General features: G+C 73.3%; 56 protein-coding genes, 1 pseudogene and 1 riboswitch (1 of these 58 running past the window's edge). Of the genes and pseudogenes, 38 read left to right on the top strand and 19 right to left on the bottom strand.

The features are described 5' to 3' along the window. Positions 1-145 precede the first annotated feature (145 nt). Together TOK_RS04425 and TOK_RS04430 are read right to left on the bottom strand one after the other, a co-directional pair. Positions 146-553, bottom strand: coding sequence for a tautomerase family protein (locus TOK_RS04425; protein WP_098956500.1), 408 nt, complete (start codon positions 551-553; stop codon positions 146-148). A 1-nt stretch (position 554) separates the two neighbouring features. Beyond that, on the bottom strand, positions 555-1985 hold the full coding sequence (locus TOK_RS04430) for an aldehyde dehydrogenase (protein ID WP_098956501.1): 1431 nt from the start codon (positions 1983-1985) through the stop codon (positions 555-557). 109 nt (positions 1986-2094) lie between these two features. On the opposite strand from TOK_RS04430, the gene TOK_RS04435 reads away from it, so the two are divergent. After that, positions 2095-3447: a mycothione reductase gene (locus TOK_RS04435; protein WP_098956502.1), complete on the top strand. Its 1353-nt coding sequence runs from the start codon at positions 2095-2097 to the stop codon at positions 3445-3447. Here TOK_RS04435 and TOK_RS04440 read toward each other — a convergent pair. Continuing rightward, complete coding sequence (locus tag TOK_RS04440) at positions 3444-4268, bottom strand: sigma-70 family RNA polymerase sigma factor (RefSeq protein WP_253258176.1); 825 nt, start codon at positions 4266-4268, stop codon at positions 3444-3446. The two genes, TOK_RS04435 and TOK_RS04440, sit on opposite strands and share 4 nt — an antisense overlap. Before the next feature lie 239 nt (positions 4269-4507). Between TOK_RS04440 and TOK_RS04445 the strand changes: the two genes are divergently transcribed. The 10 genes from TOK_RS04445 to TOK_RS04490 all read left to right on the top strand — a co-directional run bounded on the left by TOK_RS04445 (position 4508) and on the right by TOK_RS04490 (position 14577). Next, positions 4508-5323 (top strand): enoyl-CoA hydratase/isomerase family protein, encoded by an 816-nt coding sequence (locus tag TOK_RS04445; protein WP_098956503.1) that lies wholly within the window; start codon positions 4508-4510, stop codon positions 5321-5323. A gap of 144 nt (positions 5324-5467) precedes the next feature. After that, on the top strand, positions 5468-6136 hold the full coding sequence (locus TOK_RS04450; RefSeq protein ID WP_141566260.1) for a hypothetical protein: 669 nt from the start codon (positions 5468-5470) through the stop codon (positions 6134-6136). A gap of 180 nt (positions 6137-6316) precedes the next feature. After that, entirely contained in the window at positions 6317-7024 is a 708-nt protein-coding gene (locus tag TOK_RS04455; protein ID WP_098956505.1) for a GntR family transcriptional regulator, read from the top strand. A 50-nt stretch (positions 7025-7074) separates the two neighbouring features. After that, positions 7075-7962 (top strand): xanthine dehydrogenase family protein subunit M, encoded by an 888-nt coding sequence (locus TOK_RS04460; protein ID WP_098956506.1) that lies wholly within the window; start codon positions 7075-7077, stop codon positions 7960-7962. Position 7963: 1 nt separating this feature from the next. Beyond that, on the top strand, positions 7964-8524 hold the full coding sequence (locus TOK_RS04465) for a (2Fe-2S)-binding protein (RefSeq protein ID WP_098956507.1): 561 nt from the start codon (positions 7964-7966) through the stop codon (positions 8522-8524). Further along, positions 8521-10974, top strand: coding sequence for a xanthine dehydrogenase family protein molybdopterin-binding subunit (locus TOK_RS04470; RefSeq protein WP_098956508.1), 2454 nt, complete (start codon positions 8521-8523; stop codon positions 10972-10974). Before TOK_RS04465 ends, TOK_RS04470 begins: the two co-directional genes overlap by 4 nt. Beyond that, complete coding sequence (locus TOK_RS04475; protein ID WP_098956509.1) at positions 10971-11870, top strand: cyclase family protein; 900 nt, start codon at positions 10971-10973, stop codon at positions 11868-11870. Before TOK_RS04470 ends, TOK_RS04475 begins: the two co-directional genes overlap by 4 nt. Positions 11871-11883: 13 nt before the next feature. After that, entirely contained in the window at positions 11884-12801 is a 918-nt protein-coding gene (locus tag TOK_RS04480) for a 3-keto-5-aminohexanoate cleavage protein (RefSeq protein ID WP_098956510.1), read from the top strand. A gap of 14 nt (positions 12802-12815) precedes the next feature. Further along, a complete protein-coding gene (locus tag TOK_RS04485) occupies positions 12816-14255 on the top strand; it encodes a gamma-glutamyltransferase (protein ID WP_172457402.1) in 1440 nt (479 codons plus the stop codon). Positions 14256-14382: 127 nt separating this feature from the next. Next, positions 14383-14577 carry a hypothetical protein gene (locus tag TOK_RS04490; RefSeq protein ID WP_098956512.1) on the top strand — a complete coding sequence of 65 codons (195 nt, stop codon included), beginning with the start codon at positions 14383-14385 and terminating at the stop codon, positions 14575-14577. A 54-nt stretch (positions 14578-14631) separates the two neighbouring features. Here TOK_RS04490 and TOK_RS04495 read toward each other — a convergent pair whose 3' ends face one another. Next, a complete protein-coding gene (locus TOK_RS04495) occupies positions 14632-15264 on the bottom strand; it encodes a ribonuclease H (protein WP_098956616.1) in 633 nt (210 codons plus the stop codon). Between the two features lie 173 nt (positions 15265-15437). Between TOK_RS04495 and TOK_RS04500 the strand changes: the two genes are divergently transcribed. Further along, complete coding sequence (locus TOK_RS04500; RefSeq protein WP_172457403.1) at positions 15438-16364, top strand: LysR substrate-binding domain-containing protein; 927 nt, start codon at positions 15438-15440, stop codon at positions 16362-16364. A 14-nt stretch (positions 16365-16378) separates the two neighbouring features. On the opposite strand, the gene TOK_RS04505 is transcribed toward TOK_RS04500, so the two are convergent. After that, positions 16379-16816 carry a pyridoxamine 5'-phosphate oxidase family protein gene (locus TOK_RS04505; protein WP_098956514.1) on the bottom strand — a complete coding sequence of 146 codons (438 nt, stop codon included), beginning with the start codon at positions 16814-16816 and terminating at the stop codon, positions 16379-16381. Between the two features lie 190 nt (positions 16817-17006). Between TOK_RS04505 and TOK_RS04510 the strand changes: the two genes are divergently transcribed. From TOK_RS04510 to TOK_RS04520, 3 genes are read left to right on the top strand one after another with little or no spacing between them, the layout of a single operon-like run. Further along, a complete protein-coding gene (locus TOK_RS04510; RefSeq protein ID WP_098956515.1) occupies positions 17007-17324 on the top strand; it encodes a hypothetical protein in 318 nt (105 codons plus the stop codon). Further along, positions 17321-17683 carry a hypothetical protein gene (locus tag TOK_RS33205; protein WP_098956516.1) on the top strand — a complete coding sequence of 121 codons (363 nt, stop codon included), beginning with the start codon at positions 17321-17323 and terminating at the stop codon, positions 17681-17683. The genes TOK_RS04510 and TOK_RS33205 overlap by 4 nt, the downstream gene beginning before the upstream one ends. Next, on the top strand, positions 17683-17886 hold the full coding sequence (locus TOK_RS04520; protein WP_216361852.1) for a hypothetical protein: 204 nt from the start codon (positions 17683-17685) through the stop codon (positions 17884-17886). The genes TOK_RS33205 and TOK_RS04520 overlap by 1 nt, the downstream gene beginning before the upstream one ends. A gap of 75 nt (positions 17887-17961) precedes the next feature. Here the strand turns inward: TOK_RS04520 and TOK_RS04525 are convergent, their stop codons facing one another. Then, a complete protein-coding gene (locus TOK_RS04525; RefSeq protein ID WP_098956617.1) occupies positions 17962-18627 on the bottom strand; it encodes a TetR/AcrR family transcriptional regulator in 666 nt (221 codons plus the stop codon). 302 nt (positions 18628-18929) lie between these two features. Here TOK_RS04525 and TOK_RS04530 point away from each other — a divergent pair, with 302 nt between their 5' ends. Together TOK_RS04530 and add are read left to right on the top strand one after the other, a co-directional pair. Beyond that, positions 18930-19646: a GntR family transcriptional regulator gene (locus TOK_RS04530; protein ID WP_098956618.1), complete on the top strand. Its 717-nt coding sequence runs from the start codon at positions 18930-18932 to the stop codon at positions 19644-19646. Continuing rightward, the gene (gene add / locus TOK_RS04535; RefSeq protein ID WP_098956517.1) at positions 19643-20680 is read left to right on the top strand and encodes an adenosine deaminase; all 1038 of its coding nucleotides are present in this window, start codon (positions 19643-19645) and stop codon (positions 20678-20680) included. Before TOK_RS04530 ends, add begins: the two co-directional genes overlap by 4 nt. Here add and TOK_RS04540 read toward each other — a convergent pair. From TOK_RS04540 to TOK_RS04560, 5 genes are read right to left on the bottom strand one after another with little or no spacing between them, the layout of a single operon-like run. Further along, the gene (locus TOK_RS04540; protein WP_098956518.1) at positions 20653-21468 is read right to left on the bottom strand and encodes a carbon-nitrogen hydrolase family protein; all 816 of its coding nucleotides are present in this window, start codon (positions 21466-21468) and stop codon (positions 20653-20655) included. The two genes, add and TOK_RS04540, sit on opposite strands and share 28 nt — an antisense overlap. A 37-nt stretch (positions 21469-21505) precedes the next feature. Beyond that, positions 21506-22372, bottom strand: a complete 867-nt coding sequence (locus TOK_RS04545; protein WP_098956519.1) for an alpha/beta fold hydrolase — start codon at positions 22370-22372, stop codon at positions 21506-21508. Beyond that, positions 22369-23388 (bottom strand): amidohydrolase family protein, encoded by a 1020-nt coding sequence (locus TOK_RS04550; RefSeq protein WP_098956520.1) that lies wholly within the window; start codon positions 23386-23388, stop codon positions 22369-22371. The genes TOK_RS04545 and TOK_RS04550 overlap by 4 nt, the downstream gene beginning before the upstream one ends. After that, on the bottom strand, positions 23385-24485 hold the full coding sequence (locus tag TOK_RS04555) for an amidohydrolase family protein (protein WP_098956521.1): 1101 nt from the start codon (positions 24483-24485) through the stop codon (positions 23385-23387). Before TOK_RS04555 ends, TOK_RS04550 begins: the two co-directional genes overlap by 4 nt. Then, positions 24482-25018 carry a Rieske (2Fe-2S) protein gene (locus tag TOK_RS04560; RefSeq protein ID WP_098956522.1) on the bottom strand — a complete coding sequence of 179 codons (537 nt, stop codon included), beginning with the start codon at positions 25016-25018 and terminating at the stop codon, positions 24482-24484. Before TOK_RS04560 ends, TOK_RS04555 begins: the two co-directional genes overlap by 4 nt. Before the next feature lie 133 nt (positions 25019-25151). On the opposite strand from TOK_RS04560, the gene TOK_RS04565 reads away from it, so the two are divergent. Further along, positions 25152-26141 (top strand): LysR family transcriptional regulator, encoded by a 990-nt coding sequence (locus tag TOK_RS04565; RefSeq protein ID WP_253258177.1) that lies wholly within the window; start codon positions 25152-25154, stop codon positions 26139-26141. 89 nt (positions 26142-26230) lie between these two features. Further along, the gene (locus tag TOK_RS04570) at positions 26231-27661 is read left to right on the top strand and encodes an MFS transporter (protein ID WP_141566261.1); all 1431 of its coding nucleotides are present in this window, start codon (positions 26231-26233) and stop codon (positions 27659-27661) included. A gap of 79 nt (positions 27662-27740) precedes the next feature. Here the strand turns inward: TOK_RS04570 and TOK_RS04575 are convergent, their stop codons facing one another. Both TOK_RS04575 and TOK_RS04580 read right to left on the bottom strand, forming a co-directional pair. Further along, entirely contained in the window at positions 27741-28415 is a 675-nt protein-coding gene (locus TOK_RS04575) for a response regulator transcription factor (protein ID WP_098956525.1), read from the bottom strand. After that, positions 28412-29881 (bottom strand): GAF domain-containing sensor histidine kinase, encoded by a 1470-nt coding sequence (locus TOK_RS04580; protein WP_141566262.1) that lies wholly within the window; start codon positions 29879-29881, stop codon positions 28412-28414. The genes TOK_RS04575 and TOK_RS04580 overlap by 4 nt, the downstream gene beginning before the upstream one ends. 193 nt (positions 29882-30074) lie before the next feature. On the opposite strand from TOK_RS04580, the gene TOK_RS04585 reads away from it, so the two are divergent. Both TOK_RS04585 and TOK_RS32340 read left to right on the top strand, forming a co-directional pair. Further along, complete coding sequence (locus TOK_RS04585) at positions 30075-30452, top strand: hypothetical protein (protein WP_098956527.1); 378 nt, start codon at positions 30075-30077, stop codon at positions 30450-30452. Positions 30453-30507: 55 nt separating this feature from the next. Continuing rightward, on the top strand, positions 30508-30681 hold the full coding sequence (locus TOK_RS32340; RefSeq protein WP_172457404.1) for a hypothetical protein: 174 nt from the start codon (positions 30508-30510) through the stop codon (positions 30679-30681). A 67-nt stretch (positions 30682-30748) separates the two neighbouring features. Here the strand turns inward: TOK_RS32340 and TOK_RS04590 are convergent, their stop codons facing one another. The 4 genes from TOK_RS04590 to TOK_RS04605 form a co-directional block, all read right to left on the bottom strand. Next, a complete protein-coding gene (locus tag TOK_RS04590) occupies positions 30749-31486 on the bottom strand; it encodes a methylenetetrahydrofolate reductase (RefSeq protein ID WP_141566263.1) in 738 nt (245 codons plus the stop codon). Between the two features lie 20 nt (positions 31487-31506). Continuing rightward, positions 31507-31746, bottom strand: coding sequence for a hypothetical protein (locus TOK_RS04595; protein ID WP_098956528.1), 240 nt, complete (start codon positions 31744-31746; stop codon positions 31507-31509). Positions 31747-31930: 184 nt separating this feature from the next. Next, positions 31931-32788: a class III extradiol dioxygenase subunit beta gene (locus TOK_RS04600; RefSeq protein WP_098956529.1), complete on the bottom strand. Its 858-nt coding sequence runs from the start codon at positions 32786-32788 to the stop codon at positions 31931-31933. Then, a complete protein-coding gene (locus tag TOK_RS04605; RefSeq protein WP_098956530.1) occupies positions 32781-33140 on the bottom strand; it encodes a protocatechuate 3,4-dioxygenase in 360 nt (119 codons plus the stop codon). Before TOK_RS04605 ends, TOK_RS04600 begins: the two co-directional genes overlap by 8 nt. 324 nt (positions 33141-33464) lie before the next feature. On the opposite strand from TOK_RS04605, the gene TOK_RS04610 reads away from it, so the two are divergent. Together TOK_RS04610 and TOK_RS04615 are read left to right on the top strand one after the other, a co-directional pair. Then, positions 33465-34874, top strand: coding sequence for an aminomethyltransferase family protein (locus tag TOK_RS04610; RefSeq protein ID WP_098956531.1), 1410 nt, complete (start codon positions 33465-33467; stop codon positions 34872-34874). A gap of 210 nt (positions 34875-35084) precedes the next feature. Continuing rightward, a pseudogene (locus tag TOK_RS04615) lies at positions 35085-36503 on the top strand (dihydroxy-acid dehydratase); the annotation flags it as partial. Between the two features lie 141 nt (positions 36504-36644). On the opposite strand, the gene TOK_RS04620 reads toward TOK_RS04615, so the two are convergent. After that, positions 36645-38249, bottom strand: coding sequence for a class I adenylate-forming enzyme family protein (locus TOK_RS04620; RefSeq protein ID WP_172457405.1), 1605 nt, complete (start codon positions 38247-38249; stop codon positions 36645-36647). After that, a complete protein-coding gene (locus tag TOK_RS04625) occupies positions 38246-39268 on the bottom strand; it encodes a hypothetical protein (protein ID WP_098956533.1) in 1023 nt (340 codons plus the stop codon). The genes TOK_RS04620 and TOK_RS04625 overlap by 4 nt, the downstream gene beginning before the upstream one ends. Before the next feature lie 304 nt (positions 39269-39572). On the opposite strand from TOK_RS04625, the gene TOK_RS04630 reads away from it, so the two are divergent. The 15 genes from TOK_RS04630 to TOK_RS04695 all read left to right on the top strand — a co-directional run. Further along, a complete protein-coding gene (locus TOK_RS04630; protein ID WP_172457406.1) occupies positions 39573-41297 on the top strand; it encodes a helix-turn-helix domain-containing protein in 1725 nt (574 codons plus the stop codon). Positions 41298-41458: 161 nt separating this feature from the next. Further along, the gene (locus TOK_RS04635) at positions 41459-43501 is read left to right on the top strand and encodes a hydantoinase/oxoprolinase family protein (RefSeq protein WP_172457407.1); all 2043 of its coding nucleotides are present in this window, start codon (positions 41459-41461) and stop codon (positions 43499-43501) included. After that, positions 43498-45513: a hydantoinase B/oxoprolinase family protein gene (locus TOK_RS04640; RefSeq protein ID WP_098956536.1), complete on the top strand. Its 2016-nt coding sequence runs from the start codon at positions 43498-43500 to the stop codon at positions 45511-45513. Before TOK_RS04635 ends, TOK_RS04640 begins: the two co-directional genes overlap by 4 nt. Next, positions 45510-45755: a hypothetical protein gene (locus TOK_RS32345; RefSeq protein WP_172457408.1), complete on the top strand. Its 246-nt coding sequence runs from the start codon at positions 45510-45512 to the stop codon at positions 45753-45755. Before TOK_RS04640 ends, TOK_RS32345 begins: the two co-directional genes overlap by 4 nt. Further along, positions 45748-46518: an SDR family NAD(P)-dependent oxidoreductase gene (locus tag TOK_RS04645; protein ID WP_172457409.1), complete on the top strand. Its 771-nt coding sequence runs from the start codon at positions 45748-45750 to the stop codon at positions 46516-46518. Before TOK_RS32345 ends, TOK_RS04645 begins: the two co-directional genes overlap by 8 nt. Positions 46519-46557: 39 nt before the next feature. Continuing rightward, the gene (locus TOK_RS32350; RefSeq protein WP_172457410.1) at positions 46558-46734 is read left to right on the top strand and encodes a hypothetical protein; all 177 of its coding nucleotides are present in this window, start codon (positions 46558-46560) and stop codon (positions 46732-46734) included. Between the two features lie 66 nt (positions 46735-46800). Continuing rightward, entirely contained in the window at positions 46801-47217 is a 417-nt protein-coding gene (locus TOK_RS04650; protein WP_216361853.1) for a VOC family protein, read from the top strand. A 297-nt stretch (positions 47218-47514) separates the two neighbouring features. Continuing rightward, positions 47515-47605: riboswitch (SAM riboswitch) on the top strand. A 275-nt stretch (positions 47606-47880) separates the two neighbouring features. Further along, a complete protein-coding gene (locus TOK_RS04655) occupies positions 47881-49062 on the top strand; it encodes an FAD-dependent oxidoreductase (RefSeq protein WP_098956538.1) in 1182 nt (393 codons plus the stop codon). Positions 49063-49090: 28 nt separating this feature from the next. Next, the gene (locus TOK_RS04660) at positions 49091-50182 is read left to right on the top strand and encodes an LLM class flavin-dependent oxidoreductase (RefSeq protein ID WP_098956539.1); all 1092 of its coding nucleotides are present in this window, start codon (positions 49091-49093) and stop codon (positions 50180-50182) included. Continuing rightward, positions 50179-51561 carry an NtaA/DmoA family FMN-dependent monooxygenase gene (locus tag TOK_RS04665; RefSeq protein ID WP_098956540.1) on the top strand — a complete coding sequence of 461 codons (1383 nt, stop codon included), beginning with the start codon at positions 50179-50181 and terminating at the stop codon, positions 51559-51561. Before TOK_RS04660 ends, TOK_RS04665 begins: the two co-directional genes overlap by 4 nt. Positions 51562-51984: 423 nt before the next feature. After that, positions 51985-52983, top strand: a complete 999-nt coding sequence (locus tag TOK_RS04675; RefSeq protein ID WP_098956542.1) for an amino acid ABC transporter permease — start codon at positions 51985-51987, stop codon at positions 52981-52983. Beyond that, positions 52980-53834 carry an amino acid ABC transporter ATP-binding protein gene (locus tag TOK_RS04680; protein ID WP_098956543.1) on the top strand — a complete coding sequence of 285 codons (855 nt, stop codon included), beginning with the start codon at positions 52980-52982 and terminating at the stop codon, positions 53832-53834. Before TOK_RS04675 ends, TOK_RS04680 begins: the two co-directional genes overlap by 4 nt. Positions 53835-53852: 18 nt before the next feature. Continuing rightward, positions 53853-54881, top strand: a complete 1029-nt coding sequence (locus tag TOK_RS04685; RefSeq protein WP_253258178.1) for a transporter substrate-binding domain-containing protein — start codon at positions 53853-53855, stop codon at positions 54879-54881. A gap of 32 nt (positions 54882-54913) precedes the next feature. After that, a complete protein-coding gene (locus TOK_RS04690) occupies positions 54914-55654 on the top strand; it encodes a GNAT family N-acetyltransferase (protein ID WP_098956545.1) in 741 nt (246 codons plus the stop codon). After that, positions 55651-56774, top strand: partial view of an LLM class flavin-dependent oxidoreductase gene (locus tag TOK_RS04695; protein WP_098956546.1) — the 5' portion only. 10 nt of this gene lie beyond the right edge of the window; 1124 of the gene's 1134 nt are visible here — the first part of the coding sequence; its start codon is at positions 55651-55653; the stop codon falls past the right edge of the window. The genes TOK_RS04690 and TOK_RS04695 overlap by 4 nt, the downstream gene beginning before the upstream one ends.

Below are 56774 nucleotides of genomic sequence, written 5' to 3' on the forward strand. Positions count from 1 at the left end.
ACAGCTCGAACATCCACCGGTCACCTCAAGAGCTTGACGAACCATAGGAGCGTCCCCGGCGGCCTGATCTGATCCCGGCAGCCTGTTCTGGTCCCGGCGGCGATCCGGTGCACGGGGCGACGGGTCCGTCGCGTCCCGTACCGGATCAGGGCTGCCCGCCGGCCCGTGCGGCGATCTCCGCTGCCCGCGCCGCGGCGGCCGGGACACCGGCGATGCCCCAGTCGTCCGGGTCGACCTGCTCGATCCGGACCCGGACCGAGCCCCGCGCCGCACCCAGGACGTCGACGAGCACGTCGGTGAACGCGGCGATGAGCCGGTGCCGCTGCTCGGCGGGGCGCCCGCGCAGCACCAGCGCCGTCGCGTACGGCGCCTCCGCCCCGGTCACCCCGCCCGCGCTGACGTGCTCGGCCCGGTGTGCGGTGACGAACCCCCGCACCCGTTCGACAGGTGACTCCAGCACTTCGGCGTAGCGGGCCGACAGCTCCCGCAGCAGCGTGTCGAGGCGCTCGGGCGGGTGCCGGTCCGCCACCACGTGCACCTCGAAGATCGGCACGTCAGCCGCCGTCGATCGCCATCACGACGGCCTTGGGCTCGGTGAAGAACTCGCGGCTGAAGGTGCCGCCCTCACGTCCCCATCCGGAGTCGCCGAACCCGCCGAACGGGGCCCGCAGGTCGCGGACGAAGAAACAGTTCGTCCACACCGTGCCGGCGCGCAGCCGCGCCGACACGCGGTGCGCCCGCGACAGGTTCTCGGTGAAGACCATGGCGTTGAGCCCGTAGCGGCTGGAGTTCGCGGCGGCGACGGCCTCGTCCTCGGTGTCGAACGGCGTCACCGTGACGACCGGCCCGAAGATCTCCTCACACTGGATCCGCGAGTCCGCCGCGACGTCGACGACGACGGTCGGGTGCACGAACAGCCCGTCGCCGCGGCCGCCGGTGAGGATCGTGCCGCCCGGGTCGTCGACGTAGCCGGTGACCTTCGCGTGGTGGACCTGCGACGACAGTGGGCCGATCTGGGTGCCGGTCTCCTTCGGGTCGCCGACGACGAGCTTCTCCGCGGCGGCGACGAAGCGGTCGAGGAACTCGTCGAGCACCGGGCGCTGCACGTAGAGCCGCGAGCCCGCGAGGCAGACCTGCCCGGCGTTGGTGAAGATCGCCTTGATCGACCAGTCGACGGCGGTGCCGAGGTCGGCGTCGTCGAAGACGAGGTTGGCGCCCTTACCCCCCAGCTCCAGGCTGACCGGGGTCAGGTTGCGGGCCGCCGCGGCGGTGATGGCCCGCCCGGTGCCGGACTCGCCGGTGAAGGTGATCCGGTCGACCCGCGGGTCCTCGGTCAGCGCCGAGCCCGCCGAGTCGGTCCCGTAGCCGTGCAGCACGTTGAACACCCCGGGCGGGATCCCGGCCTCGAGCGCGAGCCGCGCCATCAGCGTCGCCGAGACCGGCGAGTCCTCCGCCGGCTTGAGGACGACGGTGTTGCCCCACGCGAGTGCGGGCGCGAACTTCCAGCTCTCCAGCATCATCGGGAAGTTCCACGGCGCGATGGCCGCGACGACACCCGCCGGTTCGTAGCGTGAGTAGGCGTGGTGGCCGGTGTCGGCCGGGTAGGTCTCGGCCGACGACAGGCGGGCGTGGTCGGCGAAGAACCGGATGTTCTGCGCCGTGCGCGGGACGTCCTTGCTCCTGGCGTCGGCGACCGGCTTGCCCATGTCGCGGGTGTCGGCCAGGGCGAGCTCGTCGATGTTCGCCTCGATGCGGTCGGCGAAGCGGTGCAGCAGCGCGCCGCGCTCGGCGAAGCCCATCCGCGGCCACGGGCCCTCGTCGAAAGCCCGCCGCGCCGACGCGACCGCGAGGTCGGCCTCGGGCGCTCCGCCGAGGGCGACCGTGGCCCACGGCTGCTGCGTGTAGGGGTCGACGGAGTCGAACTCCGCGCCGTCGAGCGACGCGCGCTCCTCACCGTCGATGACGTGCCCGAACCGTTCGCTCATGGCAGTGACGCTCGCACCGGCCCAGGCGCCGTGGGAAGGGACGCGTTCGGATCAGCGGAACGGTCCGCCTCCGGTGGTGGGTGGGCCCGACCGGCCATAGCCTGCCCGGATGAGGCACCACGATCTCCTCGTCATCGGCGCCGGGTCGGGCAACACCGTCGTCGACGACTCGTTCGCCGACCTCGACGTCGCGATCGTCGAGGAGGGCCGGTTCGGCGGCACCTGCCTCAACGTCGGCTGCATTCCGACGAAGATGCTGGTCCGCGCGGCCGACCTGGCCGACGACGTCGCCGGCTCCGGACGTCTCGACGTCGACGCCGACCTGCGCGGTGTGCGCTGGCGCGATCTGCGTGACCGGGTATTCGGCCGGCTCGACCCTGTCGCCCGCGACGGCAGGGCCGGCCGCGAGGACACCCCGTGGATCACCGTCTACGACACGCACGCCCGCTTCACCGGCCCCCGCACCCTCGACGTCGGGGGCGCCGCGGTGAGCGCCGACCGGATCGTCGTCGCAGCCGGGTCCCGCCCGCTGGTGCCCCCGCCCGTCGCCGACTCGGGGCTCCCCTACGAGACGTCCGAGACCGTCATGCGCATCGACGAACCGCCGCGGCGGCTCGCCGTCCTGGGCGGCGGCTACATCGCCGCGGAGCTCGCGCACGTGTTCGCCGCCGCGGGCAGCGCGATCACGATGATCGACATGGCCGACGCCCTGCTCGCCGGGCAGGACGTGCTGATCTCCCGCGAGTTCACCGAGCTCGCCTCGAAGGAGTGGGACGTCCGGCTGGGCCGCGAGGTCACGTCGGTGTCCGGCACGCCGGGGGCGCTGGTGCTCACGCTCGACGACGACACGACCGTCGAGGCCGACATGCTGCTCGTCGCCGTCGGGCGCGTGCCCAACGGCGACGGGCTCGATCTCGACACCGCCGGCATCGACGTCCACGACGACGGGCGGATCGTCGTCGACGAGCATCAGCGCACCACTGCCGAGGGCGTGTGGGCACTCGGCGACGTCTGCACCGCGGTGCCGCTCAAGCACGTCGCCAACCGCGAGGCCGACGTGGTGCGCCACAACCTCCGCCATCCCGACGACCCGCGCTCGACCGGCGACGCCCCCGTGCCGTCGGCGATCTTCACCAGCCCGCAGATCGCGTCCGTCGGCGCCACCGAGCAGGAGCTCACCGACGCCGGGACGCCGTTCCGGCTCGGGCTGACCCGCTTCTCCGACGTCGCCTACGGCTGGGCCATGGAGGACACGACGGGCTTCGCCAAGGTCCTCGCCGAGCCGGGCACCGGACGGCTGCTGGGCGCGCACGTCCTGGGCCCGCAGGCGTCGACGCTGATCCAGCCGCTGGTGCTGGCCATGACCCTGGACCTCGACGCCCGCACCCTCGTCGAGCGCCCGTACTGGATCCACCCGGCACTCACCGAGGTGGTGCAGCAGGCGTTGGAGGCGGTTCTCTAGGGGTCCGCGAGGCCGGTGCGCAGCTGCTGCAGGGTGCGCGTCAGCAGCCGGGAGACGTGCATCTGCGAGATGCCGACCTCCTCGGCGATCTGGGTCTGGGTCATGTCCTTGAAGAACCGCAGGACCAGGATCGTGCGTTCACGCTCGGGAAGCGCGTCGAGCAGGGGCCGCAGCGCGTGCCGGTCCTCGACGTGGTCGAGCTCCGCGTCGAGGCTGCCGAGCCGATGTGCCACACCGGTTCCGGGCTCGTTGTCGACGGGGTCGAGGGTGTCGGCGTGGTGCCCTGCCTTGGCGGTGAGCGCCTCGACGACCTCACCGACGTCGACACCGAGGTGCGTGGCCAGCTCGCTGGGGCGCGGGGAGCGGCCCAGCTCCTGCGACAGCGGACCGGTCGCCCTGTTGATCGCGACGCTGAGGTCCTTGAGGCGGCGCGGCACCCGGGTCGCCCAGGTCCGGTCGCGGAAGAACCGCAGCATCTCCCCACGCACGCAGGGCACGAGGTAGCCGAGCAGATCACCGCCGGCGCGGTCGGGGTCCCAGCGGTCGACGGCGCCGAGCAGGCCGACGCTGCCGACCTGCACCAGCTCCTCGTAGCCCGCGGGATGGCCGGCGGCGTGGCGCTGCGCGATGTGGCGGACCAGCGGGAGCAGGGCGAGGACTATCTCGTCGCGCAGGACGCGGCGGCGCGGGTCCGAACGCGGGAGCGCGGCCATGCGGCTCATCGGTTCGACCAGGCGCGCGTACTCGCTGGGCGTCGGCCCGTCGGCCTCCGGCAGCGGTGCGACCTGCGGGGACGGCGTGATCTCGTCGGTGGTGGCCACGGGCCCTCCCCATCGTCACGGACGTGGGAGGCGACTGGCTGCACCTCGAGGACGGTGTCGGTTCGTACTGCCCACGACCGTACAAGTGGTGCCGACGGCGCGCCACGCCGACAGGCCTGTCGTGCGCGGGACGGTCAGGCGCGCGGCGAACGGCGGACGGCGACGAGTGCCGCGGCGAGTGCGGCGGAGCCGGTCCGAACGGGCCGGTGACGTGACGTCTCCCGTCGTAGCCTGCGGTGATGAGCGAGCGCGTCGACTACGAGACCCTGTTCACCGAGCACGTCGCCGACGGCGTCGTGCTGGTGACCCTCAACCGCCCGGACAGCGCCAACGGCGTCGTCCCGGAGCTGGCCCGCGACATGGTGCAGGCGCTCACGGCGCTGGAGGAGGACCTGTCGGTGCGGGCGCTCGTGCTGACCGGCGCCGGGCGGCAGTTCTGCGCGGGCGCCGACCTCAAGGAGATGAACCGCTACCTCGCCGAGGAGATGCCGCGCACCGGCGAGCCCTACAACGCGCGGGTGATCTTCCCTGTGATCGAGCGGATCGTCGCGTCGCGGCTGCCGGTGATCGCCGCGGTCAACGGCGGTGCCGCCGCGGGTGGGTTCGACCTGGCGCTGGCCTGCGACATCCGGGTGGCGTCGACGGCCGCGAAGTTCGGCGAGACCTACATCCGGCTGGGCCTGCCGCCGGGCAACGGTGGCACCTGGTTCCTGCCGCGGCTCGTCGGACCGGGGCTGGCGGCCGAGCTGGCGCTGACCGGCGACGTCATCGACGCGGCGCGGGCATTGCAGATCGGGCTGGTCAACCGGGTGGTGGAGCCGGAGGCGCTGATCGACGACGCGGTGGGCACGGCGTCACGCATCGCTGCGTGGTCGTGGCGCGCGGTGGAGATGACGAAGATGTCGTTGCGCTCGGCGTGGCAGGTCGACCTCGCGTCGAGCCTGGCGACGAACTACTGGGCGGCGGTCGGGCTGCAGGCCGGGCCCGACGTCAAGGAAGGTGTGGCGGCATTCGTCGAGAAGCGCCCGGCGGAGTTCAACCGGCAGAACCCCTGAGCCCGTGAACCACTCGTGAGGGGCGGGCGGAGCCGCCGGCCCGCTCGCACGGGCGGGGGGCGGACGGGGGCCGCCGGGCAGGGCGAATACCCTCGGACGGGTGTTGCGAGTGACCACGGCCCCCGTCCGCCCCGGCCGGCCGGCGTGAGCGCCCCCGCGGGAGCCCGCCCCGACACGTCGGGGCCGCAGCCGCGCTGGGGCCGGGTGCCGCTGTCGCGGCGCTCGCGCATCGTCGTGGCCGTGGTCGCGATCGTGACGGCGGTGGTCGCCGCGGTGGCGACGTTCGTGGCGCTCGGCGCCGCGCGCCCCGCCTACACCGCGTCGGCGACGATCGCGCTGGTCCCGGCGCAGGGCCTGACGGCGCAGCAGGCGTCGGACGCGTGGAAGGACATCGGCAACGGGCGCGCGACGGCGGTCGCGATCGTGGTGCTGCGCCAGCAGCAGTGGCTGGTCCCCGCGGCGGCCGCGGCCGGGGTGGCCCCCGATCGCGTCGAGGTCACGGTCGCGCCCGGGACGGCCGGCGCCACCGGCGCCAACACCGCGCTGATCGACATCTCCTCGACCGCGCCGTCGCCGTCGGGGGCCGAGGCCGTCGCCGCGACGGTCATCGACAAGGCGGGGCCGGCGATCCGGCTGGCCGCGGGCGCGTATGTGGTGCAGGTGACCAACCCCCCCGACGGCTCGGCCGTCGCGGAGGCGAAGCCGCGCACCGAGATCCTCATCATCGTCGCGCTGGCCGGTGGGCTGGCCGGGGGCGGTCTGACGTGGCTGCGGGTCCGTGGTCGCGAAGAGGAGCGACGCCGCCGGGCCTGACCGCCTCGCCGCTCCGACCGTTCGCCGCATCCGGATCCCGATCTGCGGCGCGGACTTAGGCCGTCGTTCCGCATCCGCGTTCTTGCGCCGCGGAGTGGGCGATCGATGTCTTGACCCCGGTCCTCGATTATCGATAATCGAGCACGGACGTGACGGCGCGCACACTTCCGGGGAGGCAGGGTGGCCGACGGTACCGGTGGACTGGCTCGCGCGGTACTGCGCGAGCAGCTCCGGGAGCGCCTGCTCGCCCGCATCCTCGACGGGGAGTTCGCCCCCGGTGAGCGCATCGTCGAGAGCCACGTCATGAAGGAGTACGGGGTCAGCCAGGCCCCGGTCCGCGAGGCTCTCCGCGACCTGGAGGCCATGCGGTTCGTCGAGAGCTTCCCGCACCGCGGGGTCCGGGTCAGGCTCATCTCCGAGCGCGAGCTCGCCGAGATGTACCCGGTGCGGGCCGCGCTGGAAGAGGTCGCGGGCCGGGCGGCGGCACCGCTGGTCGGCGACGAGACGCTGGCGCTGCTCGACGACGAGATCGAGGCGATGCGGGCCGCGACCCGCGACGACGACGTGCACGCGGTGCTGGTGCACGACGCCCGCTTCCACGAGCTCGTCTTCGAGGCCGCCGACAACGCCCTGCTGCTCGACGTGTGGCGCTCGCTGCACGCCGAGATCCGCGCGCTCGTCACCTACACCCGTGTCCGGGTGGGGCTCACCGACATCGTCGAGTCCCATGTGCCGATCCTGCAGGCACTGCGCCAGCACGACCCCGCCCTCGCGGGCAAGGAGATGCGCCACCACATCGAGCACTTCGGCGCGCTGGCCTTCGCGGAGAAGACCCGGACCGAGCACGACGACCCCGAGAAGATCGAGAAGACAGCACGTCCCGACTGACCGGACTCACCCCCGGTCGCCATGCAGTTCCCCGCACAAGGAGGTGTGGAGTGAAGCCTGCGGCGTTCGCCTACCTGGCACCGCGCGACCTCGACGAGGCACTCGACCAGCTCGCCGAACACGGCGCCGACGCGCGCGTGCTCGCCGGCGGCCAGAGCCTCGTCCGACTCATGAACGCACGACTGGCCAGCCCCGCGGTCGTCGTCGACATCAACCGGGTACCCGGCCTCGACTCGCTCGCCGTGACCAACGGCTCGGGTCCCGCGACACTGCGGCTGGGCGCGACGGTGCGCCAGCGCACCAGCGAGCTCTCCCCCGACGTCGCGGCGCACGCCCCGCTGCTCGTCGAGGCCGGCGCCCACGTCGCGCACGCACCGGTGCGCAGCCGTGGGACGGTCGTCGGCAGCGTCGCGTTCGCCGACCCGTCGGCCGAGCTGCCGACGGCGTTGCTCGCCCTCGACGGCCGCGTCGTCGTCCGCAGCCGCGCGGGCGAACGGACCATCGAGGCCGACGACTTCTTCACCGGCGCCTTCACCAACGCCCTCGACGCCGGCGAGATGGTCGTCGCGATCGAGGTCCCCGGCTCCCCACCGGGCACGGGCAGCGCGTTCGTCGAGGTGGCACGCCGCCACGGCGACCTGCCGGTGTGCGGCGTCGCCGCCGTCGTGACTCGCAGCGACGACGGGCGCGTGAGCAGCGCGCGGATCGCGCTGTGCGGCGCCGACGAGCGGCCCGTGCGCGCCCGCGCCGCCGAGGACGCCCTGACCGGTTCCGACGGTGGCGCCGACGCGGTCGCCGAGGCGGCGGCCCGGGCCGCGGACGGCCTGTCCCCCCGCGGGGACTGCCACGGCTCGCCCGACTTCCGGCGCCATCTCGCACGCATCCTCACCGGCCGTGCTGTGAGCACCGCCGTCCACCGAGCGGCCGGGGAGGCCTGACATGGGCGAGACGACCGCCCCCGAGAAGATCCGTATCGGGCTCACCGTCAACGACGTCCGCCACGACCTGCTCGTCGAGCCACGGACGCTGCTGGCCGACCTGCTGCGCGGCGACCTCGAGCTCACCGGCACCCACATCGGCTGTGAGCAGGGCGTGTGTGGGGCGTGCACCGTGCTCGTCGACGGCACCGCCACCCGCTCGTGCCTGGTCTTCGCCGCGCAGCTCGACGGTGCGGCGGTGCGGACCGTCGAGTCGCTGGCCGGCGCCGACGGCACCCTGCACCCGATCCAGCAGGCGTTCCACGAGAACCACGGCCTGCAGTGCGGCTTCTGCACCCCCGGGATGCTGATGGGTGCCTGCGAGCTGCTCGAACGCACGGCCGAACCGGATCCCGACGAGGTCCGGGAGGCGTTGGGCGGCAACCTGTGCCGTTGCACCGGCTACCAGAACATCGTCCGGTCGGTGTGCGCGGCGGGCCGGACCATGACCGCCGACAGGAACTCCACCGCGACGACCACCGCGACGACCACCGCGACGACGACGAACGGGGCACAGGCATGAGCACCGTCGAGGACCGTCCCACGACCGACACCACCGGCTCCCCCCGCGAGAACGGCGGCCGCCGCTGGGTCGGGCGCAGCGTCCTGCGCAAGGAGGACCCGAAGCTGCTGGCCGGGCGCGCCGTCTACGTCGGCGACGTCGCGCTGCCGGGGATGCTGCACGGCGCGGTGCTGCGCAGCCCCCACGCCCACGCCCGCATCGTCTCCATCGACACGAGCGCCGCCGAGGCGATCCCCGGTGTCGCCGCGGTGCTCACCGGGGCGCAGGCCGCCGAGCTGGTCAACCCGATGCCGGCGTTCTGCGCCGAACCGGTTCCGCAGACCGCGATCGCGATCGAACGGGTGCGCTATCCCGGCGAGGCGGTCGCGATCGTCGCCGCGACCGACCGCTACGTCGCCGAGGACGCGTGCGCGGCGATCAAGGTCGAGTACGAGGTGCTGCCCGCGGTCGTCGACCCCGAGGCCGCGATGGCGCCGGACGCGACGCGCATCCACGAGACGCTCGACTCCAACGTCGCGTTCCACCGCACCCTCGACTTCGGTGACGTCGACGCCGACGTGGCCCGCGCACACACCGTCGTGCGGACCCGGGCGCGCTGGCACCGGATGGGTGCGCAGCCGATGGAGACCGCGGGCGCGGTGGCGTCGTGGAACCCGTTCGACCAGTCGATGACCGTGTACTCGAACTCGAACTTCCACAACTTCCTGCCGTGGGCGTTCGCCGGGATGCTCGGGGTGTCGACGAACCGGCTGCGGATGATCCCCTGCGCGGTCGGCGGCAGCTTCGGCAGCAAGCACTTCATCACCAAGGTGCTCGCGATCGCCGGGGCGCTGACGAAGGCGACGGGCCGACCCGTGCAGTACCTGGAGGACCGCGTCGACAACATCTCGGCCAACGACAACGTCGGCTGCGACCGCATCTACGATGCCGAGCTCGCCCTCACCGAGGACGGCGAGATGATCTCGCTGACACTGCGGATCATCGACGACTACGGTGCGTACTTCCAGTTCGCCCACGGCCAGCACGGCAACGCCATGGCCCAGCCCACCGGCCCGTACCGGATCGGCAGCCTGCGCTACGACGTGTCGTGCGTGCTCACCAACAAGGTGCAACAGGGCTTCTTCCGCGGCGCCGGTGCCGACCCGGGCAACTTCGTGCTGGAGCGGCTCGTCGACAAGGCGTCCGAGGAGCTGGGCATCGACCGGGCCGAGATCCGGCGACGCAACTTCATCGCGCCCGAGCAGTTCCCGTTCAAGACCCCGCCGGGCAACGTCTACGACTCCGGCGACTACGCCGCGGTCCTCGACCGGGCGCTGGAGATCGCGGGCATCGACAAGTGGCGGGCCGAGCAGGAACGGCTGCGCGCCGAGGGCCGCTACCTGGGCATCGGGCTCGCGACCTGCCAGGAACGCACCGGCTACAACGCGTCGGAGTGGTGGTTCCTCTACGACAACCCGCCGCTGCCCGCGACGAGCACGCCCGAGAGCGTCAAGCTCGACGTCGACGCCATGGGCGGGGTGCGGGTCGAGATCGGCTGCCCGTTGTGGGGCAACAGCCCCGAGACCGTCGTCAGCCAGGTCGTCGCCGAGGAGTTCGGCATCGACCCCGCCGACGTCTCGGTCACCTACGCCGACTCCACGACCGGGGCGATGTCGGCCGGGCCGGGCGGCAGCCGGCTCACGATCATGCTGTCCGGCGCAACCCGCGGGGCGTCGCGCACCATCCGGGACAAGATGATCCGGATCGCCGCGCACGCCATGGAGATGGACCCCGACGACGTCGAGTGCGTCGACGGGACGTTCCGCGCCAAGGGTGCCCCGAGTACCTCGATGTCGATGGCCGAGATCGGGATGCGGGCGCACCTGTTCTTCCACGACACCCCCGAGGAGGAGTCGAGCGGCCTGGTCGCGGTGCATACCTACGACCACCCCTACTCGACACCCCCGTCGGCCGACCGCAAGGACATGGGCGCCTTCTACCCGATGGTGTCCCACGCCTGCCACATCCCGATCGTCGAGGTCGATCCGGAGACGGGTGTGGTGACGCTGCGCGCCTACTACGCCGTCAACGACTGCGGCACCCTCATGAACCCGACGCTGGTCGAGGGGCAGATCGTCGGCGGGATCGTCCAGGGAATCGGGGCGGCGCTCATGGAGGAGTACCGCTACGGCGAGGACGGGTCGCTCGACACCCCGACGTTCCGCGAGTATCTGATGCCGAGCATGCACGAGGTGCCCGAGATCGTCGTCGAGCACCTGGAGACGCCGTCGCCGTTCACCGAGTACGGCGTGAAGGGTGCGGGCGAGGGCGGCCGGCTGGTGGCCCCGACCGCCATTGCGAGCGCCGTCGACGACGCGCTCAAGCCGCTCGGGGTGTGGGTGGACGAGCTGCCGATGACGCCCGAGCGTGTCGTCGGCATGGTCGCGGGCGCGCGGGAGGGCCGCCCGTGACCACCACCCGCCCGCCCGCTGCCGGGCCCGCCGCCGACGTCCCCGACGCGGTGCGGGCCCGGGCGGCGGGCCTGGCCCGCACCGGCCGGTCGTTCTCGCTCGCCGCGACCCGGTTCCCGGGGATGCCGCTGTTCCCGGGGCACCCGCAGTTCCAGGTGACGACCTACCGGACGCCGCAAGGGTTGCGCTCGGCCGGACAGAACCTGTGGGCGCCCCACCCCAACGAGGTCGGCCTGGGCTGCATGACCGAGATCGTGTCGGGGACCGTGCACTCCGGCGCCCACGTCGACGCGCTGGCGCACATCACGATCGGCGACGAGAACCGCTGGTACGGCGGCGCCAACGCCACCGAGCACCTGGGTGACTTCGGCCCGACCGTCGGCGACGCGTCCAGCATGCCGGCGATGTTCACCCGCGGTGTGCTGCTCGACCTGGCGGCGCACCGCGGCGTCGACGCGCTGCCCGCCGGAGCGGCCGTCGACGCCGCGGAGGTGCAGGACATCTGCGCCGCCCAGGGCGTGACGATCGAGCAGTGGGACGTCGTGCTGTTCCGCACCGGCTACATGGGCAAGTGGCCCGACGAGGCGCGGATGGCCGAACACCGCACCGCGGGGCCGGACATCTCCGTGGCGCGGATGCTCACCGAGCGCGGGGTCATCGCCGCGGGCAGCGACACCGAGACCTTCGAGGTCCAGCCCGCACCCGACCCCGGCTCGCCCGCGAACCCCCAGCCGGTGCACGTGCACCTGCTGGTGGACAACGGCGTCTACATCATGGAGAGCCTCGACCTGGAGGAGCTCGCGGCAGCACGGGTGTACGAGTTCCTGTTCGTCGCGCTCCCGCTGAAGATCGCCGGCGCGACCGGCTCGATGGTCGACCCGCTCGCGGTCGTCTGAGAAGGGGGTTGCGATGGACTCCGGCAAGGTCATCGTCACGTGCGCGCTCACCGGGGGCATGACCGTCCCGGCGCAGAGCCCGGCCATCCCGATCACGGTGGCCCAGATCGTCGAGGAGGGCGTCGCCGCGGCCGAAGCGGGGGCGGCGGTGCTGCACCTGCACGTCCGGGAGGAGGCGACGGGACGCCCGGTGCAGGACGTCGAGCTGTTCACCCGGGTCGTCGCCGGGCTGCGGGAACGCACCGACGCCGTCCTGCAGCCGACGACGGGCGGCGGGCGCGGCATGACCATCACCGAGCGGGCAGCCGTGGTGCCCGCGCTGGAACCGGAGATGGCGACGTTCAACGCCGGCAGCTTCAACTTCGGGCTCTACCCCGTGGCCCGCCGCGACCTGGACCTGCAGGACTGGGAGCGCGAGTACCTGGAGGGCACCCGCGACTACGTCTTCCGCAACACGTTCTCCGACATGGAGTACCTGGCGGGGTTGATGAAGGCGGCGCGGACCCGGCCGGAGATCGAGATCTACGACGTCGGCCAGCTCTACAACGTCCGGCGGCTGGTGGCCGACGGCATCCTGGAGGCGCCGTTCAACCTGCAGTTCGTGCTGGGGGTGCTGGGCGCCAACGCCGTCGAGGCCGACCAGCTCGTGCACATGGTGCGCACCGCGGAGCGGCTGTTCGGGGTCGGCGGGTTCACGTGGTCGGCGGCCGGCATCGGCTATCCGGGGCAGTACCAGGTGGCGGCGCTGGCGCTGGTCATGGGCGGGAACCTGCGGGTCGGGCTGGAGGACAACCTCCGGGTCCGCCGCGGGGAGCAGGCGAAGTCCAACTCCGACCTCGTCACCAAGGTCGTCGACCTGGCGGCGCTGTTCGACCGCACCCCGGCCTCCCCCGCCGAGGCACGCGAATACCTGGGGCTGAGAGGAGCGTAAGTAGGGTCGGCGACGTGAGTCGATCCGGTGCCGTCGCCGCTGCCCACCCTCTCGCCGCCGCGGCAGCGCGTGACGTCGCGCGGCGCGGCGGCAACGCCGTCGACGCCGCGATCGCCGCCCAGTCGGTGATCTGCGTGGCGATGCCGAACGCGGCAGGCGTCGGCGGGGACGTGCTGGCCCTGGTTCGCGCCCCCGACGGCACGGTGTCGGCGGTCAACGGGACCGGCCGCTCCCCCGCGCAGTGGCCGACGCTCGGCGGGCCCGGCGTCGGCAACTCCGTCACGGTCCCCGGCGCGCTCGCCGGCTGGGCCGACCTGAACGAGCGGCACGGCGTGCTGCCCTTGCGCGAGGTCCTCGAACCGGCGACCCGCCTCGCCCGCGACGGAATGGTCGTCGGCGAGGCGCTGGTCTCGGCCCTGACGCTGCACGGCGCGCGGCTCGCCGCGGTGTCGCCCGGCTGCCCGGTGCTCCACGTCGCCCTCGGCGACCGGTGGACCCAGGCCGCCCTCGCCGACCTCCTCGACCGGGCGTCGCAGACGGGGCCCGGCGCGTTGTACCAGGGCGAGGCCGCCGATGCCGTGTCCCGGGCCGTCGTCGCCGCGGGAGGCTCGCTCGCACCCGCCGACCTGCACGACCACGCCTCGATGCTCGTCGACCCCGTCGCCGTGGCCTGGGACGGCGCGACCGTCCACGTGCAGCCGCCGGCCAGCCAGGGCGTGCTGCTCGCGATGGCGCTGCAGTGGCTCGACGGCCGCTGGGAGGACATCGACGGCGATCTCCGCGACCACGTCATGGTCGAGGTCATCGGCGAGGTCTTCGCCCATCGCGACGACTGCGCCGCCCGTGGCGCCGAGCTGCTCGGTGAGGCCCTCGACGTCGACACCGAGCGCGCGGCCGTGCACCCGGGCGGGCCACGCTCCTACCTGCACACCGCGGGCGTCGCCACCGCCGACGCCGACGGCTGGGTCGTGTCGTCGCTGGTCTCGGTGTTCGACGGCTTCGGTTCCGGCGTGTACGTCCCGGAGCTGGGGATCTTCCTCAACAACCGGGCCGACGGCTTCACCGGCGGCGCCAACGCCCCGCGACCCGGCACCCGGCCGGTGCACACGCTCGCCCCGAGCCTCACCACCCGTCCCGACGGGTCGGCGCTGGCGCTGTCCACCCCAGGGGCCGACGGCCAGGTCCAGACCCTGCTGCAGGTCCTCGCCCGGCTCCGGGCCGGCCGCGCGCTGGACGACGCGCTCGCCGCGCACCGCTGGCGCAGCGAGGACGGCAACCTGCTCGTCGAGGCGGGCCATCCCCTCGGCAACGCGCTGGCCCGCCGCGGCCACCAGCTCGTCGCCCGGCCCTACGCCTCCGACGTGTTCGGCTCGATGGTCGCCGCGGGCATCGGGGACGGCGGCACCGTCGCCGCGGCCGACCCGCGCCGGGAGTCGGTGTCCCTGACCTGGTGACCCCCTGCGCCATCCGCCGTCGCCGTCGCCGTCAGAGCCGAACGGTGTAACGCCGGACGTGACTGCCGACGAAGTACGTCCCACACGCCACCATCACGAAGGCCTCGGGAAACACGGGACATCAACCATGTCGGTCCAGCTCGTCGTGCTCGGCGCAGGCGTCGTCGTTCTGCTCGCCGTCCTGCTCAGCGCGTTCCGGCGGCGCGCCCGCCACGCCCCCGGCCGCGCGCGCCGTGGTCACATCGCGCTCGCGCTGGTCGACCGAGGGGTGGAGCGCCGACGCCACGGGCACGCCCGGCAGGCGTGGCCGCGAGGCGGCTGACGGCTCCCAGGACATGGCGGCGGATGTCGGAACCCCGAGACCCGAGGCTGCGGCTCAGCCTCCCGCCATCGTGTGGGACTGCTCGACCGCGAGCGCGTCGACGAGATCGTTCATCTCGTCGCCGGAGTGGCCCTTCACCCAGCGGAACGAGACGTCGCCGCGCTCGTTCACGAGCGTGATCAGCGGCTCCCAGAGGTCCCTGCTGATGACGGGCTTACGCGCGCTGGTCACCCAGCCACGCGCGATCCAGCCCTTCCACCACTGGTCGCGGAAGCAGTTCACGACGTAGGTCGAGTCGCTGACGACGACGAGCGGGCCGTCGAGGGCCCGCACGGCCTCGAGGGCGGCGCGGATCTCCATGCGCTGGTTGGTGGAGGGGTTCTCTCCCCCGCTGTCGCGGCGCCCGTCGCGGGTGGCCCAGGCCCAGCCGCCGGGGCCGGGGTTGCCGGAGCAGGCGCCGTCGGTCCAGACCTCGAGCGCGCCGTCGGGTGCGGGCATGTCGGGCCGGACGGGCCGGGTCCGCTTGGCGGGCACCGGCTTCGACGCGCCGGCCGCGGCCGGCTGGGCTGCCTCGCTGCTGCCCGCGCAGGCCACGTGCGCCCACCGTTCGCCGGAGCGGGCGATCTGCTCGCCGGGTGAGATGGCGGAGGAGCACACGCCGCACGAGGTGGCGTACTTCGCGGTCATCGGCACCCGTCCACCCTAGGAGGCGGCCGGCTCGCCCCCGCTCGCGGTGGGTGCGCATCCTCGCGTGCCCACACGCGTCCGTCTTTGGCCGGCGAGGGCGAAACCGGCGGTGCCGGTCATCACCGCGCACAACATGCGTTGACAGACCCGCGGCGCCGCCCGACGATCCGGGCGTGGACGCGACGCCGCCTGTCCTGCACCGGCTCCCGCCGCTCACGGCGCTGCGCAGCTTCGAGGCCGCCGGCCGGCTGCAGAGCGTCCGCGGTGCGGCCGCGGAGCTCGACGTCACCCCGAGCGCGGTGAGCCGGAAGCTGCGTCAGCTCGAGTCGTCGCTGGGAGTGGCGCTGTTCGTCCACGCAGCCCGCTCGATCCGGCTCACCCCGGAGGGCAGCCGCTACCTCGACGCCGTCACCGAGCACCTGCACGGCCTCGTCGCGGCCACCGACCAGCTCACCTGCCCGCGCCGCAACGAGACGATCCTGACCGTCCGCGCCGACGCCCTCGTCGCCAACTGGCTGGTGGCGCGGCTGGGCTGGTTCCACCGCGGGCAGCCGTGGGTCGCGCTGCGGCTCACCACGTCGAGCAGTCCCGCCGACTTCGGCCGCCACGACGTCGACGCCGAGATCCGTCCCGGCAGCGCACCCGTCCCCGGCTACGACGACGTGCTGCTGATCGCCGAGCCGCTCGTCTGCGTGTGCAGCCCCGGCTACCTCACCCGGCACCCGCTGACCGCGCCCGCCGACCTGCGCGGGCACGACCTCCTGCGCAGCTTCGACGCGACCGGCGTGTGGGAGCGCTGGCTCGTCGCGACCGGGCTTCCCGACCTCACCGCACGCAGCGGCCCGGCCTACGGCGACGCGGCGCTGGCGTGCCGGGCCGCCGTGTCGGGGCAGGGTGTGGCGCTGCTGCCGGCGACGCTCGTCGAACCCGAGCTGGCGACGGGGCGGCTGGTGCAGCCCTTCGGCGCGGTCCGCGTCCCGGCCGGCCCGGTCGCCGAGTTCTCGCTGTACTCGCCGTCGCAACGGGCGGACCGTCGTGCACTGCAGGCGTTCCGGCGGTGGCTGGGCGCCGAGGTCGCGACGGCGGCGCGGACGGGCTGACCCCGCCCGCGCGGCTACTCGCGGCTCATCGACACCTGGGTGCCGCCCACGGTGCCGCCCTTCACCTCGTCGAGCTCGATGATCACGGCGACGCCCGCCTGCTCGGGGTCGTGGTCGCGCTCGAACTCCGGGGAGGCGTCGAAGACGGTCTTACGGGTCTCGTCGTCGGACGCGACCGAGGCACGCCCTGAGAACACGTAGGTGGTGCGTTCCTCCGAGTCGCGGTAGAGCAGGCCCACGGCGGGGTTGCGGGCGATCGCGTCGACGATCCCGCCGCTCGCGTGGCGCACCCAGATCGCGAGCTGGTCGGGGCCGTGGACGTGGGTCGAGCCGCGCAGCGACATGTGGGGGCGGTCGTCGAGGCCCACGTAGCTGACGGTGATCGGCTTGCGGCCGACCTGCGCACCGTCGACACGCTCGATGATCTCGTCGGTCAGCTCGATTCCCGCCACCGGTGGTCCTCCCCGTCGAGTGGGCGGTGCCGCACGGAACCGCCGGTTCCGACGCTATCCGCGCCCCGGCAGCGCGGAGATAGATGTTTCGCGACGCACTGTGCCGCCACGGGCAACAGCCCGGATGGCGACCCCCGGCTCATCGGTTCTGCACAGCCGGCTCCCAGGATCCGGGCCGATCCTCGGAGCCATGACGAACGACCCGAACACGACCGGCGGCATCGATCGAGCAGCCCGCCGTGACCGGGTGCTGCGGCGGGTCCGGCGGACGACGGCGTGGACGGGGGTGTCCGCGACGGCGTTGTCCGCGGTCGCGGCCGCCGTCTTCGCGACGAGCGCGGCGGCCGACACCTCCGCGTCGGCCACCACGGGCACCACCGGTACGAGCACCACCGACTCCGGCACGTCGACCGACGACGGGACGGCGACCAGCGACGGCTTCGGATCCGCCCAGGCACCCGGCACCAGCAGCGGCGACAGCTCTCACACGCGGTCGGGTGCGTCGTGACCGCCGCCCTCGCGCCGCCTGCCGCCGACGCCTTCCCCGCACTGGGGACGACCGCACGAGTCGTCGTCACCGACGCTGCCGCGCTGCGGACCGCGACGGCACGGCTGCACGCCGACCCCTGGACCGGCACCGGCACACCCGGACCGGCACCCGGCTGGTGGCGGCTGCGGTGGGACCCGTCGCGCCGCGTGGTCGTCGCCGCGAACTGCCTGGAGGCCAACACCGCCGCCACAGCGGCGATGGTTCTCGGTGCCGACGCGCCGGCCCGGCTCACCGCCCGCGGCCTGCCCGCCCGCCTCACCGACGACGCCGGCCGGGTGCGTGTCGTCGCCGGCTGGCCCGCCGATCGGACCGTCTGATGTGGACGTGGTACGTCGCCAGGGCGACCGGTCTCGTCGCCCTCGTACTGGTGACCGGGACCCTGCTGCTCGGCATCGCCGGGGTGACGCGTCGGGTGCGTGCCCGCTGGCCCCGGTTCGCTCTCGGCCGGCTGCACCGCGACGGCTCGCTGCTCGCCGTCGCGTTCCTCGTCCCGACCCCGGCGACAGGGGCCCGTCCATGACCGCCGTGCTGACCCCGCGTGATCGGGGCGGCGGGCGCACGGCCGTGAGGGTGCGCCCGGTGCGACGGTGCCGGGTCAGCGGGCCGGTGTCACCGGGGCCAGCCAGATGCCGGTCACGGCGTCGACGAGCCCGGTGGCAGCCTCGTGCCACGTCGCCCGTGGGGTCGTGACGCCCTCCGCGAGCGCGCGTTCACGTTCGGCCGGGACGTGCATCATCAGCTGACGGACCATCGAGCCGCGCTCGGCGCGGACGGCGGCGGGCATCGTCGGCAGACACGTTTCCAGCCCGTCGAGGGCCTGCCGCAACGACGCCGACCCGAGGGACTCCCCGGCGACGGTCTCCCGCAGCACGGGGTCGGTCATGACCTGCGCCGCGAAGCGGGCGAACCAGGTGGGGCTGCCGAGCGCGTCGAGATGCTCGGTCATCGGGCGGACCAGGCACGCGACCCAGTCGCGGACGTCGTGCGACCCGGCGACCGTGGCGACGCGTTCCTCCCGCAGCCGGTCGACCTCGGCGCTGTGCCTGCGGACGATGGCGCGCACCAGGTCCTCCTTGGTCCCGAAGTGGTAGCCGACGGCCGCGGTGTTGCCCTGGCCCGCGGCCTCGCTGATCCGACGGTTCGACACCGCGCCGACGCCGTGCTCGGCGAAGAGGCGTTCAGCGGTGGCCAGGATGGCCTCGCGGGTCGCCTCGGCACGGCTGGTCCGGGCGGGCGTCCGGCCCTGCACCTTCGCCGTCATGATCACCTCCACGTCACGGTCCAGTGAACCCGCGCCGTGACGGCATGAGTCAACCGAGTGATTGAGATCATCAGGCGCTGACAGGGCCCTGCCCCGATGCCGGCCTCGTCTCAATCACGTGATCGAACTGCCGCCGCCCCCGAGCACGCGGCTACCGAGCCTGCTGAACGCGTCGAGCGCCGACACACCCACGAGGACCCCGCGGACCCGACCCTCACCCGACCCGGCGCCGTCGCAGCGGCACCGGTGCCGCTGCGGAAACGTCGCCGGACCCGGTGCCCGGGGTGAAGTACCGTGAGGCCATGAGCCCTGCCGGCCTGCCCGCCGACGTGCTGGGCCCGGTCGGCGGACGGCGCATCGCCGCGCCGTTGCGGGAGCAGATCACCGACGCCCTGCGGCGCGCGATCCTGGAGTTCCGCTTCGCCCCTGAGCAGCGGCTGGTCGAGCGTGAGCTCATGGAGGTCACCGGGGTCTCGCGGGCGACGATCCGCGAGGTGCTGCGCAGCCTGGAGGGCGAGGGTCTGGTGCGGATCGTCCCGCAGCGCGGCGCAGTCGTCGACGTGCCGGGGCCGGCTGAGGCCGCGGAGCTCTACGAGGTGCGGGCCACGCTGGAGAGCCTCGCGGCGCGCCGGTTCATCGTGCACGCCTCACCAGCCGACCACGCCGCCCTCGCGGCGTCGCACCACGCCTTCGCCGAGGCCGCGCGGGACCGGCCCGACGACATCCTGGACCTGTTGCGCGCCAAGGACGTCTTCTACGCGGCGCTGCTCGACGGGGCCGGCAGCTCGACGATTCGCACCCTGCTGGGGCAGTTGCAGGCGCGGATCCGGCTGCTGCGGGCACGGTCGCTGTCGCAGCCCGGGCGGCCCGCGGAGTCGGCTGCCGAGCTCGCTGAGCTGGTCACGGCACTGGCCGCGGGCGACGCCGCCGCGGCGGGCGCCGTGTGCGAGCGCCACATCGACAACGCCGCGTCCTCCGGACGCACGGTCGGGGCAGGCGAGAGCGAGGTCGGCCGATGACCGCCGCGGACTTCGTCGCGGCGCTGCCCAAGACGGAGCTGCACGTCCACCTCGAGGGCACCCTCGAGCCCGAGGACCTGGTGCGGTTCGCGGCCCGCAACGGTGTGGAACTGCCGTGGCGCTCCCCGGACGAGGTGCGCGCCGCCTACTCCTACACCGGGCTCGACGAGTTCCTGCGCCTGTACTACCTGGGCTGCACGGTGTTGCACACCCGCGCCGACTTCCACGAGCTCACCGCCGCCTACCTGCGCCGGGCGGCCGCGGACGGGGTGCGCCGGGCGGAGATGTTCGTCAGCCCGCAGTCGTTCCTCGGCCGGGTCGCGGTCGCCGACGTCCTCGGCGGTGTGCTCGACGCGATCGCCGACGCCCGCACCGACCTCGGCGTCGACGGCGCGGTGCTCGTGATCGCGCAGCGGCACCGCACAGAGGCCGAGGCACTGGAGCTGCTCGACGCGGTGGCCCCGTGGCAGGACTCCCTGCTGGGTGTCGGGCTCGGCGGCGCCGAGCTGGGCAACCCGCCGTCACGGTTCGCCCGGTTCTTCGCCGACGCCCGCCGCCGCGGGTACCGGCTGACCTGCCACGCCGGTGAGGAGGGCCCGGCCGGGTACGTGCGTGAGGCGCTGGACTGCGGCGTCGAACGGATCGACCACGGGATCGCCGCGGCAGACGACCCCGCGCTCGTGGCCCGGCTACGCGACGAGGGCGTGCCGCTCACGATGTGCCCGCTGTCGAACCTGCGGCTGCGCGTCGTCGACGACCTGGCCGGCTACCCGATCATGGCGCTGCACGACGCAGGGGTCGTCGTCTCGGTCAACTCCGACGACCCGCCCTACTTCGGCGGCTACGTCGCCGACAACCACCGCGCGCTCGCCGAGCACCTCGGACTGTCGACGGCACAGCTCGCAGCGTTGGCGCGCAGCGGTTTCCGGGCGTCGTTCGCGCCCGCCGACGAGATCGCGGCCGGGGTCGCCGCGGTGGAGGACCACGAGGCCCGCGCCGCGGGGTCTCAGCCGAACGTCGCCGACGCTCCCTGACGCGCGTCCCGGGCGTTGGCGAGCACACCGGTGGCGGTGCGCGTCGGTACCGCGGCGTCGAGGTCGATGTCGACGACGAGCAGCCCCGGCTCCGCGCCCAGCGCCCCGGCGACCGCGCCGGTCGGCCCGGCCACGAGGCTGTGCCCGACCCCGGTGGGCGCTTTGCCGCGCTCCAGCCCGGCGGTCGTCGGGTCGGCCTGGTCGCACGCCGCGACGAACGTGCCGGAGTCGAGCGCCCGGGCACGCACGAGCAGCTCCCACTGCGCGACCTTGCCCTCCCCCGCACCCCAGGACGCCGGGAGGACCACCGCGTCGGCGCCTGCTGCCGCGAGCCGCTGGAACAGTGCAGGGAACCGGACGTCGTAGCAGGTGGCGACGCCGATCGTGCGGCCGTCGACGGACACGGTCACCGGGGTGTCGCCGGGGGCGACGATGTCGGACTCCGCGAACCCGAACGCGTCATAGAGGTGGATCTTGTCGTAGGACGCCTCGACCCCGCCGCCCGTGACGAGCAACGTGTTGCGGACGCGACCGTCGGCGGGGGTGAACATGCCGGCGACGACCGTGATCGCGGCAGCCTCGGCCGACTCGCGGACCGCGGTGGCCCACGGGCCGTCGAGCTTCTCGGCGACCGGGCCGAGCGCCACCCCGAAGCGGCACATCGTGGCCTCCGGGAACGCGACGATCCGTGCGCCGGCGTCGGCGGCGCGGCGAACTCCGTCGCGGACGAGGTCGAGGTTGGCCGTCGGGTCGGTGGTCGCGGCGATCTGGGCGAGGGCGATGCGCATCGCCGACGAGCGTAACCCGCACCGCACGGGACCGGTCTCAGCCGCCGAGCATGCCGAGGACCGCGGCGGCGACGTCGTCGGGACGCTCCTCGGGCAGGTGGTGCCCGCACGGCAGGACGACACCGTGCGCGGCAGGCGCCCAGCGTCGCCACGCGACCATGACGTCGGCGTACCGGCGCAGCGCGCCGTGCTCGCCCCACATCACCAGCGTCGGGCAGCCGATCGTGCGCACGCCACGGTCGGCCCGGTCGATCTCGACGTCGACGTCCCAGCCCGCTCGGTAGTCCTGACACATGCCGTGGCGCACCTCGGGACGCGACCACGCCGCGCGGTACGCGGCGAGCGCCTCCGGTGCGCAGACGTCGAGGCCCCGGCCCAGCGTCGCGTCGGGTTCCGCCGCGAGGAGGCGTTCGGGCAGGTCGGGAGGCCGGGCGAGGAGGAACCAGTGCCAGGCCGCGCGGGCGAACGCGGCGTCGACGCGCTCGGCGACGTCGAGGGTCGGCAGCACGTCGAGCACCGCGAGCGCGGCGACGCGGTCCGGGTGGTCGAGCGCGAGCCGGTAGCCGACGCGGGCGCCGCGGTCGTGACCGACGACCGAGAACCTCCGGTGCCCCAGCTCGCTCATGGCCGCGACGAGGTCGTCGGCCATCGCGCGCTTGCCCGAGGCGGCCACGCCGGCGCCGGGCGGCAGCATGCTGTCGCCGTAGCCGGGCAGGTCGGCCGCCACCACGGTCCGCGTCCTGGCGAGCAGCGGCGCGACGAGGTGCCAGACCGCCGACGTCTGCGGCCAGCCGTGCAGGAGCAGCACCGGCGTCGCGGTGCCGTCCGCGGGCCCGAGCGTCCAGGTGCGGACGCGACCACCGGACGGGGTGGCGACGTCCCGGACAGCCGCGCCGGCGATCACCCGATGCCGTACCAGTGCGCGGCGGTGCCACCCATGACCGCGGCGCGCTCGTCGTCGGTGAGGACCGCAGCGAGCCGGTCGGCGCCGTCACCGTGGTCGTGCGGATGGTCGCTGGCGTGCATGAGCAGTGCCGGGTCGAGCAGGTCGAGGGCCTCACGGGCGGCGGCGGGGTCGGGCGGCAGGTGGATCGGTGCCGTCGTGAACCGGACGTGCTCGCGGACGATCTCCGACGGCGGCCGCTCGATCCACGGCACCTCCCGCCAGGTGCCCTTCCAGTCCTTGTCGAAGCGCCACAGCATCGTCGCCAGCCACGTGGAGCCGCACTCGGCGAGGGTCACCCGCAGGTCGGGCAGCGCCGCGAACACCCCCTCGACGACCAGGCTGGTGAGCTGCCCCTGCGCGATGAGCTGCGAGTTCGCGAGGTAGTCCTCCAGGTAGCTGTGCGTCATCCCGCTGGAGTTGGGCGCGTTGCCCGCCCTGCCCCACGCGTGCAGCGTCACGACGAGCCCGTGCTCGGCGGCGGCGCGCAGCACGGCCCGGTTGCCGACGGTCCCCCAGCGGGTCTCGTTGCGGACCGGGAGCAGGACCGCGACAACGGCCGGGTGCGCGCCGAGCCGCGCGATCTCCTCGACCGCCGCCTCGACGTGCAGGGTGGGGACGACCATCGCGACGCGCAGCCGACGGTCGCGGGCGTGCCAGCGCTCCAGCAGCCAGTCGTTGACGGCGCGGCACAGCGCGGCCTCGAAGTACGGGTTGCGGTTGGACTGGAACGTCGACGTGCAGGTGAGGACGGCGGCGTCGGCGTCGACCGGCAGCTCGTCGACCGCATGGGCGGGCTCCCCACCGGGCCGGATGCGCGGCGGGTAGGCGCCGCCCTGGTTCGCGGAGAGCCCGATCCCGGCCTCGAGGACGTAGGTCCGCCAGTAGGGGTGCATGTGCGCCGACAGGTCGTCGAGCGACGCCGGAGCGCAGTGGACGTCGGTGTCGACGACGCGGGTCGTCACCGGCGCGCTCATGCCGGCACCCGCAGCGGCAGGCCGTAGAGGCGGCAGGCGTTGGCGCCCATGATCGGCTCCCGGGCCTGCGCCGGGAAGAGGCGCGGCGTGTGCTGCGGCGAGTCGAAGTCCCAGTGGGGATAGTCCGAGGCGAACATGATCCGGTCGTCCATCCCGAGGTGGCGCAGCACCGTCGCGAGCTCGGCGGGGTCGGCAGGCTCCTCGATGGGCTGGGTGGTGAACCACAGCCGCTCCCGCAGCACCTCCGACGGAGGTCGTGTCAGGTGCGGGACGTCGTCGCGCAGCAGGGCCCAGCCGTCGTCGAGCGCCCAGAACAGCGCGGGCGCCCACGCGATGCCGCCCTCGACGCACACCAGCTGCAGCTCCGGCAGGTGCGCGAACACGCCCTCGGTGAGGAAGCTGGTGATGAGCGCGCCCATCATGTTGCCGTTCCAGACGTGCTCCTCGAGGTAGAACGAGGGCCATCCGGCGCCGCGGTGCTGTTCGAGCCCGCCGGTGTGCGCGCCGATCGGCAGGCCCGCGTCCACCGCGGCCTCGTAGATCGGCCAGTAACGACGCCGCCCGAAACCGGACTCGCCACCCGTCGCCAGCAGGACCTGCACGAACCGGGGGTCGCCCGCCCACCGCCGGATCTCCTCGACGGCCAGGTCCGGCGACTCGTAGGGCACCGCCAGCGACCCGCGCAGCCGCGGCTCACGGTCCAGCCACTCCTCGGCCATGCAGTCGTTGAGCGCCCGGCACAGCTCCGCCGAGTACGCCGGTTCCTCGGCGCCCCACTGGTGGCCCTGCAGCGGGATCAGCACGCCGTGGTCGACGTCGAAGGAGTCGAGGAGCTGGTCGCGCACGAGCTGCAGGTCGCTGCCGGGCGGCCCGGACTCCGGCCAGGAGTCGAGGCGGAACCCGGAGTTGCGCACCCGCGGGTAGATCTCCGGCGGCGCGGGCACCCGGCTGCCGAGTGTCTCGAACCGCCTCCGGGCACCGGTCGAGAGCCGCGCCAGGATGCTCGCCGCGGTGGCGACGGGATGGATGTCGGTGTCGACGATCGTGTAGGCGGTCCGGCGCGCGGGCCGGGCCGACGCGTCGAGGGTCTGGGTCATCGCGGTTCTCCGGTGACGGTGGCGGCAGGACCGGCCGCGGCGGTGGTGACGGCGGCGGCGGACCGCGCGGGAGCCTGCGCTCCGCCGGGCCGGGCACCGGTGTCGACGACGACGTGCGCATCGGCACCGAGCTGCTCGATCGCGACCTCGAAGGTCTCGGCGACGTAGGGCCCGGGCCGGCGCCCCGGCGGGTCCGTCTCCTCGGCCGCCTCGACGCTCACCTCGTACGTGCGCACCGGCTTCTCCTCCGGCCCGAACCACGACTGCCCGGTGGCCAGGTCGTACTCCCAGCCGTGCCACGGACAGGCCAGCAGCGTCGGACCGTCGTCGAGGTCGTAGTGCCCGGGTCCCGACGACCGCAGCTGCGACTGGGTCCGGCCCTCGCACAACGGCCCGCCCAGGTGCGGGCAGTGGTTGTTGACCGCGAAGAAGCGGTCACCGACCCGGAAGACACCGATCGACCGCCTGCCCTCGGTGACGATCCGGCGGGTTCCGGGCGGGAAGTCGTCGAGTCGCGACACCACGATCCGCATGTCGGGGACGGTAGGCCGGACCCTGCGCCGCACGGAAAGCAAACTTCGGCATGACGAGTATCAGGGGCGTCTATGCCGCCGCGCCTAAGCTCGGATCGGTACCGGACGATGCGACGGAGCGGGGGTGGCCGTGGTGGGACGACGCACTGTCGCCTCGCTCGCCAACATCGACCTGAACCTGTTGGTCGTGCTGCGTGAGCTGCTGCGGGAGCAGAACGTCACCCGCGCCGCCGAGCGGGTGGGCGTGACCCAGCCCGCCGCGAGTGCCGCACTGGCCCGGTTGCGCCGCCACTTCGGCGACGACCTGCTGGAACGCAACCGCAACGGCTATCTGCTGACCCCGCTCGGCCAGCAGCTCGCGGCACAGATCGAGCCGCTCGCGCTCGGCCTGGAACGGCTCTTCTCCCCCGACCCCGCGTTCCGCCCCGAGGCGTCCGACCGCGAGTTCGTCCTGATGACCACCGACTACGTGCTCGCCGTGATCGGTGAGCAGCTGTCGCGGGCGATGTACGCGGCGTCGCCGTCGGTCCGGCTCTACGTCGACGTCGTGACGGGTGCGCTGCCCAGCGACCTGCCCGACACGCTGCGCCGCGTCGACGCCATCGTGTCGGCCCCGAAGGCCGAGTTCAAGGCGTCCGAACTGCGCGGGACGGAATTGTTCCGGGACCACTGGGTGTGTGTCGTCGATTCCGAAAACGACATTACCGACGAAATCACCGTGAACGACCTCGAAAGAATGTCCTGGGTCATTCCCAACCATCCCGACGGCGAGTATCCCGCGAGCTCCCCGCTCGGCCCGGTCCTCGCCGGGCTGCGGCGTCGCCCGGCCGTCGCCGTGCGCGTCGACAACTACCACGCCACCCCGTACTTCGTGGCCGGCACCGACCGGGTCGCCATCATGCAGCACCGCCTGGCCAGGCAGTTCGCCGACCGACCCGACCTGCGGATCCTCGACTGCCCGATCGACGTCCCGCCCCTGACCGAGATCCTCTGGTGGCACCAGCGCAACGACGACGACCCCGGGCACCGCTGGCTGCGGACCCTCCTCGGCATCGTCTCCGCGCCTCTCAGGGAGTCGCCCCATCCCATTCACGGCGGTGATGCCGAGCATTCCGAGTCATGATTTCCGGCGCGCGTCACACCCGCCGTAGCCTCCGGATTCGACTCGACCGGTGACGCGTTCCCGGTCCCGGAGCGCACGAGGGAGTGTGCATGTCGGATTCCCTGTCGCCGTCACGGCCGGACCGTCCCGTGTTCGACGTCGTCCCGGTCATCGAGAACCAGCGCATCGGCCGGTTCTGGATCGGCCTGTTCGCCGTCGCCTGGCTCGTCACCTTCCTCGACGGCTTCGACCTCCAGATCATCTCCTTCGCCGGCCGCTACCTGCAGAAGGACTTCGCGCTGAGCAACACCCAGCTGGGGACGCTCGGCACCGTCGGCGTCGTCGGCACGCTGATCGGCGGCATCGCGATGGCGTGGTTCGGCGACCGGTGGGGCCGCAAACCGTCGATCGCCGTGTCCGTCGCAGGCTTCGGCGTCTTCATGGTCCTGTTCGCCCTCGCGGCGAACTACACCGAGCTGATGCTCCTGCGGCTGCTCACCGGCCTGTTCATCGGCGGCGCGCTGCCGCTGGTGTGGGCGCTGGTCAGCGAGTTCGCGCCCGCTCGGCTGCGGTCGACGTCGATCGTCATCGTGATGGTCGGCTACAGCCTCGGCAGCGCGACCGGTGGACCGGTGTCCAACGCCCTGATCCCGGAGCACGGCTGGGAGTCGGTGTTCCTCGCGGGCGGGGTGGCCTCGCTCGTCGTCCTGGCCCTCGTGCTGATGTTCCTGCCGGAGTCGATCAAGTTCCTCGCCCAGCGAGACGTGGCCGCGGACCGCATCCCGCCGATCCTGCGCCGCGTCGCCCCCGACGTCCCCGTGCCGCCGGACGCGCAGTTCGTCGTCGGCACCCAGGCGGTCGACCGCACCCCGTTCACCCCGGCGTCGCTGTTCCGCGGCAACCGCCTCGCGCTCATCACCCCGCTGATCTGGGTGGCCTACTTCTGCTCCGCGGCGATCGTGTTCTACCTGACGTTCTGGAGCCCGATCCTCAACGAGCGCATCGGGTTCAGCGTCTCCGCCGCCGCGCTGCTCGCGGCGTGCACGTCGGTCGCGGGTGCGGTCGGCCAGATCCTGATCAGCCGGTTCATCGACAAGCGCGGCGCCGGCACCATCGCCTGGATGCCGCTGCTCGCCGTGCCGTGCCTGCTCGTCATCGGGTTCGCGCCGCTCGGCCCCGCCGGCTACATCGTCGTCCTGGTGCTCGCCAACATCTTCATCATCGGCGGGCACGGCGGCGTCATCAGCATCTCGAGCATCTTCTACCGGCCGGCGATCCGCGCGAGCGGCGGCGGCTGGGCGACGTCGGTGTCCAAGCTCGGCGCGATGCTCGGCCCCTGGCTCGCCGGGGTCCTGCTCGACGGCGGGCTCTCGGCGCAGGGCACGTTCTACGTCTTCGCGATCTTCCCGGTGCTGATGGTCGTGCTCCTGGTGTTCCTCGGCCGGGTGCAGCGCACCCTGCCCGCGGGTACCGACGGCGGCCTCCACGCCCTGCCCGAGCCGGGGTCCTCGGCGGTCCCGGCGGAGCGCCCCGCCGCCTGAGCGCCGGGCCCCTGCCCGGCCACCCCGAACTGCAGGAACGGTCGTGAGTGGCGATGGTCGCTGGAGCGACCATCGCCACTCACAGGGGCTGTGTCGGCGGGGTGATGACGCCTTCGCGGATCGCGTAGAGCGCCGCCTGGGTGCGGGAGGTCAGCTGCAGCTTGGCCAGCACGTTGCTGACGTGGGTGCGGGCGGTCCGTTCGCTGATCACCAGCCGGCGCGCGATCTCGCGATTGCCGTGCCCCTGCGCGACGAGCGCGAGGACCTCACGCTCGCGCGGGGTGAGCGAGCCCATGCCGGTGTGCGGGGCCGTCATCCGCCGCGTCAGCTCGCGGGCGACGCCCGCGTCGAGGTGCACCTCCCCCGCCGCGGCGGCGCGGATCGCGGCCGCGACCTCCTCGGGTTCGGCGTCCTTGAGCAGGTAGCCGGCCGCCCCGGCGGCGAGCGCGGCGTGCACCCGCTCGACCTCGCCGAAGCTGGTGAGCACCACGACCTTCACCTCCGGATGGGCGGCGGCGATCGCGGCGGTGGCGGCGACCCCGTCCATGCGGGGCATGAGCAGGTCCATGAGGACGACGTCGGGCAGCGGCTCGCCGAGGGTCGCCCGCTCGCGCAGCAGCGCGACGGCGGCCTCGCCGTCCTCGGCCTCGCCGACGATCTCCAGGTCGGGTTCGGTCTCGGCGAAGGCGCGCAGCCCGCGGCGGACGACGGCGTGGTCGTCGACGAGCACGACCCGGATCCGGGGCGCCGTCACCGTCGCGCCTCGACGTGGCCGGGCAGCGGGACCGCGACCCGCACGGTCCAGCCCCCGCCGGGGCGAGGGCCGGCCGCGAACCGTCCACCCCAGCGTTCGGTGCGTTCGCGCATCGACACCAGCCCCAGGCCGCCGCTCCCGCCCGGCCCGGTACCGGCGCCGTCGTCGGCGACCTCCACGACGAGGTCCCCGTCGTCGACGGCGATGCCGATCTCCGCCGTCGCCGCTCCCGCGTGCTTCACCACGTTGTGCACCGCCTCCGAGACGATCCGGTACACATCCTCCTGCAGGTCCAGGACGCCCTCGACACGGTCCCGGTCGGCGTGCACGTCGACGGTGAGCCCGGTGCGCGCCTGCACGCCCGCGGCCTGACCCCGGATGGCCTCGACGAGGCCACGTTCCTCCAGCTCCAGAGGACGCAGCTCGAAGACGAGCTGACGCAGGTCGGCCAGCGCGGTCGAGCTCAGCGACGCCAGCTCCTCGGCGGCGAGGCGCAGCCGGCCCGGGTCGACGTCGTCGGCGTCGCGGTCGAGCTGGTTGCGCAGCACCCTGGCCTGCATCCGCATGGAGAACAGCTGCTGGACGACGGAGTCGTGCAGGTCCCGGGAGAGGCGGCGGCGTTCGTCGGATCGGGCGCGGGTGCGGGTCTGGGCGAGCAGCCCGGCGGTGTCGACGGCGATCGCGGCGTGGTCGGCCATCGCCTCCAGGAAGGACAGCGGCCCGGGTTCCGCGCCCGGGACGTAGTAGGCGTTGACGACACCGAGGGTGCGGCCGCGGACGGTCATCGGGGTCGCGACGAACCCGTCCCAGTCGGGGCGGTCCATGATCTCGCGCAACGGCGCCCACAGGGGGTCGGCCATGATCGCGGCCTTGCGGTGCGCGACGACGACGCGGTGGCCGGCGCCGAACGCGTCGAGGAAGCGGACGTCGGCACCGAGGCGTCGGCACTCGGCGAACCGTTCGACGAAGTCCGGGGCCGACCCGAACCCGGCCATGCCGAGAATGCGCAGGTCCTCGGCGGGGTCGTCGATGGCGAGGATCTGGACGGCGGCGATGGTGGCGGTCGCGACGATCTCGCGGGCGACGGCGTCCAGGGTCTGGGGCAGTGACGCGGACTCGGTGACGCCGGCGGCGACGCGGGCGATGGCGGTGAGCCGTTCCTGCTGGTGGAGGGCGTCGGTGACATCGCGGAACCACACGACGTGCCCGCCGGTGCCCGGGGCGATCCGGTACTGCAGGTCGCGGACCCTGCCGCCGGGCGGGGCCCAGGCGACGGTGGCGCCGTCGTCGGCGGGGGTGAGCGGGAACGGGCCGGGGGTCCCGGCCAGCGTGGCGGCGGGCAGGCCCAGCACGTGCGCGGCGGCATCGTTGACGAACGTGAAGCGCCCGTGGGCGTCGAGGACGGCGAGCCCGTCGGCGGAGACGTCGACGAGTGCCCGCGCGGCACGCGCGTCCGGATCGGCCACGACCAGTCCTCCCTGCACGAACGTCCGCGCTGATCGAAGCAGGTGTGCGGGCCGGCGGCCAACGGGCGGGGGTCGCCGCCGCACTACGTCATTCGTCGCGCGCCGATCATCGTCTCCATGGTTGACGATGTTTCATGGGTGCGAATACGTTGTCCCGGACAGAGACGATGTTCGGACGTGGGATCGTGCACGCATGACGCGGCGCTACCTCGGGGTGACCGGCGTTGCCGAGACACTCGGGGTGAGCCGGCACGCGGTCCACAAGTGGCGCGCCCGCCACCCGCAGGGATCGACCCATCCCTTCCCGGAACCGGACGTCGAGATCGACGGGGCTCCCGGCTGGGCGGAGGACAGGGTGGACGAGATCGAGCACTGGCGAGACGGGCTCCCGGGCCGGGGCGCGGGCGGCGGCAGACCCACGGCGCTGCAGCGTGAGTACTACGAGACGGCTGCCACCCGCGGGTTCGACCGCGACGATGCGGCACACACCCTCGTCGCCTTCCAGCAGTCGTTCCCGGACATGACCGAGGCCGAGGTCTGCACGTGGCTGATTCGCGAGTGGAACACCTGACAGCAAAGCGGCTGACCATGAGGACGGTCCGCAGCCGGCGGTCGGCGTCCGCGAGATGCCGGCTCATGGCGAACCGGTCGGCAAGGACACCGACCCCGGCGCGGAGCGCAGAGAGGTCGAGCGCGCTGCCATCGACGTGGGCGAACTCCACGCGCATGAAGAACGTGCCGCTCGCGGCGCTGCCGAACTGCTGGCTCTGCACGATCGTGCAGCGCTCGCGGACGAGTAGCCCGGACACGGCGTGGACGATCCCGGGCGCGTCGGGACAGGACGGCAGGAGCACCCGCGCAGCCCGCTCATGTCAGGCGCGCCAACAGGTTCTGCCGCCACGTCTCGGTCGCGTCGAGGTCGTTGAACGTGAAGACGTGGATCCCGGCGACGGGCCCCTCGAAGTCGGGCGCGAGCCGGGAGAGCAGCCGGTCCGCGCGGTAGCCGCCGGGCACACCGACGTGGACCGGGAGCGCGGTGCTGCGTGCCCAGCGGGTCGTCGCCGCGGCGTCGAAGCACAGCTGGGTGACGACGTGCGTCGCGTGCGGAGCCTTGTCCGCCAACGCCTGGGCGAGCGCAGCGTCGGGAATCGCGCCGTGTCCCTCGGGGTAGCCGCCGACCCCGACGGTCGTGAAGGGGTGCCCGATGTCGCCCAACGCCTCCAGCAGCCCGAGCGCGTCGGGGAAGTCACCGACGGGCTCGGCCGCGTCGCCGCCGATGACGAACACCCCGTCGACGCCGCCGTCGCGGAGCCGGTCCACGATGTCGACAAGGTGTTCCTTGTCGCGGACCAGCCGCGCCGCGAGGTGCGGCGACACCCGGTACCCGGCGGCACGCAGCCGGACGGCCAGGTCGAGCGTCGGCTCCAGACCCTTGGCCTCGGTCGTCGTGATGGTCAGTGGTACCTCGCGCGGGACGTGGGCGAGGACCTTGTCGTGCGCGCTGGGGAACGGCAGGACCTCGTAGCCGGCCCGGCGCAGCGCTCGGGCGAGCCGGTGGCGCGGCGAGGGGGTGTGGGCATCCTGGGGGTCGGTGACCGACGTCATCAACTGCTCCGACAGCGGGTTCAGGCGAACGGGACGTAGGGGGCGGGCGCGACCGTCGCGCGGATCAGGCGTTGCTCGTGGCCCTCCACCTGGGGTTTCGCGGTGACGGGGTGCTCACCCCAGACGACGGCGACCTCGGTCCGGAGTTCGGCGTCGGCGATGTCGACGGTCGCGATCGAGGGTGGCGCACAGGCACCCTCGACGTTGCCGCAGTCGAGTGAGACCCCGACGTGGCGCCCGTCGCGCAGCAGCGGCGGCACGGCTCTCGGTCATCGTCGTCCCTCCCCTGTCCGTCCCCGACGCCACGAACGCGGCGACGCGGGCGGATCACGCGGATGACCGGACCCGGCCGCGACAACTGACGTAGACGTGAGACGGCGGGCACGGGTCGGGACGGTCGTGGGCGGCGACGGTCACTGTGGCGACTGTCGCCACCCACAGGGGTCAGGCGGGCTGGGCCGTGCGGTTGTCGAACAGCGCCAGGCCGGCGGCGGTGTTGGAGGCCGGCACGTGGTAGGCGCTGTGCACCTTCCGGATCTGCTCGTTCATCGCGCCGCGCATCACCAGCCACATGATCAGCTCGATGCCCTCGGAGCCTGCCTGGCGGATGAAGTCCTCACGCGACAGCGCCGCCAGCTTCTCGGGGTCGTTCTCGATGGCGTCGAGGAACATGGCGTCGAACTCGGGGTTGATGAACCCCGCGCGGGCGCCCGCCAGCTGGTGCGACATCCCGCCGGTGCCGAGGATGCCGACGGTCCGCGCACACTCGAACGACGCGATCGCCCTGCCCAGTGCCTTGCCCAGTGCGTAGCAGCGGGCGGCGGTGGGCTGCGGGTACTGGATGACGTTGACCAGCAACGGGACCACCGGGCAGGGCCAGGCGTCGCCGGGATCGGGCGTCCACACCGAGAGCGGCACGGTGAACCCGTGGTCGACGTCGAGCTCCTGGAAGACCGTGAGGTCGAAGCCGTCGTCCATCAGGTTCTGCAGCAGGTGGAACGACAGGTCCGGGGAGCCGACGACGTCGGGCACCGGGCGACGGCCGAAGCCCTCGTCGGCGACCTGGTAGCGCTCGGCCGTGCCGATCGCGAACGTCGGCACGATGTCGAGGTCGATGCCGTTGGCGTGGTCGTTGTAGATCAGGATCGCGACGTCGGGGGGGTTGCCGGCGAGCCACTCCCGGGCCGGGGCGTAGCCCTCGAACAGCGGCGCCCACACCGGGTCGGCGGTCATGCCACGGTCCATCGCGGCCCCGATCGACGGGACGTGCGACGTCGCCAGACCCCAGATCACCTCAGACATCGGTACGCCCTCCCGCGAGCATCGCGGCCTTGAAGTCGGCCTCGGACATGCCCGTGAAGACACCGCCGAGGTACTGCATGGAGTGCCCGTCCATCATCGCGAGCTTGTAGATGTAGAAGATGCTGCCGCCTAGGTCGAGCATCGCCTGCCAGTCGCGGTCGAGCACCGCCTTGGTCTGGTCGTCCGTGAGCCCGAACCGGGCGCAGTACCCGGGCTCGTCGGCGAGGAAGTCGGTGCGGGCCGCCCCGGAGCGCAACGACATGAACAGCTTGTTCATGTGGAGCCCGCGGCGGCTGGTGGGGCCGTCGAACACGTAGGTTCCCGGCAGGTCCGGACTGATCCGGCTCGTCATCTGGGCGCTCCCTGGTTCGGGCCGGCGCATCGACATCGACGACGGACACCGGCGACCGTCCCCCCGACCGTAATTCCCGGCGGTCCCCACGGCCATCACGCACCCGACCCTTGTGCTGCGCGACAAATGTCGCGGCCCCGCGCTGGTCGGCCACGTCAAAGACCCCGGCTACGTCGAATGTCGCGGGTGCACCGGCCGCCCCGGGACGGCACGGTCCCGCCATCGGGCCGTGCCATCGGTGGCGCCCTGCTCCTAGCGTGAGGACAGCGACCGTTCCCTGCGCACCGGCGCGCGGGACGCGCATCTCGAGACGAACGGGTGGACATGAGCGCCAAGAACCTGCAGGACGTGCTGGACGCTTCGGGCGACACCGTCGGGCTGCTGCGGAACTCGCAGATCGGGGCGTACGTCTACCCCGTCGTGCCCGCGGAGTTCACGAACTTCCGCCGCGAGGTCAAGGCCTGGCAGCGCACGGCCGTCCTGTTCGACCAGTCCCACCACATGGTCAACCTCTGGGTGTCGGGCCGGGACGCGCTGAAACTGTTCACCGACACCGGCATCAACTCGACCGCGACGTTCCCCGTCGACTCGGCGAAGCAGTTCGTGCCCGTCTCCCCCGACGGCGGCGTCATCGGTGACGGCATCCTGTTCCGCCTCGCCGAGGACGAGTTCGTGTTCGTCGGCCGCGCACCCGTCGCGAACTGGCTGACCTTCACCGCGGGCAACGGCTACGACGTCGATGTCCGCAAGGACGACCGCTCCCCCTCCCGGCCCTACGGCAAGCCGGTGACCCGCGACGTCTGGCGATTCCAGATCCAGGGCCCGCGCGCGTGGGAGGTCATCGAGAAGGTGCACGGCGGCCCGCTGGAGCAGGTCCGATTCTTCCGGCTGGGCCACATGAACGTCGGTGGGGCGCAGGTCCGCACGCTGCGCCACGGCATGGCCGGCGCGCCGGGCCTGGAGCTGTGGGGCCCCTACGAGGACTACGACCGGGTCCGCGACACCGTCCTGGCGGCCGGGGCCGAGTTCGGGATGGAGCCCGCCGGGGCGCGGGCCTACTCCTGCAACACGTTGGAGTCGGGCTGGATCCCGTCCCCGCTGCCCGCCGTCTACACCGGTGAGGGGCTGCGGGCGTACCGCGAGTGGCTGCCCGCCGTGGGCTACGAGTCGACGAACGCGCTGGCCGGCAGCTTCGTCTCCGACCGGATCGAGGACTACTACCTCAACCCGTGGGAGCTGGGCTACGGCTCGTTCGTGACGTTCGACCACGATTTCGTCGGCCGCGACGCGCTCGCCGCGATCGACCCGGACACCCAGCGCCGCAAGGTGACCCTGGCCTGGAACACCGAGGACGTCACGACCCTGCTCGCCTCGCCCTTCGACCTCGACGGACCGGAGTACCAGTTCTTCGACATCCCCAACGCGAACTACGGCTCCTCGAACTACGACGCGATCCTCGACGCAGACGGCCGCACCATCGGGCTGTCGTTGTTCACCGGCTACAGCGCCAACGAGAAGCGCGCGCTGTCGCTGGCGACGATCGACCCCGGGGTGCCGCTGGGCGCCGAGGTCACGGTCGTGTGGGGTGAGCCGGGTGGCGGGTCGGGCAAGACGACCGTCGAGCCGCACGAGCAGTTCTGGGTGCGCGCCATCGTGAGCCCGGCACCGTTCGCCGCGATGGCCCGCGAGACCTACCACCAGGGCTGGCGCACCGCGGCGGCCGCGAACGCCTGACCCCCGACCGTCCGGCCGGCGCGCTCCGGCCGGACAACGGAGCCGCGGCCCCGGCGCTGCCCGCCAGAGCCGTGCCGGGGCCACGGTGCCCTCCTGGAGCCCGGCCGCGTTGACGCCCGCCGGTCACGCGGAAACCATGCGAGGGCGGGCGGCGTCGTGGCCACCGCCCGCGGACGACGTCCCGACGGCCACGCCCCGGGGGGATCGACGATGAGCCCGACCGACGCCCTGCGCAGCGCGCAGTGGTACTCCGGCGACGACCGCAATGCCTACATCCACCGCGCCTGGATGCGCCGGGGCGCACCGGGCGACGCGTTCACCGGGCGCCCGCAGATCGCGATCGCCAACACCGCCTCGGACCTGACTCCGTGCAACCGGCACCTGACCGAGGTCGCGGCCTCGGTGCGCGACGGCGTGCTCGCCGCGGGCGGGACGCCGCTGGAGCTGCCGGTGGTGTCGCTCGGCGAGACGCTGGTGCGGCCCACCGCGATGCTGTGGCGCAACATGGCCGCGATGGCGACCGAGGAGATGTTGCGCGCCAACCCCATCGACGGCGTCGTGCTGCTCGGCGGCTGTGACAAGACGATCCCGTCGCTGCTGATGGCGGCCGCGTCGGTGGACCTGCCGGCCGTGGTCGTGCCGGGCGGCCCGATGCTGACGGGCACGTTCCAGGGCAAGCCGCTGGGCTGCGGGACCGACGTCTGGCGGCTGTCGGAGGAGGTCCGCGCGGGGACCCTGTCCACCGGAGACTTCACCCGTTCCGAGTCGTCGATGATCCGCAGCCGCGGGCACTGCAACACGATGGGCACCGCGTCGACGATGGCACTGGTCGCCGAGGCCCTCGGAACGGTCGTGCCCGGCGTCGCCGGGACGCCCGCGCCGGACAGCCGGCTGCTGGAGTCCGCGCACATGACGGGCAGGCTCGCCGTGGAGATGGTGGCGGCCGACCGGCGGCCCAGCATGTTCCTGACGACGGCGTCGTTCCACAACGCGATCGTCGCGCTGGCCGCGATCGGCGGGTCGACCAACGCCGTCGTCCATCTGCTCGCGATCGCCGGCCGGGCCGGGGTGGAGCTGACCCTCGACGACGTCGACCGCATCGGGTCACGCGTGCCGATGCTCGTCGACCTGCAGCCCGCGGGCCGGTTCCTCATGGAGGACCTGCACCGTGCCGGCGGCCTGCGCGCCGTCCTGCGCGAGGTCCGCGACCTCCTCGACCCCACCGCGCTGACCGTCACCGGCACCCCGCTCGTCGACGGCCTCGACGAGGCCACCATCTGGGACCCCGAGGTGGTGCGGACGCGCGACAACCCGATGGTCGCCGAGGGCGGGATCGCGGTGCTGCGCGGCAGCCTCGCCCCCGACGGCGCCGTCGTGAAACCGGCCGCGGCGTCGCCGCACCTGCTGCAGCACCGGGGCCGGGCGGTCGTGTTCGACTCCATCGAGGACTTCAACGCCCGCGTCGACGACCCGGACCTCGACGTCGACGAGGACTCCGTCCTGGTGCTGCGCGGCTGCGGGCCGAAGGGCTACCCGGGGATGCCGGAGGTGGCGAACCTGCCGTTGCCGCCCAAGCTGCTCGCCCGCGGGGTGCGCGACATGGTGCGGGTGTGCGACGGCCGGATGAGCGGCACCGCCTACGGCACCGTCGTGCTGCACGTGGCGCCCGAGGCCGCGGCGGGCGGCCCGCGCCGGTCATCGATCACACAGGACCGCTGTGAGACAGCTCGGCCGCACGTGCGATCCTCCGGCGGCCCGACGGCCTCGGCGCTACGTCATGGCGTCCGGGTCCCTGGTCAGCACGCCCTTGATGACCCGGTTCATCCCGTTGCGCGGCAACGACTCCACGAAGTCGACCCGCACCGGGACCTTGTAGTCGGCGAGACTGCGCGCGCACCAGGCGATCAGCTCGTCGGCGGTGGGCACGACGCCGGACGCCACGACGACGGCGCGGACGTCGCTGCCCAGGACCTCGTTGGGCAGCGGAACGACGGCGACCTCCGCGACCCCCGGATGCTCCAGCAGCACACCCTCCACCTCGACCGACGACACGTTCAGCCCGCCGCGGCGGATCAGCGCGGCGTTGCGGTCGACGAAGTAGACGAACCCCGCGTCGTCGGTCGTCGCCATGTCACCGGTGCGCAGCCAACCCCCACCGGGCAGTGCCCGCGCCGTCGCACCGGGGTCGGCGACGTAGCGCGACATCGTCGACGGGCCGCGCAGGCACAGCTCGCCGACCTCCCCCGGGCCGGCGGGCTCCTGGGAGTCCTGGCGACGCACCTCGACGCCCACCCAGTCCCGGAACCCGGTCCGGCCGATCGACAGCCCGTTGTCCCCCATGCGGTCGAGAGCCTCGGCGTGATCGTCGTCGACCAGCATGATGCCCGACGTCCCACCCTCGGTGAGCCCGTAGATGTTCACCAGCTCCGCACCCCAGCGCTCGCCGATCTCCGACCGGATGCGCCGGTAGAACGCCTGGCTGCTGGGCTGCCCGCCGTAGCAGACCCGCTCCAGCGCGGACAGGTCGTAGGCGGCGAGCTCCGAGGGGGTGCGACGGTCGAGGATCAGGGCGAGGACCGTCGAGATCAGGAACACCGACGTCGTGCGGTGGCGCACCATCCGGTCGAGGGTGGCGTGCACGTCGAACTCCGGCTCCACGACGTAGGTGCATCCCGCGGCCAGGCAGCCCAGCAGGTTCGTGTGGCTGCCGGTGCTGGTGAAGAACGGCGCGAACGACTGGTAGACGCTGCCCGGCCGCACCCCCCACGCGCCCACCGCCTGGTAGCCGCACGCCACCGACCCGCGATGGCTCAGCGCCACCGCCTTCGGACGGCCGGTGGTACCGGACGTGAAGAGCCAGTCGGCGTCGTCGTCACCGGTGAGCGGCGCCTGCCCGACAGTCGGATTCGCACTCTCCAGCAGGCCCGTCGAGACGTCGAGGAGCACCGCGTCACCGCCGCCCGCCGAGGACAGCAACCCGCCGAACCGCGGCCCGTGCACGATCGCCGCCGGCTCCACGAAACCCAGGACGTAGGCCAGCTCGCGCGCGACGTAGCGGGTGTTGAGCGGCACGCAGATCGCGCCGAGGCGGTGCGTCGCGTGGTAGGCGACGTGGGCCTCCGCGGCGCCGTCGTTGTCGACCAGCACGCCGACCCGGTCACCCGGCCCGACCCCGGCGGCCGCCAGCGCCGCGGCGGCGACGGCGGCCCGGTCCGCCAGCTCGCGGTAGGTCCACGTGACCTCGCCGCCGGTGACGAGACTCGGTGCGATCAACGCCGTCGCGTCACCGACCCTCGCCACCCGCGACGCGAGCAGCTCGGGGACGGTCTCCTCCGGGCCCGGCGCGTCGGGCCACCAGAAGTCCCGAGCGGTCACAGCGGGTACCCGACCGCGACGCCGTTCTCGACCCGCTCGATGTACTCCATGATCCCGTAGCCGGTACGGCCGTCCCAGGTGTACTCGCTGAACGCCTCCGCGACCCGCGACCGCAGCTCGGTGCCGTCCTCGGCGCGGCGCCGGTTGCGCAGCGGCGCGAGGGTGAGCGTGCGGGCCTCGATGACCGCGGTGCCCTGCGCGGTCCGGACCCCCAGCCGTGCCGCCGCCGGCTCGTGCTCCTCGGTCCACTCCGTCCACACGTCGAGGTCGGTGACCTCGTGGTACTCCCCGTCGACGAGCAGTACCCCGCGCCGGCGCGACGTCCCGTCGGCACGGATGTTCTTGAGGATCATCAACGCGCGGTCCTCGCCGAAGTTGGCGATGAACAGGCGGTAGGCCCAGATCGCCTGCCAGTACCGCGGTCCCCACGAGTGGTCGCGCCAGCCGTGGCCGTCGATCGGGAAGTCCTCGTCCCCGACGGAGATGTGGCCGGTCACCGCGGTGTGCTGGTTGAAGTGCCCGCGGGAGAAGTCCAGTCCGTAGTACACGAGCGGCTCGTGCTCGGGCACCATCGCCTCGCCACCGTGCATCGGCGACACCCCGCGCGCACCGAACCGCACCGATGCCTGCGCCCGAGGCGCCTCGGCGAACATCCGCCTCGGGTCACGCAGCAGCGACGGGTCGTCGAGGACGAACACCTCGCCGTCGTAGGCCATGGTCACGCCCGCGAACGGCTCGTCCACCCGGTAGCGCAGGCCGCCGGCGTCGAACGCATCGTTGTGGCTGATCGACGGCTTCCCGAACGCGCAGGCCACCCGGCCACCGGGCAGGTACAGGCACACCGACAGCTCTGCGTAGCCCTCGTTGACGCGGTTGCCCAGGCGCATCCAACCGCCCATCGCCGACGTCGCGTCCCAACCGCTGGCGTAGACGCTCTCGTTGAAGTTCACGAGGTCGTCCGGCGGGTGCGGGTACTCGTCGCCGTGCTCCAGGCGCAGCCCGCCCGCGGTCGTCGTCACGTGGCCCCCTCATCGGTGAGTCGTCGCAGCCGACTCGACCCTCACACGCCGGATGCGGGCCGACAAGCATGATCGCCGCCCGACCACCGGTCGGCCGGGATCGGTCGGGCGGCGCGGCTCCGGGCTCCTGAGCGACGCAGGCGTCGCTCAGCCGCCTGCACCGGTGATCACCGGCTCGCACGGCGCCGCGGCGCGAGGGCAGGGGCCTGCCCGTGACGCGGTTCGCCCGGTTCTCCCCGCCGTGGCCGGCGCCGCGCGATACTCGGCTCCTCGTCGATGTCGACGCGACGACGCGGAGGTGGCGGTGGCCGACCCGGACGGTTCCCGGACCGAGTGGCTGCACGCCGCCGCCGACGTGCTGCGCGCCCTCAACGCCGAGGAGTCCCCCGCGACGCTCCTGCGCCGCGTCGCGCGGCACACCTGCACGCTGACGGGGGCGGACTCGTGCGCGGTGATGCTGCTCGACGAAACCGGGCAGCGCCTCGTCGTCCGGGCGTCGCACGGGCTCACCGAGGCCTACCGCCACGATCTCGACACGTTGCGCCCCTTGCTGGTGCACCCGACGGGCAGGGCGTTCGACGTCCCCGCGGCCCAGGCGGTGCGGGAGCGGCGGACGGTGGTGCTCTCCGACGTCGCGGGCCTGGGCGGGCCGTGGCGCGACGCCGCCGACCGCGAGGGCATCCGGACGATCCTCGCCGTCCCGTTGGAGACCGGTGACGAGTGCCCGGGGGTGCTGATCGGCTATTCGCGGCGGGCGCACCGCTTCGCGGGCTCGGAGATCGCGCTGGCGGAGCTCATGGCCGAGTACGTGGCCACGGTGCTGCGCACGTCGCAGGTGAAGGACGTGCAGCGGGCGACGATCGCCGAGCTGGAGAAGACGAACACCGAGCTGACGACGGCCGTCGCGAGCCTGCACCACGAACGGGCGCAACGGGAGTGGGCGGAGGCGCAGGACCGGCGCCTGGTGCGGCTGCTGCTCGACGACGCGGGTCTCGACGGTGTCCTCGCCGCGCTGGGTGAGGCGCTCGCGGCGCGGGTCGTGCTGGAGGCTGCCGACGGGTCGGTGCTGGCGCAGGCGGGCGACGGCCCGGCCCTCGACGTCGCCGACGCCGCCGCACCGGTCCCCGACACGGCGACGCTGCTGGACCTTCCCGGCGCCCGGGCGTGGGTGCTCCCCCTGGCGGTGGCACACGAGACCGTCGCCCGGCTGTGGGTGCTGCGCGCCGCCGACGCGGGGTCCGACGCCCCTCCCCTGGCCCGGTCGGTCATCGAGCGCTTCGCGCCGTTGGTCGCGTTGGAGCTGCACAAGCGCGACCATGCCGTCGACACCGCGCTGCGGTTGACCCGGGACCTGGCCGTCGACCTGGTGACGGGCGCGGGGCGTGACGTCGACCTGCGCGACCGGGCCCGCGCGCTGGGCCACGACCTGAGCCGGCCGCACACGGTGGTGCTGGTGGCGGGCGACAGCGCCGCCGCGCTGCGCCGCGCGCTGGGCCAGGGGGCGCTCGTCGGCGAGGACACGGGCTCGACGGTCGCGCTCGTTCCGGACGCGGACCGGGATGTCGTGGTCGCGGCGCTGCACCGGATCGGTGCGGCGGCCGTGATCGGCCGCGTGGTCGTGGACACCGCCGACTATCCGGCCGCGTGGCGGGTCCTGCGGACCGCGGTGGCGCTCGCGCGGTCGGGTGTCGTCGACATCGAGGACCTCGGGGTCGCGACGCTGCTGCTGGAGACGGGCACTCCCGACGGCCTGCGGCGCCTCGCCGACCGGCGGCTCGGCCGGCTGGAGGCGCACGACGCCCAGCGGTCGACGGAGCTGGTGGCGACGCTGCGGGCCTGGCTGGACGCGGGCGGGTCGACGGGTGCGGCGGGGCGGGCGCTGCACGTGCATCCGCACACCGTCGGGTACCGGCTGCGCCGCGTCGCCGAGCTGACGGGGCTGGACCCGCAGCGGGCCGACGACGTGTTCGAGCTGCGGGTCGCGGTGATGGTCCGCGCGGTCCAGGACGCCGCCGCCGGCGGGTCGTGAGTGGCGATGGTCGCCCCAGCGACGATCGCCACTCACAGGACGGACGTCGACGGCACAGGAATCCCGGCCCGGATTGGACCCAGGTCCATGGCGCCGGTCACACGCGACCCGCGACGATGGTCCGGCGGCCGCGCCGACGCGGCCGGGGACCGGAGGCGCAGATGTACCGGATCGGGATCGACGTCGGCGGCACGTTCACCGACTGCGTCGCGGTGGACGAGGACACCGGCGAGGTGCGCACCTGCAAGGTCCCGACCACCCCCGCCGACCAGTCCGACGGGTTCGTCGCGGGCATCGAGGCCCTGGGCATCCCGATGGCCGAGATCTCGCTGGTCCTGCACGGCTGCACCGTCGGGCTCAACGCGGTGCTGACGCGCACGGGCTGCCGCATCGGCGTCGTCACCACCGAGGGCTTCCGCGACGTGCTCGCGATGGGCCGCGGCCAGCGCCCGGGCAGCGACCAGTTCAACCCGCGCTGGCAGCGCGAGTTCGGCGACGCGCGGCGCCCGTTCGCGCCGCGGCACCTGCGGCGCACGGTGAGCGGCCGGATCGACCGCGACGGCCGCGAGGTCGTCGCGCTCGACGAGGCCGGGCTGGAACGGGAGGTGCGGTTCCTCGTCGAACAGGGCGTCGAGGCGATCGTGGTCTGCTTCGTCAACGCCTACGCCGACGACAAGCACGAGCGCCAGGCCGCCCGGATCGTCGCCGACGTCGCACCCGGCCTGCCCTGCTGGACCTCCACGGGCGTGCACCCGTGCTTCAAGGAGTACCCCCGCTTCTCGACGGCGGCGGTGAACACCTACGTCGGCCCGCTGGTGCAGCGCTACCTGGACCGGGCGCAGCAGCGGCTGGCCGCGATGGGCTACGCGGGCCCGTTGATGCTGATGCAGTCCAACGGCGGGGTGCTGCCCGCGACGACGGCTCGCGACCGGCCCGCGTACACGCTGCAGTCGGGCCCGTCCGGCGGGGTGATCTCGGCGCAGCGTGGCGGTGGGCGCATCGACGCCGGCAACCTGATCACCCTCGACATCGGCGGGACCAGCGCGGACTGCGCGATCGTCGCCGACGGCACGCCGGTGGTGACCACGGAGCTGGAGCTGGAGCACGACGTCGTGATCGCGCTGCCGGCGCTCGATGTGCACAGCATCGGCACCGGCGGCGGCTCGATCGCCTGGGTCGACGCGCGGGGTGCGCTCCGGGTGGGTCCGCACAGCGCGGGCGCCGACCCGGGCCCGGCCTGCTACGGCCGCGGCGGCACCGACGCGACGGTCACCGACGCCCTGGCCGTGCTGGGTGTCCTCGGCCCGGCGCAGTTCATGGGCGGCGCGGCGACGTTCGACACCGACGCCGCGGCGGCCGCGGTCGCCCCGCTCGGCGCCGCCCTCGGGTTGGACGCACCCGCTGTGGCGCAAGGGATCGTCGACGTGGCGACGGCGGCGATGGTCGAGGCTGCGCGGGAGGTGTCGGTCTACAACGGCGTCGACCCGCGGCGGTTCGCGCTCTACGTCTACGGATCGGCCGGGCCGGTGTTCGGGTCCCGGATCGGGCGGGCGCTGGGCTGCGAGTCGGTGGTGGTGCCACCCCAGCCCGGTGAGGAGTCAGCGTACGGGCTCGCGCTGGCCGACCTGCGGATGGACGTCGGCGAGCCGGTGGTCAAGGAGCTGGGGGCACTGCCAGCGGGGGCGCTCGACGACGCCTACGGCCGCCTGTCCGACGACGCGCGACGCACCCTGGGCAGCCGCGACGACGTCGAGGTCACCCGCTGGCTCGACGGCCGCTACCAGGGCCAGACGTGGGAGACCCCCGGCGTGCCGGTGCCCGAGGGTGACCTGGACGCTCCGGCGATGGCCCGGCTGCGCACCAACTTCGACGACACCCACCGCCGGACCTGGGGCTACGCCGTCGCGCACGCCGACGTGAAGGCCACGATGGCCCGGGTCACGGCGACGGTCGCGCTCGGCACCCCCGACCCGCCCGACCTCGGAACGACCGGGGACGTCACACCGGGCGGAACGGCCCGGATCTTCCGCGACGGCGCGTGGCGCGACATCCCGATCGTCGACCGGTCCGCGCTCGGTGCGGGGGCCCGGGTCACCGGCCCGGCGCTCGTCGTGCAGCCGACGGCAACGACGGTCCTCGACGACGGCGACACCGCCGAGGTCCGCCCGGCCGGGCACCTCGTGATCACCTGGGGGAACCGATGACCGACGAGGCGAGCAGCAACGTCGAGCTGGAGATCGTCCGCAACGCCTTCTACGCGACGGTCCGCCAGGCCGGGCGGATCATCCTGCGGTCGAGCTTCTCCCCCATCATCCGCGATGCGTTCGACTTCTGCGTGACGCTCGTCGGCCCCATCGCGCCGCCGCGGCTGGACCTCGACATCGTCGCGATGAACGAGAGCCTCGCGCACTTCTCCGGCGTGATGCCGTACATGGTCCGCAACCTGGTGTGGGAGTACGGCGCCGAGAACCTCCGCCCCGGCGACCTCATCGCCTACAACAACCCCTTCAAGGGCGGCAACCACGTCTACGACAACGGGTTCTTCCGGCCTGTGTTCGTCGGCGACGAGATGATCGGCGGGGTCGCGGTGAAGGCGCACCTCGTCGACATGGGCGGGGTCACCGCGGGCGGTTACTCGGTGCGCAAGCGCAGCGTGTTCGAGGAGGGCGTCGTCATCTCCGGGGTGCAGGTGTACCGCGACGACAAACCGTTCGTGCCCGGCTTCAACCTGTACTTCGACAACTCGCGGCTGCCGCAGAACATGCTCGCGGACCTGCAGGCGCTGCACAGTGCGGCGTCGTTCGCCGAGCAGCGGCTGCTGGCGCTGGCCGCGCAGCACGGTGTGGATACGGTCCACGACGCGATGGCCTACACCCTCGACTACGCCGACCGCTCCACCCGCGACGGTCTGCGGGCGCTGCCCGACGGCGACTTCGTCGGCGAGGACGGCATCGACGCCGACGCCTACAACGACGAGCCGTACGTCATCCGCACGACGGTCCGCAAGCGTGGCGACGAGGTGGAGGTCGACTTCAGCGGCACGAGCCGGGAGGCGGCGTCGTCGGTCAACTGCTCGGTGTTCGACGCCATCAACGGCGTGTTCACCGCGGTGAAGTTCCTGTGCGACCCGGGGAACCCGAACAACTCGGGGGCGTTCCGCTGCGTGAGCGTCGTGATCCCGGAGGGCACGTTCGTCAGTGCCCGCCCGCCGGCGGCGACGACGATGTACTTCGACGCGGCCGAGGCCGTGTTCAACGCGGTGACGAAGGCGTTCCTGTCGGGGGCGCCACCGGAGGCCGGGTTCGGCGGGCACTTCGGCACGAACATGGGGCTGCTCATCACCGGCTCGGTCGGCACCGGACCGGCCGGTCCGCGGCGCGGCCTGCCGCCCGCGGTCGCCGAGCAGCTGGCGGCGGCGACGCAGTCGATCCCCGCGATCGTCGACGATCCCGACGCGGCCGGGCGGCGGCTGTTCGTCGCGCCGCTGTTCGCCCTCGGCGGGTTCGGCGCCTCGGCCGAGGGCGACGGCGAGAACTTCGTGTCGATGAGCCAGCAGAACCTGATGGAGATGTCCGCGGAGGCCATCGAGGAGGACCACCCGGTCATGGTGCTGCGCAAGGAGTTCGCGGCCGACTCCGGCGGTCCGGGCGAGCACCGCGGCGGCGCGGCGGTGGTCTACGACCGGATGGTCGTCTCCGATGCCGACATCTACCCGCTGCTGCTGCACCTGCGGGTGCTGCCGTGGGGGACCCAGGGCGGGCAGCCGGGCCGGCCGGGCGCGGCGTGGGTCGGCCGGTCACCCGACGCGGGGCCCGACGACCCGGCCCCGGGCACGGCGGTCGCCCGGACGTGGCTCGCGGGCAACGGCGACACCCCACCGATGCAACCGATGGGCGGCTACTTCGACGACGACGGCGCGGGCACCGACCGGGAGTCCGGGACCTGGGTGAACGGCCTCGGTGACATCGCGGCGACCCCCGGCACGCTGGTCAGGGTGCGCACGCCCGGCGGAGGTGGCTGGGGCGCGCCGCTGCGCCGCGACCCGGCCGCGGTGCTGCGCGACGTCCGCGACGGCTACGTCACCGTCGACGGGGCGCGTCGCGACTACGGTGTCGTCGTCACCGGGGATCCGGGTACGGCGCCGCAGGAGCTGGCCGTCGACGAGAGCGCCACGAACGCCCTACGGGGGACGGCACTGCGAGAGGGAACGCGATGACGATGCTGTTCGGCCGGCCCGAGGAACCGACACTCTCGGTCACCCGGACCGCGCTGCACGAGACCTGCCCGCAGTGCGGCGGCGCCGGCGTCGATGGCTACCCGATGCTCGACCTGCGCGGATGGTGCCTGGTCGCGCGGTGCCCGGACTGTCTGCACGTGCTGCGCCGCGAGCCGAGCCCGACACCGTTCGGGTTCACCTACGTGCCGTTCAGCGCGCACCTCCGGGACACCGATGGCTGACCGCGTCGCCGTCGTCACCGGCGCGACCCGCGGGATCGGGCAGGCGACGGCGTACGCGCTGGCCCGCGACGGGTTCGCCGTCGTCGTCACGGCGCGCGAGGTCGACCGGCTCGCCGCGACGGTCGACGGGCTGCGCGGCCTGGGCGCCACGATGGAGGCGGTGGCCTGCGAGGTGTCCGACGAGGCCTCGGTCGCCGCGCTGGCCACGGTCGCGGACGGGCTCGGGCAGGTGCACACCGTCGTCGCCAACGCGGGGGTGCCCGGCCCGGTCGCGCCGCTGCGCGACGTCACGCTCGCGCAGTGGCGGGACTGCCTCGCGACGAACCTCGACGGCGTGTTCCTGACCTTCCGGGCGTTCCTCCCAGGGCTGACGGCGCGCCGGGCGGGGTCGTTGATCGCCGTGGGGTCGATGACGGGCAAGCGCCCGATGGCCGACCGTGGGCCGTACGCGGCGTCGAAGCTCGGGCTGATCGGGCTGGTCCGCACCCTCGCGACCGAGCTCGGCCCGTCGGGGGTGCGGGCGAACTGTGTGTGCCCCGGGCCGGTCGAGAGCGAGCGGCTCGACACCCTGGCGCGGCGCAACGCCGAGCGCGACGGCATCTCGCAGGAGCAGGCCCGGGCGGCGTTCACGGGGCTGTCGCCGATGGGCCGGGCGGTGACCGCCGACGAGGTCGCCGCGATGTGCGCGTTCCTCGCCTCCGACGCAGCGGCCGGCATCACGGGTGAGGACGTCAACGTGAGCGCCGGCGCGGTCATGTACTGACCCGGCTGCCGCCGAGCTCGACACAGCTGGCCGGACCGGATGCGCGACGAATGGGGCGACGACAGGGGCGTCGCCGCCGCGGCCGGGCACCGCGCCGCGCTCGTCGACAACCTGGACCTGGAGTGGTCCGAGCTGGTCGAGTCCGACGTGTTCAACTCGAACAAGTGCTTCGCCGTCTACGCCGACGGCGCGGCCGCACCGGGAGGCGTCGCATGAGCCGGTCCGCAGTTCGCGTCTCCAAGCTCGGCTACGACGCCGCTGCGCCCGACCAAGCTCGGCCACGTGGCCGCCTACGCCCCCGAGCTCGCCCCGATGCAGTCCATCTACCAGGACCTTCTCGGGTTCCGCTGGTCCGACACCGTCGGCGACTTCTTCGTCTTCCTGCGTTGCAACGCCGACCACCACGCCGCGAACTTCATGGCCAGCGCGAAGTTCTCCGGCATGCACCACGTCGCCTACGAGATGCGCGACCCGAACCACCTCATCGGCATGCTCGACCACCTGGCCAAGCACGGGTACCGGCTGCACTGGGGCCCGGGCCGGCACGGGCCGGGCCACAACCTCGTCACCTACCACCGCGACCCCGACGGCAACGTCGTCGAGCTGTTCACCCAGATCGACGTCGTCCACGACGAGGCGAAGGGCTACGGGGAGCCGCGGCCGTGGCACGAGGAGTACCCGATGTACCCGAGGACGTGAGGTCGACCTCGCCACCGTCAACCAGTGGGGCCCGATCGACCCGCCCTCGCTCGACCACTGACCCCTGTGAGTGGGAGCGCGACGCTCCTTTGACACGTCCGGCGCGCCGTGCGCTCCCCGGCGGGCGCTTCCGGCGCGGTCCTCGCACGGGTGCACCGGCCGTTCCTCGGTGGTCCGGACACCCCGTCGGACCCGTCCGAATGACCGGTCATTCGGACGGTCCCGAACGGCTGCGGCGCAGGCCACATCGTCGCTGATCGTCTTGACACGGCCGCCTCCCGGCGCGTTCAGTTGAACCGTCCATCCAGAGCGGCCGAGAGACCGGGCTCGTCGACGCCGCAGCAACCACGCGTTCCACGCGGGGTGCTACCGCCCGGATCGATGGGAGACCGTGGTGCACCGAGCGTGCCTGCCCGCTGCCGGGCCCGAACGCGGCCATTGGAACGGCGGCCACTGGACCAAGCGTCGTCATCTCGACCTGGGCCGGCTGCACGCCACCCTCTGTCGCTGACCGACCCCGCCCGGCCCTCCCGCACACGCCCGAACCGGTCCCGCCCCGCACCGCTCCCCCCGCCGGGCACGGTCCCGGTGGGCGCACCTGCGCACGGACCCGCGCGACCGCATGTCCGGAAAGCACCCGTCGGCCCACGTCCCGGAGGCACCATGTCCCGCACCGGTCCCATCCCCGTTCCACGCCGGCCCGTCGGCGGACCGCGATCCGGGTGGCCGTCGTCGGAGGTCGACGTGGTCGTCGTCGGCGGCGGGGTCGTCGGGGCCGCCGCGGCGTGGCAGCTCGCCGCCCGCGGCCGCGAGGTCCTGCTGCTCGACCGCTTCGGCCCCGGGCACACCCATGGCGCCTCGCACGGCACGAGCCGTATCTACCGCCAGACCTACACCGCGGAGCCCTACGTCCGGCTCGCCGTCGAGGCCTACGACCTGTGGCGATGTCTCGAGGACGTCACCGGTGCATCGTTGCTGCAGATCACCGGCGGCGTCGACCACGGCGACCGGACGTCGACGACCGCGCTCGCCGCGGCGCTCACCGCGCACGGCATCGCCCACTCCTGGCTCGACCCGCGGGAGGCGGAGACCCGATGGCCGGGGATGCGGTTCACCGGCCCGGTGCTGCTGCAGCCCGACCGGTCGGGCCGGCTGCACGCCGACCAGGCCGTCGCCGCCCTGACCGCGGCCGCCGCCGGGCACGGCGCGGTCCTGCGCCACCACAACCGGGTCGAGCGGCTGGTCGTCCGCGGCGACGACCGCGTCGACGTCGAGTCCGCCGGCGGCCGCATCCGGGCGCGGCGCGTCGTCGTCGCCGCGGGGGCCTGGTCGGCGGGTCTGCTCGCCGGGCTGGTCGAGCTGCCGCCATTGCGGGTCACCCAGGAGCAGCCCGCGCACTTCCCGCTGCTCGGCTCCGACCCGTGCCGGCCCGCCGACCCCGGCTGGCCGACGTTCGTCCACCACACTCCACCCGGGGACGGATGGCCGTCCGGCGTGTACGGCCTCCCGGCACCGGGGCGGGGCGTGAAGGTCGGGTTCCACGGGGTGGGAGCCGAGTGCGATCCCGACCGCCGAACGTACGCCGCCGACCCAGTGCAGCTCGCCCGGCTCCAGGACTACGTCGCCAGGCACCTGCCGGGTCTCGACGCCGCCCGGCCCGACCCCGTGAGCTGCACCTACACCACGACCCCGGACTCCGGGTTCTTCCTGCACACCCGCGGCCCGCTCGTCGTGGCCGCCGGCTTGTCGGGCCACGGCTTCAAGTTCGCCCCCGCGCTGGGCCGGGTGCTCACCGACCTCGCCGTCGGTGCCACCACCGGATCACCGCTCGCCGTCGCGGGCTGACCCCCACCACCACCCGAAGGACCGCCCGATGCCCTCCCGACCCCTGCACCTCGCCGTCGACCTCGACGGCGACGGCGCCCACCCCGCATCCTGGCGCCGTGCCCGGCACGCACCCGACGCGCTGCTCACCGCGGCGCGCGTCGGACGTGTCGTCCGCGTCGCCGAGAACGCCGGGTTCACGCTGGCGACGTTCGAGGACTCCCCCGCCCCACCCGGCCGCGGGCCCGACCCGGCCGGACGCATCGGCGCTGTGGAACGCGCCGCGTTCGCCGCGCCTCTGACCAGCGTCATCGCCCTCGCACCGGTGGTCTCGACGACGTACTCCGAGCCGTTCCACGTGGCCTCGCAGTTGGCGTCGCTCGACTTCGCGGCGGCGGGCCGGGCGGGCTGGGTGGTGTCGGCGACCGACGATGCCGCCGTCGCCGTCGCACTCGGCCGCCCGTTCGTCGCCGGCGGGGAGGACCTGCGCCGGGAGGCCCGCGACGCGGTCGCCGTCAACCGGGCGCTGTGGGACTCGTGGGAGGACGACGCCGTGGTCCGCGACGTCGCCACGGGCCGCTACCTCGACGTCGACAAGCTCCACCACCTCGACTTCGTCGGCGAGACGTACTCGGTGAAGGGCCCGGCGATCGTGCCGCGCCCGCCACAGGGCCAGCTCGTCGTGGTCGCACCGGAGGGGCTCGTTCCACCCGACCTGGTCGACGTCACGCTGGTCGCCGACCCGACCGTCGACGGTGTCGCCACCGCCGCGCGCCGGGTCGCGACGCCACGCGTGTTCGCCGAGGTCGAGGTCGTCCTCGACACCGCCGACGGCGACGCGGTCGACCGGCTCGCGGGCCTCGACGCCGCGACACCGTGGCCGCGGACCGAGCGGCTGCGCCACGTCGGCTCCGCCACCGCGCTCGTCGGCCTGCTCACCGACCTGGCACGCGTCGTCGACGGGGTCCGGCTGCTCCCCCTCGTCCTCGACGAGGAGCTGCCGGTCCTGTCGGCCCACGTGCTGCCGGCCCTGTTCCACGCCGGCGTCGCGACCAGGCCCGTCGCCGGGTCGGCGCTGCGCACGACACTCGGGCTGCCCCGCCCGGCCAACCGTTTCGCCACCCAGGAGGTTCCGGCGTGAGTGCCCCCGCAGACGTCCCGTTCCCCGATGCGCAGGTCCATCTCGGGGTGTTCTTCCAGGGGGTGAACCACTGGACGATCTGGTCGGAACCCGAGAGCGGATCGCAGATCGACTTCGCGTCGTTCCGCCGGATGGTCACCACCGCCGAACGTGGGCTGTTCGACGCGTTCTTCCTCGGTGAGGGGCTCCGGCTGCGCGAGTCGCGCGGACGCATCCACGACCTGGACATCGCCGGACGGCCGGACGCGATCACCCAGCTCGCCGCGCTCGCGGCGCTCACGAGCCGGATCGGGCTCGTCGCCACCCAGAACACGACCTACAACGAGCCCGCCGACCTGGCGCGGCGGCTCTCGGGCCTCGACCTGCTCTCGGGCGGGCGTGCGGGCTGGAACGTCGTGACCACCGACAACGCGTGGACCGGGGAGAACTTCCGCCGCGGCGGCTACCTCGACCACGCCGACCGCTACGTCCGCGCCGAGCAGTTCCTGCACGTCGCGCGCGGGCTGTGGGACGGCTGGGACGACGGCGCCGCCGCATCCTCGGCCGACGCTCCCTCGTGGTCGCGCCCGGACTCGATCACCCCGGTCCTGGCGCGGACCTCGCAGTTCGCCGTCGACGCCGTCCCGCTGCTGCCCCGCAGCCCGCAGGGCCATCCGGTGATCTTCCAGGCCGGGGACTCCTCCGAGGGCCGCGACTTCGCCGCCCGCAACGCCGACGTGATCTTCTCGGCGCACGGTTCGGACTTCGACGATGCGCTCGCGTTCGCCACCGACGTCCGGGCGCGGCTGCGTGCGGCGGGCCGTCCGGACGGCGACGTCCGCATCCTGCCCGGCACCACGATCGTCATCGGCGACACGGGCTCCGACGCCGAGGAGAAGGCCCGCTGGCTCGCGCACCGGCAGGTCACCCCGGCGACGGCACTCGCGATCGCAAGCCAGGTGTGGGGGTTCGACCTGTCCGGCCGCGACCCCGACGGCCCGTTGCCGGCGGAGGACCCGGTCGTCGCCGAGTCGACCGGCGAGATGGGGTCGCGACGGTGGACCGACAAGCACGCGATCGTGGCCCGCTGGCGCGACGTCGCGGCCGCACAGAAGCTGTCGCTGCGCGAGACGGTGATCGAGCTGGAGCCGCGCCGCGGGCACGTCGGTACCGCAGCAGGGCTGGCCGAGAAGTTCGCCCGCTGGGTGCGCCACGGCGCCGTCGACGGGTTCAACGTCTCCCCGTACTTCACTCCCGACGGGCTCGACGACATCGTCGACGAGCTGGTCCCACAGCTACAGGAACGCGGTGTGTACCGCCACGCCTACGAGGGGGCGACGCTGCGCGAGCACCTCGGGTTGCGGGCGCCGCTGACCCGACGGGACCGACGGCCGGCCTGAATGGTCCGAACAATTCCAGTGCATTTCTCGGAATCGGCGCCCGGGCGGGACGGGAGCCCTCTGCAACATTGACACGAAGACGTCACGGAATTAGCGTTCACACATACGAGTGACGTGACCGCGACAATGTGGGACCTTCTCGACTCGATGCCCCGGACACCGGGGCCGGACCAGGACGACGGTGACCCGATGACTACTCCGAACTGCGCGAACGTGCAGTGGCGGCGTGTCGGTCGTGTCGTCCGGCGCAGCCGCAGGCACGTCGACCTCCACCGGGTCGACAGCGCGCTCTGTCGCCTCCCGCAACAGTCCCGCTGACCGGCCGGCAATTCGCCCGGCCGAACCACGTCCCGACAGCACGCTGATTCCCGGGAATTGCATTCCCGGGTCTCCGCGCGCCCATTTCCCTGGAGTCCACCGCCCATGGGCGACACCGACGAAACCTCCCGCCCGGGGGTCACCCTCGTGCGCGCCGACGAGCCCGTCACTCCTCCCGGCGGGCCACGGCCCGACGCGGCAGAACGCGTCGTCCCGCTGCGCCGTCCCGGCCGGTGGATCGCGACCGTCGTGGTCCTGGTCGTGTTCGCCCAGATCGTGCACGGGCTGATCACCAACCCGTTCTTCCAGTGGGACCGGTTCGGCTACTGGTTCGTGCGCCCGGTCGTCCTCGAGGGCCTGCTCATCACGCTGAAGGTCACGGCCCTCGCCGGGGTGTTCGGCCTGCTCGGCGGGGTCGTCCTCGCGCTGTGCCGGCTCTCGCGCAGCCCCGTCCTGCAGTCGATGAGCTGGATCTACATCTGGCTGTTCCGGTCGGTCCCGCTGATCGTGCTGCTGCTGTTCCTCTACAACTTCAGTGCGCTCTACCCGACGCTGGGCCTCGGGATCCCGTTCGGCCCGACGTTCGTCGAGTTCAACGAGTCGGCCCTGGCCACCGAGATCGTCATCGCGGTCGTCGGGCTCGGTCTCAACGAGTCCGCCTACGCCGCCGAGGTCGTCCGCGGCGGGATCCTGTCGGTCGACCACGGCCAGCACGAGGCGGCCGCGGCGCTGGGCCTGCCGCGCCGTTACCAGTTCCGGCGCATCGTCGCGCCACAGGCTCTGAGATCGATCGTGCCCAACTACGTCAACCAGCTGATCAACCTGATCAAGGCGACCTCGCTCGTGTTCTACGTGTCGCTGCTCGACCTGTTCGGGCAGGTGCAGAGCCTCGGCAGCACCTACCCCGGCGACATCGTCCCGCTGCTGATCGTCGCGACCGTCTGGTACGTGATCCTCACCAGCCTCGTCTCGGTCGTGCAGTACTACGTCGAGCGCTACTTCGCGCGCGGCGCGGTCCGGACGATGCCGCTCACCCCCCTCCAGAAGCTGCGGGCCGGCATCGCCGAGCTGCGCGGCCGGATCGCCGCAGGAGCCGTGCGATGACCACCGATGCGAGCCCCGACTCCACCACCGGCGCGCGGGGTGGGACCTCGCCATCGTCCGGGGACGCCTTCGACCTCCTGGCGGACGTACGGCCCGCCGCCGTCGAGGTCCACGGCGCGCACAAGTGGTTCGGCACGAACCACGTCCTCGCCGGGATCGACCTCACCGTGCGGCCGGGCCAGGTCGCCGTGGTCCTCGGGCCCTCCGGTTCGGGCAAGTCGACGCTGCTGCGCACTGTCAACCACCTGGAGAAGCTCGACCGGGGCCACGTCAGCATCAACGGCGAGCTGATCGGTGTGCGCCGCCACGGCACTCGGCTCAAGGAGCTCGGCGCGCGCGCGATCCTGCGCCAGCGGGCCGGGATCGGGTTCGTCTTCCAGAACTTCAACCTGTTCCCGCACCTCACCGCACTGGAGAACGTCGCGGCTGCACCCGTCGCGACCGGCAGGGCGGGCCGGGCAGAGGCCCGCGCCCTCGCCGCGACGCTGCTGGAGCGGGTCGGCCTGGCCGACAAGGAGGACGCCTTCCCTCGCCAGCTCTCCGGCGGGCAGCAGCAGCGCGTCGCGATCGCGCGGGCGCTCGCGCTGCGCCCCGGCGTCATCCTCTTCGACGAGCCGACGTCCGCCCTCGACCCCGAACTGGTCGGCGAGGTCCTCGGCGTCATCGAGGACCTCGCCAGCACCGGCACCACCCTGGTCGTCGTCACCCACGAGATCGGGTTCGCCCGCAAGGTCGCCGACCTCGTCGTCTTCCTCGACCACGGCGTCGTCGTCGAGCAGGGCACCCCCACCGAGGTCCTCGACCACCCCCGACACCCCCGCACCCGCGAGTTCCTCGCCAAGGTGCTCTGAACCATCCCAGGAGAGAACGTGTCCGGAGTCAGATCCCGTTTCATGACGCGGTGGGCGCGCGTCGCCACCGCGGGCGTCGTCACCGTCCTGCTCGGGGCCACGGCGGCCGCCTGTGGCGACGCCGACGCCGCCGGCGGCGGCGGGTCCGGTGGGACCACCGACGTCACGATCGGAGCGGTGTCCAACGGCGCCGCCAAGGAGACCGTGGTGAAGGTCGACCCCGTCGAGTCGATCCGCAACGAGGTGCCCAAGGAGATCCTCGACAAGGGCCGGCTCGTCATCGGGTCCGGCTTCCTGCCGACCGGCGCCGCGCCGCTGGGCTTCGTCGGCACCGACCAGAAGACCCTGACCGGCTCCGAGCCCGACCTCGGCCGCCTGGTCGCGGCGGTGCTCGGCCTCGAGCCGGTGAACAACAACGCCACGTGGGAGAACCTGTTCGTCGGTATCGACAGCGGGCGCACCGACGTCGGCTTCTCCAACATCACCGACACCGAGCAGCGCAAGCAGAAGTACGACTTCGCCTGCTACCGCCAGGACAACCTCGGTTTCGAGGCGCTCGCGAGCAACCCGTTCACGTTCGACGGCACCGCGAAGAGTCTTGCGGGCAGGACGTTCTCGGTCGGCAAGGGCACGAACCAGGAGAAGATCCTGCTGCAGTGGCAGACCGAGCTGCAGGCATCGGGCCAGAACCTCGACATCAAGTACTACCCGGACGTCAACAGCACCTACCTGGCGCTGACCTCGGGCAAGATCGACGCGTACTTCACCCCGAACCCGAGCATCTCCTACCACGTCACCCAGACCGCGACCTCTCCGCAGCCGACCAGGAGCGCGGGCACCTACTCCGGCGCGGGCGCGTCGTTGCAGGGCCTGATCTGCGCGACGACGAAGAAGGACAGCGGGCTCGCGAAGCCGCTGGCCGACGCCGTCAACCACCTGATCCAAACGGGCCGCTACAAGCAGTGGCTCGACACCTGGAACCTGGCCAACGAGGCGATCCCCACGTCGGAAATCAACCCGCCCGGCCTGCCGTTGACCAATTCGTGAGCTGTACGGACACGACTTCCGGAGGGAGCGGGATGACGGTCCCGTCCGACGTACGACCCGGCCCCGCGGCGGAGCCCGCTGCGGAACGGGTGCTCGACAACGCCGCCTACACCTCGCTCGCCGGCCCGCACCGCGGGTTCGCCGAGGCCTACGGGACGGCGCTGCGTTACCGGCCCGACGTGTCCGTGTTCGCCGCGCTGCCGAGCGCGGCGAACCCGGACGACTGGGCCGACCTCGCGGTCCTCGCCGGACCCGGGGCGATGCTCGCGGTGTCCGGCCAGGCCGCCGACGGCGTCCCCGCCGGCTGGGAGGTGCTCGAGACGGGCCAGGGCGTCCAGCTCGTCGACGACGGGCTCGTCACCGGACCCGACGAGGAGGCCGTCCGGCTCGGGGCGGCCGACGTCGAGGAGATGCTCGCCCTGGTGGCGCTGACCAAGCCGGGACCGTTCGCGGCCCGGACGGTCGAGCTGGGCACGTACCTGGGCATCCGGCGCGGAGGGGCGCTCGTCGCGATGGCGGGTGAGCGCCTGCACCCACCGGGGTGGACGGAGATCAGCGCCGTGTGCACCCACCCCGACCACCGCGGCCAGGGGCTGGCGACCCGGCTGGTGCGGGCCGTCGGACACGGGATCCACGACCGCGGGGAGACGCCGCTGATGCACGCGGCGGCGTCGAACACGAACGCGATCCGGCTCTACCTGTCCATCGGGTTCCGGCTGCGCCGGCAGACGACGTTCATGGCCGTCCGCGTCCCGGACGTCGCAGGCCGATGACGACACCCGGCCCGGTGTTCCACTGGTTCCTGCCCACGGGCGGGGACTCGCGGACCCTCGGGCCGGGCAGCCACGGAGTCAGGATCGGAGCAGCCGCCGGCGGCGCCGCTTCCGCCGCGGGCCGCCCGCCCACGCTCGGCTACCTCACCCGGCTGGCGACGGCGGTCGAGTCGCTCGGGTTCACCGGCATGCTGACCCCGACGGGCGCGCACTGCGAGGACGCCTGGCTGACCACCGCCGCGCTGCTGCCCGCGACCCGCACCCTGCGGTTCATGGTCGCGTTCCGGTCCGGGCTGGTCGCGCCCGTGCTCGCCGCCCAGATGGCGTCGACCTACCAACGGCTCTCCGGCGGTCGGCTGCTGCTCAACCTCGTCGCCGGCAGCAGCGACGCCGAGCTGCGCGCCTACGGCGACGGGCTCGCCCACGACGAGCGCTACGACCGCGCGCAGGAGTACCTCGATGTCGTCGACAAGTCGTTGTCCGGCAGGCGTTTCGACCACGACGGCCGGTACTACCGCGTCGAGGGCGGGCACGTCCCCGACCCGGCCCGGCCGCGCCCGCCGCTGTACTTCGGCGGCTCGTCACAGGCCGCGGTACGCGTCGCCGCCCGCTGGGCCGACGTCTACCTGACCTGGGGCGAACCGGTCGAGCAGGTCGCCGAGAAGATAGCCACCGCCCGGACAGCAGCGGCCGGGCACGGCCGCGAGCCCCGGTTCGGGCTGCGCGTGCACGTCGTCACCCGGGAGACCGCCGACGAGGCGTGGGCCGCCGCGGAGCGGCTGATCGCCGGGGTCGACGACGACATGATCGCGGTCCGCCGACGAGAGCTCGCGGCGCTGGAATCGGTGGGCCAGTCACGGATGCTCGCGCTGCACGGTGGCGACCGCGACCGGCTCGTCGTCGCCCCCAACCTGTGGGCCGGGATCGGGCTGGTCCGCGGTGGCGCCGGCACCGCGCTCGTGGGCAGCCACGACGAGGTCGCCGCCCGGATCGAGGAGTACCGCGCCGCGGGCGTCGACGAGTTCGTGCTGTCCGGCTATCCGCATCTCGAGGAGGCCTACCACGTCGGCGAGGGCGTCCTGCCCCGCTTCGGTGTGGGGCCCACCGCTACAGAAGGAGC

The organism is Pseudonocardia sp. N23 (assembly GCF_002583555.1).
Lineage (GTDB): Bacteria > Actinomycetota > Actinomycetes > Mycobacteriales > Pseudonocardiaceae > Pseudonocardia.

Excerpts from the sequence above, each read along its gene's own strand:
- TOK_RS04430 (WP_098956501.1), bottom strand. The coding sequence starts at position 1,985 with ATGAGCGAACGGTTCGGGCACGTCATCGACGGTGAGGAGCGCGCGTCG.
- TOK_RS04435 (WP_098956502.1), top strand. The coding sequence starts at position 2,095 with ATGAGGCACCACGATCTCCTCGTCATCGGCGCCGGGTCGGGCAACACC.
- TOK_RS04445 (WP_098956503.1), top strand. The coding sequence starts at position 4,508 with ATGAGCGAGCGCGTCGACTACGAGACCCTGTTCACCGAGCACGTCGCC.
- TOK_RS04465 (WP_098956507.1), top strand. The coding sequence starts at position 7,964 with ATGGGCGAGACGACCGCCCCCGAGAAGATCCGTATCGGGCTCACCGTC.
- TOK_RS04470 (WP_098956508.1), top strand. The coding sequence starts at position 8,521 with ATGAGCACCGTCGAGGACCGTCCCACGACCGACACCACCGGCTCCCCC.
- TOK_RS04480 (WP_098956510.1), top strand. The coding sequence starts at position 11,884 with ATGGACTCCGGCAAGGTCATCGTCACGTGCGCGCTCACCGGGGGCATG.
- TOK_RS04490 (WP_098956512.1), top strand. The coding sequence starts at position 14,383 with ATGTCGGTCCAGCTCGTCGTGCTCGGCGCAGGCGTCGTCGTTCTGCTC.
- TOK_RS04495 (WP_098956616.1), bottom strand. The coding sequence starts at position 15,264 with ATGACCGCGAAGTACGCCACCTCGTGCGGCGTGTGCTCCTCCGCCATC.
- TOK_RS04510 (WP_098956515.1), top strand. The coding sequence starts at position 17,007 with ATGACGAACGACCCGAACACGACCGGCGGCATCGATCGAGCAGCCCGC.
- TOK_RS04520 (WP_216361852.1), top strand. The coding sequence starts at position 17,683 with ATGTGGACGTGGTACGTCGCCAGGGCGACCGGTCTCGTCGCCCTCGTA.
- TOK_RS04525 (WP_098956617.1), bottom strand. The coding sequence starts at position 18,627 with ATGACGGCGAAGGTGCAGGGCCGGACGCCCGCCCGGACCAGCCGTGCC.
- TOK_RS04530 (WP_098956618.1), top strand. The coding sequence starts at position 18,930 with ATGAGCCCTGCCGGCCTGCCCGCCGACGTGCTGGGCCCGGTCGGCGGA.
- add (WP_098956517.1), top strand. The coding sequence starts at position 19,643 with ATGACCGCCGCGGACTTCGTCGCGGCGCTGCCCAAGACGGAGCTGCAC.
- TOK_RS04540 (WP_098956518.1), bottom strand. The coding sequence starts at position 21,468 with ATGCGCATCGCCCTCGCCCAGATCGCCGCGACCACCGACCCGACGGCC.
- TOK_RS04550 (WP_098956520.1), bottom strand. The coding sequence starts at position 23,388 with ATGAGCGCGCCGGTGACGACCCGCGTCGTCGACACCGACGTCCACTGC.
- TOK_RS04555 (WP_098956521.1), bottom strand. The coding sequence starts at position 24,485 with ATGACCCAGACCCTCGACGCGTCGGCCCGGCCCGCGCGCCGGACCGCC.
- TOK_RS04560 (WP_098956522.1), bottom strand. The coding sequence starts at position 25,018 with ATGCGGATCGTGGTGTCGCGACTCGACGACTTCCCGCCCGGAACCCGC.
- TOK_RS04570 (WP_141566261.1), top strand. The coding sequence starts at position 26,231 with ATGTCGGATTCCCTGTCGCCGTCACGGCCGGACCGTCCCGTGTTCGAC.
- TOK_RS04585 (WP_098956527.1), top strand. The coding sequence starts at position 30,075 with ATGACGCGGCGCTACCTCGGGGTGACCGGCGTTGCCGAGACACTCGGG.
- TOK_RS32340 (WP_172457404.1), top strand. The coding sequence starts at position 30,508 with ATGCCGGCTCATGGCGAACCGGTCGGCAAGGACACCGACCCCGGCGCG.
- TOK_RS04590 (WP_141566263.1), bottom strand. The coding sequence starts at position 31,486 with ATGACGTCGGTCACCGACCCCCAGGATGCCCACACCCCCTCGCCGCGC.
- TOK_RS04600 (WP_098956529.1), bottom strand. The coding sequence starts at position 32,788 with ATGTCTGAGGTGATCTGGGGTCTGGCGACGTCGCACGTCCCGTCGATC.
- TOK_RS04605 (WP_098956530.1), bottom strand. The coding sequence starts at position 33,140 with ATGACGAGCCGGATCAGTCCGGACCTGCCGGGAACCTACGTGTTCGAC.
- TOK_RS04610 (WP_098956531.1), top strand. The coding sequence starts at position 33,465 with ATGAGCGCCAAGAACCTGCAGGACGTGCTGGACGCTTCGGGCGACACC.
- TOK_RS04635 (WP_172457407.1), top strand. The coding sequence starts at position 41,459 with ATGTACCGGATCGGGATCGACGTCGGCGGCACGTTCACCGACTGCGTC.
- TOK_RS04640 (WP_098956536.1), top strand. The coding sequence starts at position 43,498 with ATGACCGACGAGGCGAGCAGCAACGTCGAGCTGGAGATCGTCCGCAAC.
- TOK_RS32345 (WP_172457408.1), top strand. The coding sequence starts at position 45,510 with ATGACGATGCTGTTCGGCCGGCCCGAGGAACCGACACTCTCGGTCACC.
- TOK_RS04645 (WP_172457409.1), top strand. The coding sequence starts at position 45,748 with ATGGCTGACCGCGTCGCCGTCGTCACCGGCGCGACCCGCGGGATCGGG.
- TOK_RS32350 (WP_172457410.1), top strand. The coding sequence starts at position 46,558 with ATGCGCGACGAATGGGGCGACGACAGGGGCGTCGCCGCCGCGGCCGGG.
- TOK_RS04655 (WP_098956538.1), top strand. The coding sequence starts at position 47,881 with ATGTCCCGCACCGGTCCCATCCCCGTTCCACGCCGGCCCGTCGGCGGA.
- TOK_RS04660 (WP_098956539.1), top strand. The coding sequence starts at position 49,091 with ATGCCCTCCCGACCCCTGCACCTCGCCGTCGACCTCGACGGCGACGGC.
- TOK_RS04675 (WP_098956542.1), top strand. The coding sequence starts at position 51,985 with ATGGGCGACACCGACGAAACCTCCCGCCCGGGGGTCACCCTCGTGCGC.
- TOK_RS04680 (WP_098956543.1), top strand. The coding sequence starts at position 52,980 with ATGACCACCGATGCGAGCCCCGACTCCACCACCGGCGCGCGGGGTGGG.
- TOK_RS04690 (WP_098956545.1), top strand. The coding sequence starts at position 54,914 with ATGACGGTCCCGTCCGACGTACGACCCGGCCCCGCGGCGGAGCCCGCT.